General features: G+C 55.7%; 57 protein-coding genes and 1 other RNA gene (2 of these 58 running past the window's edge). 28 read left to right on the forward strand and 30 right to left on the reverse strand.

The window, feature by feature from the left end:
* On the forward strand, positions 1-510 hold the 3' portion of the coding sequence (locus AC2LB6_RS06840; RefSeq protein ID WP_490092945.1) for a hypothetical protein. It extends 63 nt beyond the left edge of the window; only the last 510 of its 573 coding nucleotides appear in the window; its start codon lies off the left edge, out of view; it ends in the stop codon at positions 508-510.
* 424 nt (positions 511-934) lie between these two features.
* Entirely contained in the window at positions 935-2032 is a 1098-nt protein-coding gene (ddlA, locus tag AC2LB6_RS06845; protein WP_490092946.1) for a D-alanine--D-alanine ligase, read from the forward strand.
* A 20-nt stretch (positions 2033-2052) separates the two neighbouring features.
* On the opposite strand, the gene AC2LB6_RS06850 is transcribed toward ddlA, so the two are convergent.
* The 4 genes from AC2LB6_RS06850 to AC2LB6_RS06865 form a co-directional block, all read right to left on the reverse strand.
* On the reverse strand, positions 2053-3474 hold the full coding sequence (locus AC2LB6_RS06850; RefSeq protein ID WP_490092947.1) for a GGDEF domain-containing protein: 1422 nt from the start codon (positions 3472-3474) through the stop codon (positions 2053-2055).
* Between the two features lie 269 nt (positions 3475-3743).
* Positions 3744-5219 carry a SulP family inorganic anion transporter gene (locus tag AC2LB6_RS06855; protein WP_490092948.1) on the reverse strand — a complete coding sequence of 492 codons (1476 nt, stop codon included), beginning with the start codon at positions 5217-5219 and terminating at the stop codon, positions 3744-3746.
* Positions 5216-5851, reverse strand: a complete 636-nt coding sequence (locus AC2LB6_RS06860; RefSeq protein WP_490092949.1) for a carbonic anhydrase — start codon at positions 5849-5851, stop codon at positions 5216-5218. Before AC2LB6_RS06860 ends, AC2LB6_RS06855 begins: the two co-directional genes overlap by 4 nt.
* A 579-nt stretch (positions 5852-6430) precedes the next feature.
* Positions 6431-7240 (reverse strand): 5'-nucleotidase, lipoprotein e(P4) family, encoded by an 810-nt coding sequence (locus tag AC2LB6_RS06865; RefSeq protein ID WP_090966099.1) that lies wholly within the window; start codon positions 7238-7240, stop codon positions 6431-6433.
* Positions 7241-7346: 106 nt separating this feature from the next.
* Between AC2LB6_RS06865 and AC2LB6_RS06870 the strand changes: the two genes are divergently transcribed.
* Both AC2LB6_RS06870 and AC2LB6_RS06875 read left to right on the forward strand, forming a co-directional pair.
* Complete coding sequence (locus AC2LB6_RS06870; RefSeq protein ID WP_490092950.1) at positions 7347-8054, forward strand: purine nucleoside phosphorylase YfiH/LACC1 family protein; 708 nt, start codon at positions 7347-7349, stop codon at positions 8052-8054.
* 201 nt (positions 8055-8255) lie between these two features.
* Positions 8256-10274 (forward strand): oxidoreductase, encoded by a 2019-nt coding sequence (locus AC2LB6_RS06875; RefSeq protein ID WP_490092951.1) that lies wholly within the window; start codon positions 8256-8258, stop codon positions 10272-10274.
* On the opposite strand, the gene rlmG is transcribed toward AC2LB6_RS06875, so the two are convergent.
* Positions 10275-11393, reverse strand: coding sequence for a 23S rRNA (guanine(1835)-N(2))-methyltransferase RlmG (gene rlmG, locus AC2LB6_RS06880; RefSeq protein WP_490092952.1), 1119 nt, complete (start codon positions 11391-11393; stop codon positions 10275-10277). It lies immediately after the preceding gene.
* A gap of 83 nt (positions 11394-11476) precedes the next feature.
* Between rlmG and AC2LB6_RS06885 the strand changes: the two genes are divergently transcribed.
* Positions 11477-11980 (forward strand): M48 metallopeptidase family protein, encoded by a 504-nt coding sequence (locus tag AC2LB6_RS06885; protein ID WP_490092953.1) that lies wholly within the window; start codon positions 11477-11479, stop codon positions 11978-11980.
* On the opposite strand, the gene AC2LB6_RS06890 is transcribed toward AC2LB6_RS06885, so the two are convergent.
* On the reverse strand, positions 11977-13665 hold the full coding sequence (locus tag AC2LB6_RS06890; protein ID WP_490092954.1) for a chloride channel protein: 1689 nt from the start codon (positions 13663-13665) through the stop codon (positions 11977-11979). The two genes, AC2LB6_RS06885 and AC2LB6_RS06890, sit on opposite strands and share 4 nt — an antisense overlap.
* 146 nt (positions 13666-13811) lie before the next feature.
* Here AC2LB6_RS06890 and AC2LB6_RS06895 point away from each other — a divergent pair, with 146 nt between their 5' ends.
* From AC2LB6_RS06895 to sstT, 3 genes are all read left to right on the forward strand, one after another.
* A complete protein-coding gene (locus AC2LB6_RS06895) occupies positions 13812-14798 on the forward strand; it encodes a Gfo/Idh/MocA family protein (RefSeq protein ID WP_490092955.1) in 987 nt (328 codons plus the stop codon).
* A 257-nt stretch (positions 14799-15055) separates the two neighbouring features.
* Complete coding sequence (locus AC2LB6_RS06900; RefSeq protein WP_090966116.1) at positions 15056-16024, forward strand: TerC family protein; 969 nt, start codon at positions 15056-15058, stop codon at positions 16022-16024.
* 235 nt (positions 16025-16259) lie between these two features.
* Complete coding sequence (gene sstT / locus AC2LB6_RS06905; RefSeq protein WP_490092956.1) at positions 16260-17492, forward strand: serine/threonine transporter SstT; 1233 nt, start codon at positions 16260-16262, stop codon at positions 17490-17492.
* A 294-nt stretch (positions 17493-17786) separates the two neighbouring features.
* Here the strand turns inward: sstT and AC2LB6_RS06910 are convergent, their stop codons facing one another.
* From AC2LB6_RS06910 to uxaC, 3 genes are read right to left on the reverse strand one after another with little or no spacing between them, the layout of a single operon-like run.
* Complete coding sequence (locus AC2LB6_RS06910; protein WP_490092957.1) at positions 17787-19277, reverse strand: UxaA family hydrolase; 1491 nt, start codon at positions 19275-19277, stop codon at positions 17787-17789.
* A gap of 4 nt (positions 19278-19281) precedes the next feature.
* A complete protein-coding gene (locus AC2LB6_RS06915; RefSeq protein WP_490093001.1) occupies positions 19282-20730 on the reverse strand; it encodes a tagaturonate reductase in 1449 nt (482 codons plus the stop codon).
* A gap of 2 nt (positions 20731-20732) precedes the next feature.
* Positions 20733-22148 carry a glucuronate isomerase gene (uxaC, locus tag AC2LB6_RS06920; protein ID WP_490092958.1) on the reverse strand — a complete coding sequence of 472 codons (1416 nt, stop codon included), beginning with the start codon at positions 22146-22148 and terminating at the stop codon, positions 20733-20735.
* 400 nt (positions 22149-22548) lie between these two features.
* Between uxaC and AC2LB6_RS06925 the strand changes: the two genes are divergently transcribed.
* The 10 genes from AC2LB6_RS06925 (at position 22549) to AC2LB6_RS06970 (ending at position 29319) form a co-directional block, all read left to right on the forward strand.
* Positions 22549-23853, forward strand: coding sequence for an MFS transporter (locus AC2LB6_RS06925; RefSeq protein WP_490092959.1), 1305 nt, complete (start codon positions 22549-22551; stop codon positions 23851-23853).
* Positions 23854-23939: 86 nt separating this feature from the next.
* Entirely contained in the window at positions 23940-24716 is a 777-nt protein-coding gene (exuR, locus tag AC2LB6_RS06930) for a transcriptional regulator ExuR (protein WP_090966126.1), read from the forward strand.
* Between the two features lie 324 nt (positions 24717-25040).
* Positions 25041-25715 carry a DedA family protein gene (locus tag AC2LB6_RS06935; RefSeq protein WP_090966128.1) on the forward strand — a complete coding sequence of 225 codons (675 nt, stop codon included), beginning with the start codon at positions 25041-25043 and terminating at the stop codon, positions 25713-25715.
* Positions 25715-26062: an EnvZ/OmpR regulon moderator MzrA gene (gene mzrA / locus AC2LB6_RS06940; RefSeq protein WP_490092960.1), complete on the forward strand. Its 348-nt coding sequence runs from the start codon at positions 25715-25717 to the stop codon at positions 26060-26062. The genes AC2LB6_RS06935 and mzrA overlap by 1 nt, the downstream gene beginning before the upstream one ends.
* A gap of 192 nt (positions 26063-26254) precedes the next feature.
* Positions 26255-26629 carry a DUF1090 domain-containing protein gene (locus AC2LB6_RS06945; RefSeq protein ID WP_490092961.1) on the forward strand — a complete coding sequence of 125 codons (375 nt, stop codon included), beginning with the start codon at positions 26255-26257 and terminating at the stop codon, positions 26627-26629.
* Between the two features lie 35 nt (positions 26630-26664).
* The gene (locus AC2LB6_RS06950) at positions 26665-26970 is read left to right on the forward strand and encodes an ElaB/YgaM/YqjD family protein (RefSeq protein WP_090966135.1); all 306 of its coding nucleotides are present in this window, start codon (positions 26665-26667) and stop codon (positions 26968-26970) included.
* 2 nt (positions 26971-26972) lie between these two features.
* Complete coding sequence (locus AC2LB6_RS06955) at positions 26973-27368, forward strand: phage holin family protein (RefSeq protein ID WP_090966137.1); 396 nt, start codon at positions 26973-26975, stop codon at positions 27366-27368.
* Positions 27368-27652, forward strand: a complete 285-nt coding sequence (locus tag AC2LB6_RS06960; protein ID WP_179898626.1) for a YqjK-like family protein — start codon at positions 27368-27370, stop codon at positions 27650-27652. The genes AC2LB6_RS06955 and AC2LB6_RS06960 overlap by 1 nt, the downstream gene beginning before the upstream one ends.
* A 202-nt stretch (positions 27653-27854) precedes the next feature.
* On the forward strand, positions 27855-28268 hold the full coding sequence (locus AC2LB6_RS06965; RefSeq protein ID WP_490093002.1) for a DoxX family protein: 414 nt from the start codon (positions 27855-27857) through the stop codon (positions 28266-28268).
* A 76-nt stretch (positions 28269-28344) separates the two neighbouring features.
* Positions 28345-29319 carry a glutathione S-transferase family protein gene (locus AC2LB6_RS06970; protein WP_490092962.1) on the forward strand — a complete coding sequence of 325 codons (975 nt, stop codon included), beginning with the start codon at positions 28345-28347 and terminating at the stop codon, positions 29317-29319.
* A 165-nt stretch (positions 29320-29484) separates the two neighbouring features.
* On the opposite strand, the gene AC2LB6_RS06975 is transcribed toward AC2LB6_RS06970, so the two are convergent.
* The 4 genes from AC2LB6_RS06975 to rsmI all read right to left on the reverse strand — a co-directional run bounded on the left by AC2LB6_RS06975 (position 29485) and on the right by rsmI (position 32974).
* On the reverse strand, positions 29485-29898 hold the full coding sequence (locus tag AC2LB6_RS06975) for a hypothetical protein (RefSeq protein WP_242455620.1): 414 nt from the start codon (positions 29896-29898) through the stop codon (positions 29485-29487).
* Positions 29899-29911: 13 nt separating this feature from the next.
* Entirely contained in the window at positions 29912-30604 is a 693-nt protein-coding gene (locus AC2LB6_RS06980; protein WP_490092963.1) for a hypothetical protein, read from the reverse strand.
* Between the two features lie 1091 nt (positions 30605-31695).
* Positions 31696-32074, reverse strand: an RNA gene (gene rnpB / locus AC2LB6_RS06985) — RNase P RNA component class A.
* Positions 32075-32107: 33 nt separating this feature from the next.
* Entirely contained in the window at positions 32108-32974 is an 867-nt protein-coding gene (rsmI, locus tag AC2LB6_RS06990; protein ID WP_045139595.1) for a 16S rRNA (cytidine(1402)-2'-O)-methyltransferase, read from the reverse strand.
* Between the two features lie 62 nt (positions 32975-33036).
* On the opposite strand from rsmI, the gene AC2LB6_RS06995 reads away from it, so the two are divergent.
* The 4 genes from AC2LB6_RS06995 to dolP are packed head-to-tail and all read left to right on the forward strand — an operon-like array spanning position 33037 to position 36603.
* Positions 33037-35061, forward strand: a complete 2025-nt coding sequence (locus AC2LB6_RS06995) for a penicillin-binding protein activator (RefSeq protein WP_490092964.1) — start codon at positions 33037-33039, stop codon at positions 35059-35061.
* Positions 35019-35414, forward strand: coding sequence for a YraN family protein (locus AC2LB6_RS07000; RefSeq protein ID WP_031594359.1), 396 nt, complete (start codon positions 35019-35021; stop codon positions 35412-35414). Before AC2LB6_RS06995 ends, AC2LB6_RS07000 begins: the two co-directional genes overlap by 43 nt.
* Positions 35415-35428: 14 nt before the next feature.
* Positions 35429-36016 (forward strand): DnaA initiator-associating protein DiaA, encoded by a 588-nt coding sequence (diaA, locus tag AC2LB6_RS07005; RefSeq protein ID WP_490092965.1) that lies wholly within the window; start codon positions 35429-35431, stop codon positions 36014-36016.
* A 14-nt stretch (positions 36017-36030) separates the two neighbouring features.
* Positions 36031-36603: a division/outer membrane stress-associated lipid-binding lipoprotein gene (dolP, locus tag AC2LB6_RS07010; RefSeq protein WP_008925774.1), complete on the forward strand. Its 573-nt coding sequence runs from the start codon at positions 36031-36033 to the stop codon at positions 36601-36603.
* A 52-nt stretch (positions 36604-36655) separates the two neighbouring features.
* Here the strand turns inward: dolP and AC2LB6_RS07015 are convergent, their stop codons facing one another.
* The gene (locus AC2LB6_RS07015; RefSeq protein WP_090966149.1) at positions 36656-37360 is read right to left on the reverse strand and encodes a pirin family protein; all 705 of its coding nucleotides are present in this window, start codon (positions 37358-37360) and stop codon (positions 36656-36658) included.
* A gap of 130 nt (positions 37361-37490) precedes the next feature.
* Here AC2LB6_RS07015 and AC2LB6_RS07020 point away from each other — a divergent pair, with 130 nt between their 5' ends.
* Positions 37491-38390 (forward strand): LysR family transcriptional regulator, encoded by a 900-nt coding sequence (locus AC2LB6_RS07020; protein WP_490092966.1) that lies wholly within the window; start codon positions 37491-37493, stop codon positions 38388-38390.
* A gap of 5 nt (positions 38391-38395) precedes the next feature.
* Here AC2LB6_RS07020 and AC2LB6_RS07025 read toward each other — a convergent pair whose 3' ends face one another.
* The 11 genes from AC2LB6_RS07025 to pmbA form a co-directional block, all read right to left on the reverse strand.
* A complete protein-coding gene (locus AC2LB6_RS07025; protein ID WP_490092967.1) occupies positions 38396-40306 on the reverse strand; it encodes a BglG family transcription antiterminator in 1911 nt (636 codons plus the stop codon).
* Positions 40307-40412: 106 nt separating this feature from the next.
* On the reverse strand, positions 40413-41156 hold the full coding sequence (dagF, locus tag AC2LB6_RS07030; RefSeq protein ID WP_490092968.1) for a 2-dehydro-3-deoxy-phosphogluconate aldolase: 744 nt from the start codon (positions 41154-41156) through the stop codon (positions 40413-40415).
* A complete protein-coding gene (locus tag AC2LB6_RS07035; protein WP_490092969.1) occupies positions 41153-42274 on the reverse strand; it encodes a DgaE family pyridoxal phosphate-dependent ammonia lyase in 1122 nt (373 codons plus the stop codon). Before AC2LB6_RS07035 ends, dagF begins: the two co-directional genes overlap by 4 nt.
* Entirely contained in the window at positions 42258-43388 is a 1131-nt protein-coding gene (locus AC2LB6_RS07040; protein WP_490092970.1) for an amidohydrolase/deacetylase family metallohydrolase, read from the reverse strand. Before AC2LB6_RS07040 ends, AC2LB6_RS07035 begins: the two co-directional genes overlap by 17 nt.
* 44 nt (positions 43389-43432) lie before the next feature.
* Positions 43433-44074 carry a DUF4310 family protein gene (locus AC2LB6_RS07045; RefSeq protein ID WP_010256482.1) on the reverse strand — a complete coding sequence of 214 codons (642 nt, stop codon included), beginning with the start codon at positions 44072-44074 and terminating at the stop codon, positions 43433-43435.
* Positions 44075-44085: 11 nt separating this feature from the next.
* Complete coding sequence (locus tag AC2LB6_RS07050; RefSeq protein WP_008925780.1) at positions 44086-44862, reverse strand: DUF4311 domain-containing protein; 777 nt, start codon at positions 44860-44862, stop codon at positions 44086-44088.
* Between the two features lie 126 nt (positions 44863-44988).
* On the reverse strand, positions 44989-45288 hold the full coding sequence (locus AC2LB6_RS07055; protein ID WP_137241187.1) for a DUF4312 family protein: 300 nt from the start codon (positions 45286-45288) through the stop codon (positions 44989-44991).
* 2 nt (positions 45289-45290) lie between these two features.
* The gene (locus AC2LB6_RS07060; protein WP_490092971.1) at positions 45291-45647 is read right to left on the reverse strand and encodes an SFCGS family glycine-rich protein; all 357 of its coding nucleotides are present in this window, start codon (positions 45645-45647) and stop codon (positions 45291-45293) included.
* Positions 45648-45660: 13 nt separating this feature from the next.
* Complete coding sequence (locus AC2LB6_RS07065) at positions 45661-45996, reverse strand: glycine dehydrogenase (protein WP_061063460.1); 336 nt, start codon at positions 45994-45996, stop codon at positions 45661-45663.
* Positions 45997-46290: 294 nt separating this feature from the next.
* On the reverse strand, positions 46291-46677 hold the full coding sequence (gene cybC / locus AC2LB6_RS07070; protein ID WP_090966167.1) for a cytochrome b562: 387 nt from the start codon (positions 46675-46677) through the stop codon (positions 46291-46293).
* A gap of 62 nt (positions 46678-46739) precedes the next feature.
* The gene (gene pmbA, locus AC2LB6_RS07075) at positions 46740-48080 is read right to left on the reverse strand and encodes a metalloprotease PmbA (protein WP_490092972.1); all 1341 of its coding nucleotides are present in this window, start codon (positions 48078-48080) and stop codon (positions 46740-46742) included.
* Positions 48081-48195: 115 nt separating this feature from the next.
* On the opposite strand from pmbA, the gene yjgA reads away from it, so the two are divergent.
* The gene (gene yjgA / locus AC2LB6_RS07080) at positions 48196-48741 is read left to right on the forward strand and encodes a ribosome biogenesis factor YjgA (RefSeq protein ID WP_490092973.1); all 546 of its coding nucleotides are present in this window, start codon (positions 48196-48198) and stop codon (positions 48739-48741) included.
* 40 nt (positions 48742-48781) lie between these two features.
* On the opposite strand, the gene AC2LB6_RS07085 is transcribed toward yjgA, so the two are convergent.
* Both AC2LB6_RS07085 and mpl read right to left on the reverse strand, forming a co-directional pair.
* Entirely contained in the window at positions 48782-49174 is a 393-nt protein-coding gene (locus tag AC2LB6_RS07085) for an oligogalacturonate-specific porin KdgM family protein (RefSeq protein ID WP_490092974.1), read from the reverse strand.
* A 195-nt stretch (positions 49175-49369) separates the two neighbouring features.
* Entirely contained in the window at positions 49370-50722 is a 1353-nt protein-coding gene (mpl, locus tag AC2LB6_RS07090) for a UDP-N-acetylmuramate:L-alanyl-gamma-D-glutamyl-meso-diaminopimelate ligase (protein ID WP_490092975.1), read from the reverse strand.
* A gap of 168 nt (positions 50723-50890) precedes the next feature.
* Between mpl and fbp the strand changes: the two genes are divergently transcribed.
* Complete coding sequence (gene fbp / locus AC2LB6_RS07095) at positions 50891-51898, forward strand: class 1 fructose-bisphosphatase (protein WP_090966175.1); 1008 nt, start codon at positions 50891-50893, stop codon at positions 51896-51898.
* Between the two features lie 58 nt (positions 51899-51956).
* Here fbp and AC2LB6_RS07100 read toward each other — a convergent pair whose 3' ends face one another.
* Positions 51957-53516 carry a methyl-accepting chemotaxis protein gene (locus AC2LB6_RS07100; protein WP_490092976.1) on the reverse strand — a complete coding sequence of 520 codons (1560 nt, stop codon included), beginning with the start codon at positions 53514-53516 and terminating at the stop codon, positions 51957-51959.
* A gap of 168 nt (positions 53517-53684) precedes the next feature.
* Here AC2LB6_RS07100 and AC2LB6_RS07105 point away from each other — a divergent pair, with 168 nt between their 5' ends.
* From AC2LB6_RS07105 to ppa, 3 genes are all read left to right on the forward strand, one after another.
* Positions 53685-54095: a lysozyme inhibitor LprI family protein gene (locus tag AC2LB6_RS07105; protein ID WP_490092977.1), complete on the forward strand. Its 411-nt coding sequence runs from the start codon at positions 53685-53687 to the stop codon at positions 54093-54095.
* 61 nt (positions 54096-54156) lie between these two features.
* Complete coding sequence (locus tag AC2LB6_RS07110) at positions 54157-54606, forward strand: DUF441 domain-containing protein (RefSeq protein WP_094120588.1); 450 nt, start codon at positions 54157-54159, stop codon at positions 54604-54606.
* Between the two features lie 100 nt (positions 54607-54706).
* Entirely contained in the window at positions 54707-55237 is a 531-nt protein-coding gene (ppa, locus tag AC2LB6_RS07115; protein WP_033734022.1) for an inorganic diphosphatase, read from the forward strand.
* Between the two features lie 59 nt (positions 55238-55296).
* On the opposite strand, the gene AC2LB6_RS07120 is transcribed toward ppa, so the two are convergent.
* Positions 55297-55650: a gamma-glutamylcyclotransferase family protein gene (locus AC2LB6_RS07120; protein WP_008925784.1), complete on the reverse strand. Its 354-nt coding sequence runs from the start codon at positions 55648-55650 to the stop codon at positions 55297-55299.
* 2 nt (positions 55651-55652) lie between these two features.
* Positions 55653-56606: the end of an autotransporter assembly complex protein TamB gene (tamB, locus tag AC2LB6_RS07125; protein WP_490092978.1), read on the reverse strand. The gene runs 2814 nt beyond the window's last position; 954 of the gene's 3768 nt are visible here — the last part of the coding sequence; its start codon lies beyond the right edge, outside the window — the gene reads right to left on this strand; its stop codon occupies positions 55653-55655.

The raw sequence follows: 56606 nt of genomic DNA on the forward strand, positions 1-56606 counted from the left end.
ACATTTGAAGTGATTGGCAAGGATGATTTTAGTAAATCAATAGCAGAATGGGCAGAAAGAGAGATTATAGCTGGAGAAGAATCAGACACACTCCTGATCCTGGCATCATTGAATCTCGAACCCATACCAGACCGCCATGATGTAGAAAAATACCTACACATTTATCAACGTGAAAAAAACATTCAAAATCCAGACATTTATTACAGCGCGTTAGTTTGGCTCAGGAGGGAGATAAGTTATTTAATAACAGCTTCATCATCAAATGAGATAGAAAAAAGGTTGGCATTTTTCACTCACTACTTTTTGGATTATCCGCCAAGAGCTTTCGCCAGAATAACGAATTTAATTTCTAATTTTTATTGGGAGCTTTACGACGAAGCAGTACCCGTTTTTAACTCCAGAGCTTCAGAGATGAGTGAACATCAACTGATCACTTACGTGAGAACACGTTTACGACCTTTCTATCGAATTCTTAGTAACCGTGATTGGTTACGGATTTTAGTTGACTAGTTTTCAAAAAAAGTGGCAGCAAAGTGGCAGCAGGGCGCAACGCTATGTGCCACTTTTCATCACTATTCGGCATGATGAAAAATTAAAAATCAGTAAGTTACTGATTTAACTCGCTTCAAATTGGGGCTCATAATCGCTTGGTCGCTGGTTCAAACCCAGCAGGGGCCACCAAATTTCTAAGCCGTGATAGCAGAAACATGATTATCACGTTTTCCCTCATCCGAACCCGAACCATTCAATCTATTTAATATGTCCTATGCGCGTCTATGTCTGGCTCCGGTTAAACGCCTCACCAATAACTATCACGTGAATTTGCCAGGCGAACTGACCCCTGCATCCCACCCACAATTCCCTCCCCCACCCTATTCCCCCGCGCAAACCCCATGCTATCTTGTGGTTTTGATTTTTTCAGTGGGCAAAGTAGATGACAAAGTTGCGGGTAGGGATCGTGTTTGGCGGCAAATCGGCTGAGCATGAGGTGTCGTTGCAGTCGGCCAAAAATATCCTTGAGGCGATCGACAAAACCAGGTTTGACGTGGTGTTGCTGGGCATCGACAAACAGGGACACTGGCGTCTTAACGATGCGTCGAACTTCTTACTTAACGCTGAAAATCCGGCGCTGATCGCGCTGAATCACGCCGCTGAAGATGTGGCGCTGGTACCCGGTACGGCTCAGCAGCAGATCATCACCCGCCACAACGCCCATCCGCTGTCGCAAATCGACGTTATCTTCCCTATCGTGCACGGTACGCTGGGTGAAGATGGCTCCCTGCAGGGCCTGCTGCGTATGGCCTCGCTACCCTTCGTCGGTTCCGACGTGCTGGGTTCTGCGGTCAGCATGGACAAAGATTTTACCAAGCGCCTGTTACGCGATGCCGGTCTCAACGTCGCACCATGGCTGAGCGTCACTCAGGCACAACGTGCCCATCTGGATCCAGATACCGTGATTGCCCGCTTTGGACTGCCGCTGTTTATCAAACCCGCTAACCAGGGTTCTTCAGTGGGCGTCAGTAAAGTCGATAGCATTGAAGAATTTGATGCTGCGCTGGCGCTGGCCTTCTCCTTTGACCGCAAGGTGCTGATTGAACAGGGCATCAAAGGTCGGGAAATTGAGTGTGCAGTACTGGGCAACGATGCTCCCGAAGCCAGTCCCTGCGGAGAAGTGGTCGTGCATGACGCCTTCTACTCTTATGACACTAAATATATCTCTGAGAGCGGAGCGCAAACGGTGGTCCCGGCGGCCATTGCAGCGGAAACCAGCGATGCAATTCGAGATGTTGCCATCAAAGCCTTCTCCGCGCTGGAGTGCTTTGGCATGGCGCGCGTCGATGTATTCCTGACCGACGATGACGAGATTATAGTCAATGAAGTCAATACTCTACCCGGCTTCACCAATATCAGTATGTATCCGAAACTCTGGCAGGCAGCCGGACTCAGCTATCAGGATCTGATAAGCCGTCTGATCGATTTGGCGATTGAGCGCCACCAGCAGGCCAGCACTCTGAAAAATAGCGTCAGCTAATTGAATCCGGCGGCGTGGCGCTAGGCCACGTCGCTGGTAATGGCGCGGTAGTTAACCGGTGAAGTCTGATTACGGCCATTGCGTTTCGACAGATAGAGATTTTTATCCGCCGCGGAGATTAGCCGGTTGATTACGTGGTGCCACTCCGCCGCCTCACCGGCACAGCCATGTGACAGCCCCAGACTGACAGTCACCGTGGCCGTACTGCCCTGCAGCCAGAACTTCTCTTTCGCCATCTTCTGGCGGATGCTTTCGGCAAGGAAATAGAGCTTTTCGGGGTTCTGATCGAACAGCACCACCACAAATTCTTCTCCGCCAAAACGGCAGATGCGCCCTTCTTTACCGACGACCCGCTGCATCCGGCGCGCGATCTCTTCCAGCACGCTGTCGCCCGCATCATGGCCAAAATTGTCGTTAATCGTCTTGAAATAGTCGACATCTAACAGGATCACGCCCACTTTGCGGTCCGGGAAGATAGGCTCCGCACGCAGGCTTTCATATAAGCCGGAACGCGACAGCAACCGGGTCAGGAAATCATAATTGGCGCGCAGTGCCAGCCGCTGATTCAGCTGACGAATCGCATCCATGCTCGCGGCCACAATCAGTGGGCTGATTGCGATAGTCGCCACGCCCAGCCGCGCTGAGGTCAGATGGCTGATCGGCAGCAGCGTGTCATCGTCCCAAATATTCATCACCCCATGAGAGACCAGAATGATCTCAGCGATGCCGGCCAGCAGAATAACCAGGCTGGTCAGCGGCATCGGCAACACGATGGCGCACCACACCAGCGCCGGAACCGGCAACGTCAGGCTGCCCGCGACGCCCATCATCGTCCCAATCATCATCGAAAGGACTACGGCAACAACCGGTGCCAGCTTGCGCATCTGTAAAAACTGGCGGGGCGACAGAGACGACCAGTCGCGCGTCAGTAAAAAGGGCAGCACCATTAGCCCCGTGGAAAACTGCTCGCTGAACCAGTCACCCCACGCCGTCGCCAGTCCGGCAGCGAAATCAGCCTGCTGAGCCAGTGCACCCCAGCTGGCACAGGCCAGCGCGGCCAACAGGCAGGCAGGGAAAATGCGCAGCACATTGGTAATACGCTCGCTGCCGGAGTCGTGCTGAAGATGCTTTATCAGCAGCGTCACCGCCACCAGCACAAACAGCAGGTTCGCCAGATTGAGAGTAAAGGCTGGGAGCGCCCAGCCTGAAAAAACGGTGTCGTTAAACACCATCGCGGCAAAGATGGCGAGGTAATAGCGGGTCCGATGCAGAAAAGGGTTCCGGACGATGACACCCGTGACGATCGCATTGACCGGCCAGAACAGTGACAGCTCCTGTGGGATGCGCAGGTGTCCGCCGATAAAGCTAAATAGCAACGTGACTAAAAACAGCGAAAAGACGTTCTTCTTAGCGTTGTGCTCTTCAAACAGCTGCATGCGCATACATCCGGACCTTGTCGCAGAGAGGCTGGCTGTCCACGTCTGCCTGCACAGGCGCGTGGTGTCAGAATGATTAAATCCTGGATACCCTCAATGTCATCCGGTGATCAAATCACCCTTCACAGACTGACTCAGGAAAGTGACCCTGAAGAGTCTAACCCCATCAGATGACAGTAAAAATTGGTGCCTTATTATGCCTCGCAAATAAAAAAATCGGATATCCGAGATATCCGATTTTTGCCTCTCAAACGACTTTACCGTTGCGTTTAGCGCTATTTTACCGCAACCGGCCACTGACTCAGGCGAATGCCGCGTTTATCAGCGTTATCGCCGAAATCTTTCAGCACCGCTTTAACGTCGGGATCGATATATTCCGCATTATCGTTATCGACGATGACCACGCTGTTCTCCGGGATCTCATCCAGCAATCCCTGCAGCTTTGGATTGTGCATAAAGGTCAGGTTCTGCTGAAAGCGCAGCACGTAGTGGTCGTCATAGCGGGTGAGCTGCAGTGCGTTGCGATGGCTCTTGTAGATGCTGTAAAGGATCTGCGTGGCGATACCGATACCAATACCGACCAGCATACCCAGCGTGATAATCCCGACGATGGTGGCCAGAAACGGCACGTACTGCTGTGCGCCCATCCGGAACTGCTCAACGAACAATCGCGGTGTCGCCAGCTTATAACCGGTGTAGAGCAGCACAGCAGCGAGGCTGGCCAGCGGAATGGCGTTCAGCATCTCGCTGAACCACATGCCGCAAATCAGCAGCAGCACACCGTGAATGAAGATCGACAGTTTGGTCTGCGCGCCCGCACTGACGTTAACCGAGCTACGCACTATCACCGCCGTTATCGGCATCGCACCAAGGAAACCCGCCGCCAGGTTACCGATACCCTGCGCGAACATCTCTTTGTTGGGCGACGGCGCGGGCGTCTGAGGACGCAGTTTTTTCAGCGCCTCCTGACTCAGCAGGGTCTCCAGACTGGCGACCAGTGCCAGCGTTACCGCAACCACCCAGACCTGCGGATTCTGCCAGGCCATCCAGTCAGGCGTTTCCAGTTCAGCCATCAGCGCGGAGACGCTGTCAAAAGCGGGCAGCGAAATACGCGCCAGTCCCTGGGTCATCTCAGGGAAGAGTCGCCCGCCTGCCACAGTAGCCAGGCAGCCGATCAGTACGGCTATCAGCGGGCCGGGGATCCAGGCCAGCGCTTTGATGCGTTTCACCGGCGCGGTGGTCCAGAGACATAAAATGGCTAATCCAACACCCGCTACCAGGATTGCGGGCAGCGAAAAGGTCATCTCGCCGGTCACCAGTGATACCAGCTCCGCATCGCCAGCGGCGCCCAGCGCCACCGGAATCTGCTGCATGATCAGCAGCAAACCGATCGCCGCCAGCATCCCTTTGATGACGCTGCCCGGCACCAGCGAAATAAACCGTCCGGCGCGCAGCAGGCCAAACAGACATTGCAGTGCACCGGCGATAATCAGCGCGGTTAGAAAGGCTGAGAAACTGCCCAGTGATGCCATTGAGGCAACAACGATGGTGACAAGGCCCGCTGCCGGGCCGCTGACTGCAAACCTCGACGGACTCAGCGAGGTGACTACCAGGCCGCCAATCACGCCGGTCAGCAGACCGGCAAACGGCGGTAAGCCACTGGCCTGGGCGATGCCAAGACAGAGCGGTAAGGCAACCAGAAACACCACCAGACCCGCCGGGATGTCGCGGCGCAGGGTATCGAGGTTCATAGTGAAGGCTCCTCTGCAGATTGATGAATCAGCTCTTTGAGATGACCGGAGCGCAGGTCATAAACACAACCAAACACCTCCAGTTCCTGGCCCGATTGCCAGATTTGCCGGACCGGTTCAGATTTCACCAGCCTGGCGAATTGCGCCTTAACGTTGGCCTCAACCAGCCGATTAAGCTGTTCACCCGGCTCAGCGTCTGAGGCAGGACTTTCTGCCAGACCCTCCTGAATATCATGACGTAGCGTCTGAATGCGTCTCGCCAGCGCGCTCTCCTGCCCGTCCAGCACACTGCCCGGCAGATTTTGCGCGGCTTCTACCCCACCGCAGCCATAATGGCCGCTTAATACGATGCGTTTAACACCGAGAAAGAAGAGCGCGTATTGCAGCACGCTCAGTAAATTGTCGTCATCCTCAATCACCATATTGGCGATATTACGATGCACAAAGAGTTCGCCAGGATGGGAGCCGGTTAATACCTCAGCCGGAACGCGACTATCAGAGCAACCTATCCAGAGTGAGTGCGGCTTTTGCTGATGAAGGAAATTTTTAAAATAGTCCGGATTACGCTGGCGGCGCTGTAATGCCCAACTGCGATTTTTCGCTAATAAGGGTTTAAGTGTCGTCACATTCATCTTCTCTCTACTACCGGGATGTCGCATCCTGGCTAACCACAAAGTGTATCGGCTCACAAATAAAGCGTGAGCCGCCAGGTAAATAAGAACTAAGTCACAGAAAAAGGTTATAGCCGCTAACCATTGCCAATGCACGGGCAATATTTCACAGCACTTCACCCTCGTGGCTTTTGTCAATTCACCGTCAGTAAGAGTCAGGGTTACGTAAATTTAATTAAGCAGGGGAGATAGAAGGAATTAAGGAAGTTTAATTTTTAAATGATTTAAATCAATAACATAAAACCATGAACATATTAAACTAAAGTTATTGCTGACAAATAAATACAAGCATTAACAGAGTGGATATTTACTGCCATACCAACCGGCTCCCTTTTCACCAGGAATACTCTTAATTAAAAAATTAACCATTAGCACAATCCACCGGCTTAATTGCTTATAGCCAGTCAGATAGACCTGCACTGAGTTAAGAATGGAGCAAGAGATGATTAATTTAATTTGCAGGAAAATAGTGACGGCGGTAAGTAAATCAGGACCAAATATAAACAGAGCCTGAACGAGCAGGCTCTTTTTCTTGACGAATTATTTACCGTTCCAGCTTTGCAGGCGTGATTCCCGCACCGACAGCTGCTGTTCCGGCGTCAGCTTATTGTAGTTTTCCGCCATTCCGCTCTCCCAGTCGCCGTAGAGTGGATTGGGCAGCACGATGAACTGGGTACCAAACTGCTGATGGTTGAGATTCACGAAATCGCGACGCGTCTGATTACCCTTATGCCAGGTCGCCCCACCGAAATCGTTGAGGTTATCGCCGACGTAGAGCACCACGTTATAGCCCGCGTTTTTGATGGCATCGAAACGCGCCTGCTTGTTGGAGCTATCGGTATTCAGACGTACCGTTTTATCACTGACATTCGGGAAGCCGAGCTGCTGCATGTTGGCGACCGTGGCAGCGTAATCTTTCTGATCGCGGTTCGACACATAGAACAGCGTGCCGCCATTCTCTGTGACATGACGAGCGAACTCGACCGCGCCAGGCACCGCTTTCGCCTGACGCGCCTGCGTCCAGGCTGACCAGGTTTTGCTGCTGAACGGCTGGCCATTCTTCGCCTGCCACGCGCTGTAGGCGCTGTTATCCAGCATGGTTTCATCCAGATCGACAATCACCGCTTTGGGTTTGCCGGTCAGTGACGGCGCCTGATCAAACGCCATGCGCGCGGTGTTAAATGCCTGCCAGGTCAGCGCCTGATATTCGCCAGACTGCTGGAACCAGTTTACCGCCAGCACCGATTGCTGGCCGAGTTGCTGTTGCGCGGTCTGATGTGTCGACGAGGCGCAGCCGGTAAGCAGCAGCGCGACCAGCCCGGATGCTGCGAGTTTTGCGGAGGTTTTCATCATTTCATCCTTAAGGTGAGAAAGGTCTGAGGAGAAGCTTCAAAAATGTAGCAGTTAACGTAAGCTGTGGGCAGCCCAACGCACGCTGTTATAACAGGAGATTCTTATGGCCGTGATCCCGCGCTCGCCGTTGCTCGATTCGCTGGAGTGGCTCGATTATGCGTTTCAGCCAGCCGGTGAGCCACCTCCCGCCGATGCCGCCTATGGACATCAGCGCCACAGCGCAACCGTGGTCACCGATAGTGAGAACATTCCGCCCAAAAGCTGTGAGTCCGATGGCGTGATCGGCAGTGGAACGCGACCGGTGGCGGTTTACACCGCCGATTGCCTGCCGGTGCTGTTCGCCGACCGTCAACAGCGGATCGTGGCGGCGGTGCATGCCGGACTTAAGGGCACGCTGGCGGGTGTGCTGACCCGCGCCGTGGAAAAACTGGGCGAGCAGGGCTGCAACCCGCAGGATCTGATGGTAGCGATTGGCCCGTCGATGGGCCCCTGCTGCTATGAGCTGGCCGAACCGCAGCTGGTGGAGATTGCGCAGAACCCAGCGTTTGCCGCCGGGCTGCGCTGGCACCGGAATCAGCCGGTAAACCCACAATCACTACGTCCTCAGGCCTCTGCCCATCAGCAGGGCGTCTGGTTCGATCTGCCTGCACTGGCGACGCAGCTGCTGGTAAACGCGGGTGTGACGGCCGCGCAGATCGACAACGTCAATGTCTGCACCTACTGCATGGCCGAGAGCGGTTCCAGCTACCGCTTTAATACCCACCATGGCAGCGGTTATCGCTCGCGCTATTCGTGGATCCAGCGGCGTTAACGGTTTCAGAGCCAGAAACATCAAAAGCCACGCACGCCACGGATGGCCGTGTTGCTTAAGGCACAGGCTCCCTGCGCCCGCTCGCCCTACTCACCTGCCGATGTTTATGATTTCACTCACACCCTGACATTCTTTCACTTTTTTTTAACGCAGAAGTGGCTAGAGTAAACTCATCCGACCACTTTACTGTGAGTGACTATTATGTCCGTCAATCCTGATTATCCTGCGCTGTTTACGCCGCTGGATCTTGGCTTTACCCGACTAAAAAACCGCTTTCTGATGGGGTCGATGCACACCGGCCTGGAAGAGCATCCGGATGGTGCAGCCCGGCTGGCGGCGTTCTACGGCGAGCGGGCGCGGGAAGGCGTCGCGTTGATCGTCACCGGCGGCATTGCTCCCAATACGCAGGGTGTTACGACCGCACATGGCGCGATGCTCACTGACGAGGCGCAGTGCAGCTGGCACCGCCAGATCACGGAGGCGGTGCATCAGCATCAGGGCAAAATCGCCCTGCAAATCCTGCACACTGGCCGTTACAGCTATCAGCCTGATCTGGTTGCGCCCTCGGCACGCCAGGCACCCATTAACCCATTTACGCCACAGGCGATGAGCGAGGCGGCGATTGAACAGACCATTGATGACTTCGCACGCTGCGCCCGGCTGGCCCAGCAGGCGGGCTACGATGGTGTGGAGATTATGGGTTCCGAAGGTTACCTGATTAATCAGTTTCTGGTGAAACACACCAATCAGCGCACCGACCGCTGGGGCGGCGACTTCCGCCAGCGGATGCAGTTCGCGCTGGCGATTACCCGCGCGGTTCGCGCCGCAACCGGCGACGCTTTTATCATCATCTTCCGGCTGTCGATGCTCGATCTGATCGAAGAGGGCAGCACGCTGGAGGAGACGCTGCTGCTGGCGGGCGAGCTGGAGCAGTGCGGCGTCACGCTGTTCAATACCGGCATCGGCTGGCACGAAGCGCGCATCCCGACCATCGCTACCTGCGTGCCGCGCGCGGCCTTTGCCTGGGTGACGCAGCGCTTGCGCGCCCATGTTTCGGTGCCAGTGATCGCCACCAACCGCATCAACCATCCCGCTGTCGCTGAGGAGCTGCTGCAGTCGGGCTGTGCCGATATGGTGTCAATGGCGCGCCCTTTCCTCGCCGACCCCGCGTTTGTCAGCAAAGCGCAGCGCGGCGAACCGGACAGCATCAACACCTGCATCGCCTGTAACCAGGCCTGCCTTGACCAGGTATTCGCCGGTAAAATCACCTCCTGCCTGGTCAATCCGCGCGCCTGCCATGAGTCGCTGATGCCGGTTATCGCCAGCACCGCACCGCGCAGGCTGGCGGTGGTGGGAGCCGGTCCGGCCGGGATGGCGTTTGCGCTGCAGGCGGTGCAACGCGGACATCAGGTGACGCTCTATGAGGCCGCGCCAGAGATTGGCGGTCAGTTCAATATTGCCCGGCTGATTCCCGGTAAATCTGAGTTCAGCGAAACGCTGCGCTATTTCCGGCATGAGCTGGCGGCCGCAGGCGTGACGGTTCAGACCGGCTGCAGGGTGACGGCGGATCAGTTGAGTGACGTCGACGAAGTGGTATTGGCGACCGGCATTCAGCCGCGTACGCCCGACATTCCAGGCATCGACCACCCCAGCGTGCTCAGCTATCTGGAGGTGCTGCGCGATAAGCGCCCGGTGGGTAAACGGGTAGCTATTATTGGCGCAGGCGGCATTGGCTTTGATGTGGCGGAGTACCTGTCGCAACCCTCGCATGATGAAGATCTGGCGGCGTTCTATACGGAATGGGGCATCGACCATAGCCTGACGCAGCGTGGCGGCGTGATGAAACCTGAGCCGCCAGCCGCGTTACGGCAAATCTGGCTACTGCAGCGCCGATCGGGCAAACCGGGCGCCGGGCTGGCAAAAACCACCGGATGGATCCATCGTGCCAGTCTGCAGGCGCGCGGCGTGGAGATGTGGGGCAGCGTAGAGTATCTGGCAATAGATGACAGCGGCCTGCACCTGCGGCGCAACGGCGAAACGCTGCTGCTGGAGGTCGATAACGTGATTATCTGTGCCGGACAGGAGCCGCAGCGCGAGCTGGAAGCCGCGCTGCGTGCAAAAGGACAGGTGGTGACGGTGATAGGCGGTGCAGATGTGGCGCAGGAACTGGATGCGCGCCGCGCGATTGCGCAGGCGACGCAGCTGGCCTTGTCGGTCTGACTAGCGCATTTTCACCGCACGCAGCACCACAAACTTCTGATTTGAGGCGATCAGCGTGCAGTTGCCGAACAGCTTCTTCAGCTTGTGGTGATAATCGAGGTGGCGGTTGCCGACAATGCGCAACTCGCCGCCATACTGAAGGCAGCGTTTCGCATCGCGGAACATCTGCCATGCCAGATGATCAGTGACGGCATGCTGCTGATGGAACGGCGGGTTGCAAAGCACGGCGTGCAGCCGATCCGACGGATAGCCGCTCAGTACGTTGTTCACCAGGAACTGACAGCGCGACAGGTCATCAGGGCGGTTCACTTCCACATTAAGCTTGCTGGAGGCGACCGCCATGTAAGACTCATCAAGGAAATGCACCTCAGCCTGCGGATTCTGCTCCAGCGCCACCAGTCCTACCACACCGTTGCCACAGCCCAGATCGACAATCTCGCCTTCAATGTTTTCCGGCAGATGCTGCACAAACAGCCGTGCGCCGATATCCAGCGAAGCGCGCGAGAAGACGTTGGCGTAGTTGTGAATCTGATAAGGCGTGCCATCCAGCGGCCAGACCAGCGTCGGTGTGGCCTCACGCAGTTCAGGCTTGCTGAACTGGCTGTAGATCAGGCGCGCTTTTTTCCACGCCAGTGAGGTTTTGGTTTCACCGATGATCTGTTCGAACAGCTGCAGGGTAGAGTTATGGATCTCTTTGGCGCGCGCCGCCGCCAGAATCACCGTATCGGGTGTGACCACTTCGCGTATGGCGCGCAGCTGGTGCTCCAGCAGCGCCAGAGTTTTAGGCACCTTGATCAGCACCGCCGCCGGGGCCGCAGGCAGTTCTGCCAGGCTATCAACAAAGTGAACCTCGCTGTCATCCATCTCATTAAGAGTCAGATTCTGACGGGCGGCCTGCTGGCTCAGCCAGGAATCGCTGACGTGCCAGACGGTGCGTGGATTCAGGGCGCAGGTTAATGCCCCGAAACTGTCGTTGAAGACCAGCACCGGCCCTTCCGGCAGCGCCTGCTGTAACAGATATTCATCAGCCGCATCCCAGGCTTGTAATGGACTTTCGTCACGCATCTGCGGGAAGCGATGCAGGATCAGTGTGCGATCGTTCAGTTCAAGTTGGCTCATGAATTCTCCGGCGTGGTACACTTTGGTTGATTTTCGCCCCAAAATCGGGGGCGCAGTATACTGTCTTTCGCCTGGAATCCCTAATGTCCTCACTGATCTACCTTCAGGGTTATCCTGCTCCCCTTCTTGAGCAGGTTCAGACGCTGATCACCCAGCAGCGCTTAGGTGCGTTTCTGCAGGAACGCTATCCCGACACCCACGATGTGATGAGTGATAAAGCGCTGTATGACTACACCCAGGCGCTGAAAAACCGCTATATGCGCAACGCACCGCCGATCAGCAAAGTGATGTGGGATAACAGGATTAAGGTGATGAAGCATGCACTTGGCCTTCACACGTCCATCTCACGGATTCAGGGCGGTAAACTCAAGGCGAAAGCGGAAATCCGCATCTCGACCTTTTTCCGCCTCGCGCCGGAGCCGTTTCTGCGGATGATCGTGGTGCATGAGCTGGCACACCTGAAAGAGAAAGATCACGACAAGGCGTTCTACCAGCTCTGCTGCCATATGGAGCCGGATTACCACCAGCTCGAATTTGATGCCCGCCTGTGGATGACAGACCAGGCAATGCGCGGCAACGCAGCTTAAAGAAATTCCTGCGCTTTCTGAATCAGGCTGGTTTTGGTCAGCGCCCCCAGAAAGCGTCGCTCCTGGGGATTATTCAGCACCGGCAACCGCTCCAGCGTCACCGCCGCAAATGCCTCCCACCCCTCACGCATACTCTGATTCTGATAGACCACCGGGAAATCCTGATCCATGACGCATTGTACCGGTGAGTCGAGAGTAATCTCCTGCGCCAGCACCCGGCGTGAAATCTCATGGATCGAGACCACGCCGAGGAAAGCACCTGCGGCGTTGATGACATAGACGTAACGCTCACGCTTCAGCGAGCTGACCGCCAGCGCCTGCCCCACTGACTCCTCCGGCTGCAACGCCGCACCGGGAATAATCAGCTCAGCTATGCGCATGTTATCGAAATCATATTTCGCCTCTGAACGGCTGAAGTGATGACTTACGACAGGATAGGTACTGGCGGACTGCAGGCGATAGACCACCATCGACGCCAGCACAGTGGCAATCATCAGCGGAAACAGCAGGCTGCTGTTGAGCGTCATCTCCAGCACCATCAGCATCGCCATCAACGGCGCCTGACTGACCGCCGCCAGCACCGCCGCCATACCAATCGCGGCATAGAGCAGCACATTGCCGAGCGGCAGATGCAGCGCTGCCCCCACCGTCGCGATGATTACCCCAAGCAGCGCGCCAATCAGCAGCGAAGGCGTAAAGAGTCCGCCGACGGCGTTCGACCCCACCGACAGGCTGGTCGCGAGGGTTTTCAGCACCAGCAACAGCAGCAGACCCGGCAGCAGATAGTTGCCCGCCATGACTTTGACGATGACTTCGTAGCCGTTGCCGAGGATATCGGTGGAGATCAGTGCCAGTAAGCCCACCGCAAAGCCGCCCGCACCCAGACGCACTGGCAGCGAGGCGACCCGGCTGAACAGCACTTTGCTGCGGGTGATGCATTTAATCAGAATCCAGCCCGCCAGACCGGCGCTCAAACCAATCACCACCGTCATAAGCAGGCTGCTGAGATCCATGACGAAGCTCGCGCCCGCCAGCGGATAGAGCGCGCTGCGAAAGCCCAGCGCCCACATGGTCATCACCGCTGTTGCTGAGGCGATAATCAGGGGGATCAGTCGCTGCAACGCGGAAATACCGAAGGCGATCTCCGCGACAAAAATCGCCGAGGCCAGCGGCGCATGATAGACCGATGCGAGACCCGCTGCGGCCGCCATTGCGACCACATCGCTGTTTTTCAGGTTAAGAGATGCCGGTAACAGGCGGCCAATCGCGCTGCCGCACAGTGCTGAGAGCTGCACCATCGGCCCCTCTTTACCTATCGACGCGCCGCTGCCGATACTGGCAATCGACGATAAAGCACGGAATAGCGAGGTTTTAGTCGGCACCGCATCAAGCCGGGCATTGATCACTTCAAGGTAATCCGTTTTCACCGTCTGCTGCTGCTCAATGGCAACTGCATAACGCAGAAAATAGCCCGCCAGTACGCCGCCCGCCCCCACCAACAGCGGCCAGAAGATCCACGGCCAGAGATGCAGGGATTCGGTTATTTCGCCACTGCGGGCAAACAGCAGATGGTTGATCAGTTCAATCACGCCGCGGAAAGCCAGCGTCACCAGCGACGCCGCACACCCGACCGGAATGGCGATCAGAAGTGTGCTCCAGTTTAATGCGTGCTTACTTGCTTTCACCTGCGCTCCCTGGTTGGTACATAAACATCATCGCTTCCGCATATTATTGGAATGCGGATCGCAGGATCAATCCCTGCCCGCCCGGCACCATTGCACAGCGTCGGGGAGATGTTACTCTGCCGCTTTAACGCTGCCGGAGAGATGACGTGATTCGTTTTGCTATTGTGGGAACAAACTGGATTACACGCCAGTTTATTGATGCCGCTCATGAAACCGGAGCGATGAAGCTCTGTGCGGTTTATTCACGTAGTCAGCAGCAGGCCGACGCCTTTATTGCAGATTATCCCTGCAAACAAACCTTTACTTCACTGGAAGCCCTGGCCGCCAGCCCGGAGATCGATGCGGTCTATCTTGCCAGCCCCAACGCTCTGCACTGCCAGCAGGCGCTGTTGTTTATGTCGCACGGCAAGCATGTAATTTGCGAAAAACCGCTGGCCTCGAATCTGACGGAAGTGGAGCAGATGATTGCCTGCGCCCGTGAGCATCAGGTGGTGCTGTTTGAGGCATTTAAAACCGCCAGCCTGCCGAATTTCAAGCGGCTGCAGCAGGCGCTGCCTGACGTGGGTAAACTGCGAAAAGCGCTGCTGAGTTACTGCCAGTACTCTTCACGCTACCCGCGCTATCTCAACGGCGAGAATCCCAATACCTTTGATCCGCGCTGGTCGAACGGCTCGATTATGGATATTGGTTATTACTGCCTGGCCTCGGCAGTGGCACTGTGGGGCGAACCAGAACGCGTGCAGGCCACCGCGACGTTGCTTGCGAGCGGCGTGGATGCGCATGGTGTGGTGGTGCTGAGCTACGGCGATTTCGACGTGACGATTCTGCATTCGAAGGTGAGTGATTCCAGCCTGCCCAGCGAGATTCAGGGTGAAGCGGGCTCGCTGGTGATAGAAAAGTTATCGGAGTGCCAGCAGCTGACTTTTGTGCCGCGCGGCGCGGAAAAGCAGACGTTGAGTGAGCCGCAGCATATTAACACCATGCTGTATGAGGCCATCGCTTTTGCCCGGCTGGTTGAGCAACGCCAGGTGGACCACCCTTCGCTTGAGGTTTCGCGGATTACTGCGTCGCTGCTGACTGAGATACGCCACCAGACCGGCGTCATCTTCCCGGCCGATCAGCCTGCTGTGTAAATATTTCTAAATATGTCTGAGAGGTATTGCTTCCTGTGCGGCTAAACCGTAACTTACCCTCCTGCAAAGGGGAGTAACTTGTAAGCTGATTGATCGTCACTACGATGCGAAAGCATCCGGTCATCAGGCAACCCGGAATCCATTTCTGTGTTGTAAGTGAGACCTTGCCGGAAGGCGAGGTTTGCTTACACAAAAATAAGCGGCTGGCGTCTTCTGACTTCAGCCGTTTTTTTTTCTTTTTAAGACAGGATACGAATATGCAAACTGTGGGTACGCCTTTACTGTGGGGCAGCTTTGCGGTTGTGGTGCTTATCATGCTGGCTATCGACCTGCTATTGCAGGGACGCCGTGGCGCGCAGACCATGTCTTTCAAGCAGGCGGCCGTCTGGTCGCTGATCTGGGTTTCCGTCTCACTGCTGTTCAGCGCCGCCTTCTGGTGGTATCTGGAGGGCAGCGCGGGACGTGAAGTTGCTAATACGCAGACGCTCGCCTTCCTGACCGGTTACGTGCTGGAAAAAGCGCTGGCGGTGGATAACGTCTTCGTCTGGCTGATGCTGTTCAGTTACTTCTCTATTCCGGCCAACCTGCAGCGCCGTGTACTGATTTATGGTGTATTAGGCGCTATCGTGCTGCGTACTATCATGATCTTTGCCGGTAGCTGGCTGGTCACGCAGTTCAGCTGGATCCTTTATGTGTTCGGTGCCTTCCTGCTGTTTACCGGCGTGAAGATGGCGCTGGCGAAAGAGGATGACGGTGCGGTCGGCGACAAACCGGTGGTGCGCTGGCTGCGTAAGCATTTACGTATGACCGATGATCTTGACGGCGAGAAGTTCTTCACCCGCAAAAACGGCGTGCTGTTTGCAACCCCGCTGCTGCTGGTGCTGATTATGGTGGAACTCAGCGACGTGATCTTTGCCGTCGACAGTATTCCGGCGATCTTCGCCGTCACTACCGACCCGTTCATCGTGCTGACCTCAAACCTGTTCGCTATCCTGGGCTTGCGTGCCATGTACTTCCTGCTGGCGAACGTAGCGGAACGTTTCTCAATGCTGAAATATGGACTGGCAATTGTGCTGGTGTTCATCGGCTTTAAGATGCTGATTGTCGACCTCTACCATATCCCGGTCGGTATCTCGCTGGGTGTGGTCGGTGCCATTCTGGCATCAACCCTGCTGATTAATGCCTGGGTTAACCGCAAAAGAGACCAGAAAAAGATCGCACCATAATTACCTGCAGGGGCAGCGGATGCCCCTGTTTTATTTTGCGACAGCCTGTCACGCCATTTCATCCCTCTGTCACACTTCCACTATCCAGCATAATAAAAATCTGACCTGCTCCACAGCGACAGAACTTTCTCTTTTCTCATCTGATGTTTTCCTTATACTCCGCCGGGCAAACCGTTTTAGCCGATGCAAAACATCGCGTCTGAAACTACATCCGCGACAAAATATAGAAAATATTATGCAGAAAACTCTCTCCGCACGTCTGGGCACGCTGCTCGCCGGAAGCCTGGTGAAGCAAATCATGATTGGGCTGATCGCCGGTGTTGCGCTCGCCTGGGTTTCACACGATGCCGCGCTGGCGGTCGGTCTGCTGGGTGAACTGTTTGTCAGTGCGCTGAAAGCGGTCGCGCCGTTGCTGGTACTGATGCTGGTGATCGCCTCGATTGCCAACCACCAGCAGGGCCAGAAAACCAATATCCGGCCAATTATCATGCTCTATCTGCTGAGCACCTTTTTCGCGGCGGTCGTCGCAGTGGTATTCAGCCATCTGATCCCGCAGACGCTGACGCTGGCGGTGGGCACCACGGAAATCACACCACCATCCGGCATCACTGAAGTGTTACGTGGACTGCTGATGAGCATGGTGTCGAATCCGATCACGGCCCTGATGCAGGCTAACTACATCGGCATTCTGGTGTGGGCAATTGGCCTCGGGCTGGCGTTCCGTCACAGCAGTGACAGCACCCGCGCCTTTCTCAATGATGCCTCTCATGCGGTGACCTGGCTGGTACGCTGCGTGATTCGCTGCGCGCCGATTGGTATTTTCGGTCTGGTGGCCTCGATCCTCGCGTCTACCGGCTTTGGCGCGCTGTGGCAATATGCCCATCTGCTGACGTTACTGATCGGCTGTATGCTGCTGATGGCGCTGGTGGTCAACCCGCTGCTGGTGTTCTATAAAATCCGCCGCAACCCCTATCCGCTGGTATTTACCTGCCTGCGCGAAAGCGGCGTGACCGCCTTCTTTACCCGCAGTTCTGCCGCCAACATTCCGGTGAATATGGCGCTGGCGAAACGTCTGGATCTGGATGAGGATACCTATTCGGTGTCGATTCCGCTGGGCGCAACCATCAGTATGGCGGGGGCGTCGATTACCATTACCGTGCTAACGCTGGCGGCAGTGCATACGCTGGGGATCAGCATTGATGTGCCGACGGCGATTCTGCTGAGTCTGGTGGCGTCACTCTGTGCCTGTGGTGCATCTGGCGTGGCGGGCGGTTCGCTGCTGCTGATCCCGGTGGCCTGTAACATGTTCGGCATTCCGAATGATCTGGCAATGCAGGTGGTGGCGGTCGGCTTTATTATCGGCGTCTTGCAAGATTCGGCGGAAACCGCGCTGAACTCTTCAACGGATATTTTGTTTACCGCAGCCGTCTGTCAGGCGGAAGCGGATCGCGAAACCAGCCGGGCGTAATCCAGTAACATAAAAGGCGAACTGCAGACCTGATGCGGGTCGCTTTAAAGTATTGATAAGGTCAGGCCAGATGGCATTGAGATCGAGCCTGCGAAGGGAACGCGGTCAGATCGGAAAGACGCAACAACCGCCATCCATGGCATGCTCGGCCCGCGCCATCCATGGCGCGGGACGCTTTCCTCCTCTGACCGTGTTCCCTGCGCGTTGAACTTATTCGTTGCTGCTGTATTTATCCCGTATGGGCTTGTCAGCAATCTGAAGCGATCCGCAGTTATGGCGGATCGCTTTTTAGTTTTAAAGCGTTACACCGCTTTTGAAAATCGCCAGCTCGCGGAAGTCGTTCTTCTCGTTGTTGGTCGGCTGACCGCTGGCAATCGCCACAATGCTGTCGACAAAGTCCTCCAGCATCGAGTCCATGCTCATCCCCTCGATCAACCGTCCGGCATTAAAATCGATCCAGTGCGGCTTCTTCTCCGCCAGCGGCGTGTTGGTGGCCAGCTTCACCGTCGGCACAAAACCGCCATATGGCGTGCCGCGTCCGGTACTAAACAGCACCATGTGGCAACCGGCTCCCGCCAGCGCACTGGTGGCGACCGCATCATTGCCTGGCGCACTCAGCAGATTCAGCCCCGGTGTTTTTAACCGTTCGCCATACTTCAGCACATCGACGACCTGGCTCTGCCCCGCTTTCTGGGTACAGCCCAGCGACTTCTCTTCCAGCGTGGTGATGCCGCCCGCTTTGTTACCCGGCGACGGGTTTTCGTAAATTGGCTGCTGGTGATCGATAAAGTACTGTTTGAAGTCGTTGATCATCGCCACCGTTTTGCTGAAGGTCTCTTCGTCGCGACAGCGGCTCATCAGAATCCGCTCTGCGCCAAACATTTCCGGCACTTCAGTCAGCACGGTGGTGCCGCCATTGGCGATCATCTGGTCTGAGAACCGTCCCAGCAACGGATTAGCGGTGATACCTGACAAACCATCCGAACCGCCGCACTCCAGACCAAACTTCAGCTCGCTGAGTTTGCCCGGCTCGCGCTGGTCGTGACGCATTTTTTCATACAACGCATGCAGACGCTCCAGCCCGGCTTCGACCTCATCGTCATGCTGCTGGCACACCATGAACTCGACCCGGTCGCTTTCAAACGCGCCGAGGGTGTCACGGAAGGCATCAACCTGATTGTTTTCGCAGCCGAGACCAATCACCAGCACCGCGCCAGCATTAGGATGGCGCACCATATTCTGCAGCATGGTGCGGGTGTTTTCGTGGTCCTGTCCCAGCTGCGAGCAGCCGAAGGTGTGGCTGAACAGGAATGCGCCATCGATGCCTTCTGCCTGCTGCGTCTCCTTCAGGAAACGCTGCAGAATCTGACGCGCAATGCCGTTGACGCAGCCGACGGTCGGCAGGATCCACAGCTCATTGCGGATGCCGACCTCGCCGTTCGCACGACGGTAGATCTGCACCTCACGGTCACCCGGCTGCGGGGGTAACGTCACAAACTCAGGCTGATACGTATACTCATCCAGATCGCTGAGGTTGGTGCGGGCGTTCTGCGAATGGATTAATTCACCGGCAGCCACAGGCTGCGTGGCATGGGCAATCGGCAGCCCATATTTGATCACCAGCTCATCCTGCGCGATAGGCTGCAGGGCAAATTTATGCCCGCGTCCGACGGCCTGCTGCACCGCCACACTCAGTGGCGGCAGCTCTATCGTGGCGCCCGCCTCTAAGTCACGTAACGCCACGGCAACATTGTCGCGGGGATCAATTTTAATAGCGTCTTGCATAGCGTTATCTCAGTTGGCTCAGCGCCTCACGCATTCCGTGGGCGATGATATTTTGCAGGTGTTGGGTGACAACCGCAGCCAGTCCGGGCTGACGGGTTAAATCTTCGCCCCAGTGTTGCGCGTCGCTAAGCACGCCGTGCACCAGTTGTTGCGGTGATATCTGGTCCGCATCAGCCGCTTTCCATGCGTCAGCGTAGCGCTGTAACCACTGCGGCTCATCCTGTAACGGCCAGCGCTTGCCGGCTGACTCGCCGCGATAAAAGGCGATTAGCGCGGCCAGCGCAAAGGTGATATGCGTCGGCCACTCGCCGGTTTGCTGATGCGCGGCAAGCAGTGGCGTCAGCAGACGGGTGCGGAACTTGGTCATGCCATTGAGGGCAATCGACAGCAGCGCGTGACGAATAAACGGATTGCGGAAGCGGCGCTGAACCGCATCGGCAAAGGCGTGCAGTTCATCGGCAGGCAGATCCAGCGTCGGGATCACTTCGTGACGCAGCAGGTTGTCCACAAATCCGGCGATGGCCGGATCGGCCATCGCCTCCCCGACGCTCTCAATCCCGGCCAGAAACGCCACCGGCACCATCGCGGTATGCGCGCCATTGAGAATGGCCACTTTCTGTGCTTTATAGGGCGCAATATCATCCACATGCCGGACCTGCGGCGACAGCGCCGCCAGCTTCAGTTCACTGAACAGAGCCGACGGCCCCTGGATCACAAACTGGTAGTAGACTTCGCCCGCCACCAGATAGCGATCTTCATAACCCAGTTCGCGTTGCAGCTGCTCGCTTTCCGCCGGGAAGCCGGTAACGATGCGGTCCACCAGGGTGTTGTAAAAGGCACAATGCTGATGAATCCAGGTTTTGAATTCTGACGGCAGATGCCAGTAATCGGCATAACGCAGCACCAGATCGCGCAGCGTGTCGCCGTTATGATCAATCAGCTCACACGGCACCACCAGCCAGCCCCGGTCGCTGGCACCCTTGAAGTGGGAATAGCGCGCCCACAGCAACTGCGTCAGTTTGCCGGGGAAGCTGCTGGCGGGCTGATCGGTGAGCTGATCCGTACCAACAAAGGCGATACCCGCTTCGGTGGTGTTGGAGAAGACCATGCGCAGGTCGGGATTCCGGGCCAGCGCCATAAATTCACCGAACTGCTGCCAGGGCTGGATCTCACGGTTGAGGCTGCGGATCAACCGGGTTTCACTGACCTGCTCACCCTGGTCGTTCAGTCCGCGGATCAGCGTGGTGTAGAGGCCATCCTGCTGATTCAGGCTGTCGCTGACTTCACGGTTGCGCGGCCGCACCACAACGATCCCGGCATCGGTGCCCTGATGTTCATTCAGCCAGTCAATCTGCCAGTCAATAAAGGCGCGCAGGAAGTTACCTTCGCCGAACTGGATCACCCGGTCGCGATAGACCGCGCCCGGAAAGTCGTGGCGGTTTAGCCTTTTCATCATCAGGCTCCCAGCTCGATGCCGAAGTAATCGCGGGCATTGTTGAAGCAGATGTTCTGAACCATCTGGCCTAACAGCGCTTCATCGGCTGGCGCTTCACCCTGTTCGACCCAGCGGCCCATCATCTGGCACAGCAACCGGCGGAAATATTCGTGGCGGGTGTAAGAGAGGAAGCTGCGGCTGTCGGTCAGCATCCCGACGAAGCGGCTCAGCAGGCCAATCTGCGCCAGCTGAGTCATCTGACGCTGCATACCGTCCAGCTGATCGTTGAACCACCAGGCAGAACCGAACTGCATTTTGCCCGCCTGACCTTCGCCCTGGAAGTTACCGGCCATGGTCGCCAGCACTTCGTTGTCGCGCGGGTTCAGGCAGTAGAGGATGGTTTTCGGCAGCGCATTATTGAGATTCTGCGCGCCCAGCAGGCGTGCCAGCGGTTCGGCCAGTGGCTGATCGTTGATGGAGTCGAAGCCGACATCAGGCCCCAGCAGTTGATACTGGCGCGGGTTGGTGTTGCGCAGTGCGCCAATGTGATACTGCTGCACCCAGCCACGGCGCGCATATTCGCTGCCCAGCCAGACCAGTACCGCCGTTTTGAACTGTGCCGTTTCCTGCGGATCCGGCGCGGCACCGCTGCGACGCCGCGTCAGAATCGCATCCAGCGTGGCGTCATCCGCCTCGGCATAACAGACCACATCCAGCGCGTGATCCGAGACTTTACAGCCGTGCGCGGCGAAGTGATCCAGCCGCTGATGCAGGGCGCTGCGCAGATCGTCAAAACGCTGCACGCTGATGTCGGTCAGCTGCTCCAGCGTCTCGATCCACGGCAGGAAGGTTTCGGCTTCGATATTAAACGCTTTGTCCGGACGCCAGCTCGGCAGCACTTTGACGCTGAAGCTGGTGTCGTCTGCCAGCGCGCGATGATGGCGCAGGTCATCCAGCGGATCGTCCGTGGTGCCGACCATCTTCACCTTCATCTGCTGCATGATGCCGCGTGTGGTGAAGCTATCCTGCGCCAGCATTTCATTACAGCGATGCCAGATGCTGTCGGCAGTTTTCTCAGAAAGCAGCGTATCGGTAATGCCGAAAGGCCGGCGTAATTCCAGATGGGTCCAGTGATATAGCGGATTGCCGATGGTATGCGGCACGGTGCGCGCCCAGGCGTCAAACTTTTCACGATCGCTGGCGTTGCCGGTACAGAATGCCTCAGCCACACCGTTGGCGCGCATTGCCCGCCACTTGTAGTGATCGCCCTTCAGCCAGATGTCATAAAGATTGGCGAAGCGATAATTTTCGGCAATCTGCTGCGGGGGTAAGTGGCAGTGATAGTCGAAAATCGGCTGATCTTTCGCATAGTCGTGATAGAGACGCCGGGCAAATTCACTATCCAGCAAAAAATCCTCGGTCATGAAACGTGACATACATGCTTCCTCATCTACTGAACCACTGATGGCCCAAAGTTATCATACCAATTTTAGTCCGTTACGGATTTATTTGCGATCCTGCTCACATAAACGGCGGTACCAGACTGCCGTTATGGACTTTTTAGTCGCCCGTATCGCGCTAAATGGCTGTCATTACGCAGGTTTCCAGTATCCCACAGTGCAGAAAGGGTTTTTGTGATGGCTCTCAACTTTTAAAGTTGTATAACAAGTTAGGCTCTCGCTCCATCATGAGGTCGTTAATGACTCAGATAACGGCAAGGTCAGAACAGGGTTGCTCAGACAGAACCTGCGGGCGTGAGCAGAGCTGTATCACGTGCTGTCCCGCTCCAGATAACAACAGCGGCAAGACCGCATACAGAACTGGAAGAGGTAGAGGATGCGTAAGATCAAAGGGTTACGCTGGTACATGATTGGACTGGTGACGCTCGGTACGGTGTTAGGGTACCTGACCCGTAACACCATTGCCGTGGCGGCCCCGACATTGATGACAGAGCTGCATATCACCACACAGCAGTATTCATACATTATTGCGGCCTATTCAGCCTGCTACACGCTGATGCAACCGGTGGCAGGTTATGTGTTGGATCTGCTGGGTACCAAAGTCGGCTACGCGGTGTTTGCTGTACTGTGGGCGATCTTTTGTGCCGCCACCGCGATGGCAGGCAGCTGGGGCGGCCTTGCTCTGGCGCGTGGTGCCGTCGGTGCGGCTGAAGCGGCGATGATCCCGGCCGGTCTGAAGGCGAGCAGTGAGTGGTTCCCGGCCAAAGAGCGTTCGGTCGCGGTAGGCTACTTTAACGTCGGTTCATCTATCGGCGCGATGCTGGCTCCGCCGCTGGTTGTCTGGGCTATCGTGGCGCACAGCTGGCAGATGGCCTTTATCATGACCGGTGTGTTGAGCATGGCCTGGGCACTCTGCTGGCTGGTGTTTTACAAGCACCCGAAACAGCAGAAGAAGCTGAGCGATGAAGAGCGCGACTATATTATCTCCGGTCAGGAAGCGCAGCATCAGACCGGCAACACCCGCAAAATGTCGGCCCTGCAGATTATCCGTAACCGCCAGTTCTGGGGTATTGCCCTGCCGCGTTTTCTGGCAGAACCGGCGTGGGGTACGTTCAACGCCTGGATTCCGCTGTTCATGTTTAAGGTTTACGGCTTCAACCTTAAAGAGATTGCGATGTTTGCCTGGATGCCGATGCTGTTCGCGGACTTCGGCTGCATCCTGGGTGGTTATCTGCCGCCGCTGTTTCAGCGCTGGTTCGGCGTTAACCTGATCGTCTCCCGTAAGATGGTGGTGACGATGGGTGCGGTATTAATGATTGCGCCAGGCACGATCGGCCTGTTCACCAGCCCTTACGTTGCCATTGGTCTGCTGTGCATCGGCGGCTTTGCGCATCAGGCCCTTTCTGGTGCGCTCATCACCCTGTCGTCAGACGTTTTCGGCCGTAATGAAGTCGCGACGGCTAACGGCCTGACCGGCATGGCCGCCTGGACCGCCAGTACGATGTTTGCGCTGGTCGTCGGTGCACTGGCCGATACGCTGGGCTTCAGCCCGCTGTTTGCTGCCCTGGCGGTGTTCGATCTGCTGGGTGCCGTGGTGATCTGGACAGTCCTGAAAAATAAACCGATTTCAGAGCTGGAAACGGACGCTGTGATTCCGCCAGGCAGCGCCGTACACAATTGATCTGCCGGGCTGGCGCGAGCCAGCCCATTTCCTCGCACCGCCTGAAGTGGTATAACAACTTATCTGTCTGCTACCAGGATTGTGCTATGGACCTCACTGAATCCCGTCGACTCTATCAACAGCTGGCCAGCGAGCTGAAAAGCCGCATCGAAACCGGGATCTATCCGGTTGGTGAAAAACTGCCTGCTGAGCGCCTGATTGCCGAAGAGATGGAAGTGAGCCGCACTGTCGTCCGCGAAGCAATCATCATGCTGGAAGTAGAAGGCTATGTTGAGGTCCGTAAAGGATCCGGCATTCATGTCATAGCCAGCCAGCAGCAGAACCGTATCGCCCCGACCAGCAGCCAGCTTGAGTTCGCGACGTTTGGCCCGTTTGAATTACTCCAGGCGCGCCAGTTGATTGAGAGTAATGTGGCGGAGTTCGCGGCGACTCAGGTGACGCGTCAGGACATCATCGACCTGATGGCGATTCAGGAAAAAGCCCGCCAGGAGGATCACTTCCGTGACTCCGAGTGGGATATGCAGTTTCATGTGCGCATCGCACAATCCACCCAGAACAGTGCCTTAGCCGCCATCGTTGAAAAAATGTGGCTGCACCGCCTTCACAATCCCTACTGGCTCAAACTTCACGAACACATTGACCAGCGCAGCATTCTCAGCTGGTGCGACGACCACGATCAGATTCTCAAAGCGCTGATGCGTAAAGATCCCGCCGCCAGCAAACTGGCGATGTGGCAACATCTGGAAAATACTAAACAGATGCTGTTTAACGCGACGGCGGATGATTTTGAATTTAACGTGGACCGCTATATGTTTGGTGAGAATCCGGTCATCCTGCCTGATGGGTCCAATAACGCCCGCTAAAATTGCCTGAAAACACCCTGAAATGGTCAGTTAGTCTGCAATAGTGTCAGGTCATGTAAAGCTCCTTTTTACAGGCCGTTTCACAAGGTAAAACTCCTGTTCGCAAGAGAGTTTTCCTGTCTCAGACAGGCGATTTTTGTTACAGTTATCGCCCTTTTATTACCCTTTGCGACAGGGGATTATAAAGTCGCTGATTTAACAATCAATTCTGGAAGGATCCGGAAAACCCCGCCCAGGCTGCGCTCCTAAAATTTATAACGAAATGCCGGTCTGCGTTTAAGTCCCTGTGGGACATGTTTAACAATGATGTTCAGGAATGAATTGATGGATATTTTGCAATCGTTGCTGCATGCCCTGTGGCAGCAGGACTACGAAACCCTCTCCGATCCCACGCTGGTATGGGCCATTTACGGCGTGCTGTTTATGATTTTGTTTTTAGAAAATGGCCTTCTTCCCGCCGCATTTCTGCCGGGTGACAGTCTGCTGATTCTGGTCGGCGTACTGATTGCAAAAGGCGCCATGAGTTTCCCGATAACGATTCTGGTTTTGACCACCGGCGCCAGTCTTGGCTGCTGGGTGAGCTACATACAGGGCCGCTGGCTAGGTAATACCCCCACGGTACAGAAATGGCTCTCCCACCTTCCCGCCCAGTATCATCTGCGTGCGCACAGCATGTTCCACCGTCACGGCTTATCTGCCCTTTTGATTGGTCGCTTTATCGCGTTTGTGCGAACGCTGCTGCCGACCATCGCCGGATTGTCAGGCCTCAGCAATGCCCGCTTTCAGTTCTTTAACTGGGTCAGTGCGTTCCTGTGGGTCGTGATTCTGACCGTTATCGGCTTCGCGCTAGGTAAAACCCCGATTTTCCGTCGTTATGAAGATGAGATGATGTTCTTCCTGATGATGCTGCCACTGGCACTGCTGGTGTTTGGTCTGGTGGGATCGCTGGTGGTGATATGGCGTAAGCGACAGGCGAATCAGAACGGGAAAGCCGAGTAATGAAATTACTGCAGGCTATTCCTAAACGGTGGTTACCGTGGTCGATTGCTGGCGCGCTGGTGCTGGTCGCGCTTTGCGCGATCCCGCCTCTGATGAAACACGAAACGGTCGTTCAGATTCGTGTTTCCCATGCTGGCGCAACGCTGCCCGATGGTTTTTATCTCTATCAGCAATTAAGCGCGCAGGGTATTCGTATCAAAAGCATTACCCCTGCGGGTGATGCACTGATCATCCATTTTGACAGCGAAGAGCAGAGTCTGGCTGCCCAGAAGGTGTTACGCCGTCTGCTGCCACAGGGTTTTATTGTGGCGCAGCACGATCACTCTCAGCACCTCTCACTGGCGTAACCTCCCGACTCCCCTCTTTTTTAAGACCGCCGCGGGTTGGTGTGGCGGTCTTAAAGGCGCTCTATCTCCCGGTCTTCTTTGAACTTTTTACTATGGGTGTCTATGCTTAACTCAGAGTCGATTCTCAGCACCCGCAGGCATAAGATTAAGCGAGTGATGACGAATCAGGTCGCAATGGAAGGTTCATGACCGATGAAATATCAAGTATTACTGGGAGTCGCGCTGTTGTCGCTGTCGGGTTCGCTGCTGGCGGCAGAATCGCTGTGTGAACAGAAAGAGCAGGATATTCAGCGTGAAATCGGGATGGCGCAGAAGCATAACAACGAGCGCCGGGTTAATGGTCTGGAGCGTGCGCTGACCGAAGTCCGGGCAGATTGCAGCGACAAAAAGCTTGAGGCCGCCCATCTGGAAAGAATTAACGCTCAAAAACAAAAGGTTGCAGAGCGTGAGCACGCACTCAGGGAAGAGCGTGAAGAGGGCCATGACAGGGACAAGATTGCTAAGCGACAGGAAAAACTGGATGAAGCACGCCGGGAGTTGAAAAAGCTACAGGCGGAGCCCTATTAATCGGAATTAACCAACTGATGTTAAAGGAGTATTTTATGTCTAAAGACACATCATCGGAACATTTGCGTGCTGAACTGAAAAACCTGGCTGATACCCTGGAAGAAGTGCTGAGCAGCAGCACTGAAAAATCTAAAGGTGAGCTGGATAAACTTCGCAGTAAAGCGCGTGATGCGCTGGATAGCTCACGTGAACGTCTGGGCGAATCAAGCGAGCGTATCGCTGCAACTACCCGCGAAGCGGCGCAGAAAGCCGAAGGCTACGTGCGTGAAAATCCATGGCATGGTGTGGGCATCGGTGCAGCGATTGGCGTCGCACTGGGCATGCTCATCTCGCGTCGATAACTATGGCTGACTCACAGCATAACCACGGCCCGGCTAAAGGGGTCATTAACATCGGCCAGCGTATTGTGACCACGCTGGTTGGTATGGTCGAGACGCGCGTTCGTCTGGCAGTGGTGGAACTGGAGCACGAGAAAGCGAACCTGATTCAGCTGCTGTTGATGGTTGGCCTGACAATGCTGTTCACTGCATTTGGTCTGATGAGCCTGATGGTTCTGATTATCTGGGCAGTGGATGCGCAGTACCGTCTGATGGCTATTGGCATCACGACCGGCACACTGCTGCTGCTGGCGGTTATTTTAGGGCTCTGGACGCTGCGCAAATCACGTCAGTCCACGCTGTTGCGCCACACGCGTAAAGAGCTGGAAACAGACCGTAATTTGCTTGAGGACCAGCGCTGATGAGCCGCCGCGAGCGTGAAGAACGCATCCATGAACTGCTTAAGCATGTGCAGCAGCAACGGCTGGATTTAAGCGCTGCACGGCGTGACTGGCTGGAAGGCACCGCCCATTACGATCGCGGCTGGTTTACTTTCCTCAGCTTACGTCGCTATCTGGCTATTGGCAGCAGCGCGCTGGCTATCTACTCAGTTCGCAGTCCCAACATGCTGTTACGCTGGGCAAAACGGGGATTCAGCGCCTGGAGTACCTGGCGCATGATCAAGTCCGCTCTGCCACCGCGTTAATTCTTCTCAAAGCCGGTCCTGAAAAGGCCGGTTTTTCTTCATCAGAATTTCTGAAAAACACTGACAATATATCTCGCTTACAACCTTTCCGCTCCGCGACTATCATCTCCAGCTATCAACCCAATGAACGCAGTACTGCTTTCAGCGGGCATAAACCCTGCGGGCAGCTTGCCCTGTATCCCTGATAGCGCTGGAGTAAATGATGAAAAAATTCGAAGACGTTGGTTTGTTAGTGGCTCGCATCCTGATGCCAATCCTGTTCATTACGGCCGGCTGGGGCAAAATCACCGGTTATGCAGGTACTCAGCAATATATGGAAGCGATGGGCGTCCCGGGCTTTATGCTGCCGCTGGTTATCCTGCTGGAGTTTGGCGGTGGTCTGGCGATTCTGTTCGGTTTCCTGACGCGTTTCACTGCCTTGTTCACTGCAGGCTTCACCATCCTGACCGCATTTCTGTTTCACAGTAACTTTGCCGAAGGCGTGAACCAACTGATGTTTATGAAGAACCTCTCTATCGCGGGTGGTTTCCTGGTGTTAGGTCTGGTGGGTCCAGGTGCATACAGCATTGATCGCCTGCTCAGCAAAAGAAAACCGCAGCCAGCTATTGCGCGCTAATCTCACATAAAGCGTAATGCCACATATACTTAGCAGGGCGGGGACATTTCCCCGCCCTGTTTGCATTGGAGCCATTATGGGACAGTTAATTGACGGTGTCTGGCATGACACCTGGTACGACACCAAATCTACCGGCGGGCGCTTTAAGCGTTCAGAGTCGGCTTTCCGCAACTGGGTTACCGCTGATGGCAGCGCCGGCCCGGTGGGTAAAGAGGGATTTGTCGCCGAACGCGACCGCTATCATCTTTATGTCTCGCTTGCCTGCCCCTGGGCACACCGCACACTGCTGATGCGTCAGCTGAAGGGCCTGGATAGCATGATCGATGTCTCCGTGGTGCATCCGCTGATGCTGGAGAATGGCTGGACGTTCGATGATAGTTTTCAGGATGCGACCGGCGATAAACTCTACCAGAATGAGTTCCTCTATCAGCTCTATCTGCACGCCGATCCGCAATACAGTGGCCGCGTAACCGTGCCGGTATTGTGGGACAAGCAGCAGAACACCATCGTCAGCAATGAGTCTGCCGATATCATCCGTATGTTCAACAGTGCGTTTGATGCTGTCGGTGCCCGTGCCGGGGATTATTATCCTGTTGCTCTGCACGAAAAGATTGATGAACTGAATAGCTGGATCTACGACACCGTGAACAACGGCGTTTACAAAGCGGGTTTTGCCACTTCGCAGTCCGCTTATGACGAGGCAGTGACTGCGCTGTTCCATTCGCTGTCGCGGCTGGAGCAGATTTTAGGCCAGCATCGCTATCTCACCGGCGATCAGCTGACCGAAGCGGATCTGCGGTTGTGGACCACGCTGGTGCGCTTCGATCCGGTCTATGTGACCCACTTTAAATGCGATCGCCATCGCATCAGTGACTACAGAAACCTGAGTGGTTTCCTCCGTGATATCTATCAGATGCCTGGTATCGCAGAGACGGTTAATCTGCCGCATATTCGTCATCACTACTATTGCAGCCATAAGACCATCAACCCGAACGGTGTTATTTCGCTGGGCCCGGCGTTTGACTGGGATGAGCCGCACGGCCGCGGTTAAGCTGCCTGCACATACCCTACAAAGCAAAAACCCCGCCGAAGCGGGGTTTTTGGTTAAAAGCCGATGCTGACCGTTAAGGCAGATTGCTTTAACCACACGTCGCGTATCTGTTTTTGGGGGGAAGAGTCGCTTGATTAATGCTGGAGATTGGGTCCCTAAAGATTGTCAGCGAAAATCTACCTTACTTAGCGTTAGCGAATGTGATTTGCTGTCATGAGATATATAGAAGTAAGGCACAACATTGCCTTCCTTTTCCCATTTTTCAGACAATCCATTATGCTCCACCGCCCTGTAACCTAAGGACGCCAGATAATTTTTTACCTCTACTAAAGGAGCATCCGTGCTGTAAACAATACTACTTTCCTGCGGTTGACTACCATCCTGCGCGGTAAACGTAAAATGATATGATTCAGATGCACGTGGGGCCCACCTGATATCCCTGTCAGTGTATAGATAATATGCCCATAGATTTGACTGAGTGTAACCTTCATCCCGTTCAGCCACCTTCTGCATACTACAATCAATCAGCAGAAAAATAATGATGATGACAGCGCCAATTGCAGCGATCCTTTTTAACATTTTCACTCTCTGTTTACTGAAATGCGTTAATGATTCCGGCTTTATCATTAGACCGTCGCACTATGTCATCATTCGGAGTAAATTTATATGGCATAACCTGTTTCATAAATCGCGGAAGCTGACCTTTATAAGGGCGTGGGCAGGTGAATTTTTCTATAGGATCAGGAAATAATAAGGGTAAAAAACCCGTGTTCTTATAACGACTAATCGGTCCATAATGGTCCCATCGGCGTAGGGCTGATTCTTTGCTGGCAATCTTAAGTTCTCCCCAATATACGCGGGGATAATTAACTTTATAGAAACCAAATAAGTCCGATACTAGATCCTCGCCACTGAAACCGCTATCAGTATACCAACTGAACCAGGGCATTGACTGCCAATTTTCAAAAGCGACAGCAGTACTCATCATCATCGCCAATGCAATACTCTGCCTTTCTGTGAGAGTTCTCCCTTTTTTTATCTCCCAGACATTAAAGCGACCAGTAGCAAACCGGCTGATCCCCATAGTTTGTTCATAACGCACCCGGTAATAAGATTCGCTGCCAGCCTCACCAGTGGAGAACTGTGCCATAAGTTTACGGACATCATCCCCGCGAGCGTGGCCCATATCAAGCCAGCCAAGCACTCCTGAATAAAGAAGCCCATGCCTAATCCCGTTTTCTGAACAAAATCGGGATGAATCCAGGATTTCTCCACGATTGCTCAAATTGGGTACCTCACAAATCCACGAATCATAATTCCCTCTATTTACTTTCCATTTTCCCTGTGAGGAATATTACAAAATTTAACCATAATAACAATAAGCACAGACCACAGGAAAAGCTGTATTTAGTGAATATCAGCTGCACGGTAACCTGCGAAAAAATGATGCAACGGTATTAGCTGTCCCTGTTCTCAGTATCGAATATTTTGCTATATAGGCAATGCTTCGACTTTGTGATGTATATCAAGCTGTAATTGCTGTTGATGTACATACAAAAAGTTTTTCATTCTTTATAGTCGTCTACTCAGGGACGCTAAGCATGATGCACCAAACTTCGACATTGATCGCTGCATGCTTATACCCTGCAAAGCAAAACCCCGCCGAAGCGGTAATGCCAGTCAGTTAACGACAGGTGATAACGCAGTCTGGTGCCGGGCAGGGGCTGGCGGTCCTCGCGCCGCTGCGCGGTTCCTTCACTTCATTCGCCTGCCTGACGGACCGCCGGGGATGGCACATCCTGTGCCGCCCCGCCTTTCGCCCGCGTCCTGCGGGCTCTCCTGGCAGACTCATTCTGTTCAGCGCTGCGGATTGCCTGCCCCTGCCCGGCACCAGCCTGCTCTGAAACTTCAGTGTGTATTGTTAAAAAGGGCACGAGAGTGAAAGCCTGAGCGCCTCTGCTGCTGAAAGGGCTATCCGCAGCGCTGAGGCGTGACGGTGGGCCAGAAGTCCACGCCGGGAAGCGTGGACAGTTCGGGGCCGGCCAGGGAGGGCCGATCCCCGAACGGTTCGTCGGCACGACGTCAAAGCCGAAGGTACCGCGTGAGCGGCGCGAGGACGGCCCGGCAGCAGCAGAGGTGCTCTGGCCCGCACTGCGGCTCGCTCGCACTGACAAAAAAGCTGCCACTTCTGACCGTGACAGCCTTTACAAATCTAATCTTAACTGATCAACATTACGCCGAAGCGGGGTTTTGGTAAAAAGCCGACGCTGACCGTTAAGCCGCGTTCTTTTCATAGAAAGCGTCGTGAGCAGTCATTCATCCTGTCACCGCGCACCACAAAGCAAAAACCCCGCCGAAGCGGGGTTTTTGATAAAAAGTCGAAGCTGACCGTTAAGCCGGGTTCTGTCGTGGACAGTCATTCATCTAGGCCAGCAATCGCTCACTGGCTCAAGCAGCCTACCCGGGTTCAGTACGGGCCGTACCTTGTGAACCCCTATTTGGCCTTGCTCCGGGTGGAGTTTACCGTGCCACGAACTGTTGCCAGTCGCGCGGTGCGCTCTTACCGCACCCTTTCACCCTTACCTGATCCCATTTCTGGGCCATCGGCGGTTTGCTCTCTGTTGCACTGGTCGTAGGCTTGCGCCTCCCAGGCGTTACCTGGCACCCTGCCCTATGGAGCCCGGACTTTCCTCCCCTCTGCCCGTCTCCCCACAAGTGAGGACGACGACAAAGCGGCGACTGTCTGGTCAGCTTCGGCGCGGGATAATAGGACATTCGCCGGCGTTTGTCACGCCTCTTGCTGCTCCAGCGCATACTTATAAAGCGCATTTTTCTTCACACTGTGTATCTCAGCGGTCAGCGCAGCCGCGCGTTTCAACGGCAGCTCTTTTTGCAGCAGCGCCAGCGTACGCAGCGCATCAGCCGGTAACGCATCTTCATCATCGACTTTGTATCCTTCGACAATCAGCACCATCTCGCCTTTGCGACGATTCTCATCTTCTTTTACCCATGCCAGCAGCTCGCCGACCGGTGCACCGTAAATCGACTCCCAGGTCTTGGTCAGCTCACGCGCCAGCACCACATAACGTTCAGCGCCCAGCTCACTCACCATATCCTGCAGACTGTCGATCAGACGGTGGGTCGACTCATAGAAAATCAGCGTGCGCGGCTCCTGCACCAGCGCCCGCAGTGCATCGCAACGGCCTTTGGTTTTGGCGGGCAGAAACCCTTCGTAACAGAAACGATCAGATGGCAGTCCTGCGGCACTTAACGCGGCAATGGCGGCACAGGCGCCCGGCAGTGGCACCACACGGATGCCTGCTTCACGGCAGCGACGCACCAGATGGTAGCCCGGATCGTTAATCAGCGGCGTGCCAGCATCAGAAACTAAGGCTATGCTTTGCCCCTCCTGGAGCTTCGTCAGCAACAGCTCAGCCTTGTGCTGCTCGTTGTGGTCATGAAGTGAGAAGAGTCGCGCATTGATGGCGAAATGTTGTAGCAACAGCCCGGTATGACGTGTATCTTCCGCAGCGACCAGATCGACGCTCGAAAGCACCGTCAGCGCCCGCTGGGTGATATCACCCAAATTACCAATCGGGGTTGGAACGATGTAGAGCGTGCTGGCAGAAATCTCTGCCCGATCGAGTTGTTTCATTGTTTCATCCGAATTGCCGATTTAATATTGAGCATCTTGAAAAAAACATCACTGGATACAGTATGCTTCCTTCAAAAGTCGTTCGTCATAAAGCAGGACGCTTTCTGCCTGTCATTCTTGCTGGGCTGATTTTAGCCGCGTGTAGCGGTCAGAGGCCGCAAACCTCAACCGTCAATATTCAGGGGCCAGTCACCGCAAGCTCCGCTTACTATCTGCAGCAAGCGCAGCAAAGCAGCGATGATAGCAAGACCGACTGGCAATTACTCGCAATCCGCGCCCTGTTGAAGGAAGGAAAGTATCCTGAGGCGACGCAGCAACTGAGCCAGTTGCCGCAGCAGCTCTCGGAGACCCAGCAACAGGAATCTCTGCTGCTGAAAGCGCAGTTGTTGATTGCCCAGCAGAAAACCAAAGATGCTGAACCAGTGTTAGCTGCAGTGAAAACCGGCGCACTGTCGCAGGATCAACTGGCGCGTTATTACAGCCTGCAGATTGCCAGCGCACAGGGGCGCCCTTCACTCTCGCTGCTGCGCAACTATATTGCCCAGGAGCCGCTGCTGAAAGGCACCGATCATCAGGGTAATATTGACGCCACCTGGCAGACACTGACGCAGATGTCGCCGCAGGATGTCAGCAACCTGGTGATCAATGCTGATGAGAATGTGCTGCAGGGATGGCTGGATCTGCTCGCGGTCTGGCGTGCCAATACCCAGGATGCTGAGATGCTCAAGTCAGGCATCAAAGACTGGCAGACCCGCTATCCGCAGAACCCGGCGGCCAAAACGCTGCCAACGCAGCTGAGCCAGATGCAGAACTACACCAAAGCCTCTACCAGCATCATCGCCCTGCTGCTGCCGCTGAATGGCCAGGCGCAGGTGTTCGCCAATGCGATTCAGAAAGGCTTTAATGACGCGAAGAATGGCGTTTCCGCGCCAGTCGCACAGCCTGCTGCTGCCCAGCCCGCCGCTGCGGATGCAGCAGCCAGCACGCAACCTGCTGCCGCTGCTGGTTCTTCCACCGATCCAATCAGCGCGCCGCAGCAGCAACAGCCTGCCGACGCGACGCCACAGCCTCAATCTCAGCCTGCTGCAGCCGCACCGGCCAGCAACGCTCAGATCAAGGTCTATGACACCAGCAGCCAGCCGATTGAGCAGGTGATGCAGCAGGCACAGCAGGATGGTGCCACCATCGTGGTCGGCCCGCTGCTGAAGAGCAACGTTGAGAAGGTCGCTAACAGCCAGACACCACTGAATGTGCTGGCGCTCAACGAGCCGGAAAAGATCCAGAACCATCCGAATATTTGCTACTTTGCGCTTTCTCCTGAAGACGAAGCGCGCGATGCGGCGCACCATATCTGGGATCAGGGCAAACGCCAGCCGCTGTTGCTGGTTCCGCGCAGCGGACTGGGCGATCGCGTCACCAACGCCTTTGCTCAGGAGTGGCAGACGCTGGGTGGCAGCACGGTGATGCAGCAGCGCTTTGGTTCGACCTCAGAGCTGAAACAGGGTATTAACAGCGGCGCGGGTATCAGCTTATCCGGTACGCCAGTGAACGCTGCACCTGCCGAGCCGCAGGGTGTTACGATTGCGGGCCTGACTATCCCGGCACCGCAGCAGAACACGCCAGATGTGGTCAGCACCAGCAGCGGTGGTGGCGTCGATGCGGTCTACATCGTCTCAACGCAGGACGAACTGCAGCTGATCAAACCGATGATCACCATGCGCACCGGCAGTCGCAGCAATATCTCGCTCTACGCCAGTTCGCGCAGCGCGCAGGCAGGTGCCGGCCCGGACTTCCGTCTGGAAATGGATGGCCTGCAGTTCAGCGATATTCCGCTGCTCTCCGGCAGCAATCCTGGCCTGATGCAGCAGACGTCGAAGTCATTCAATAATGACTATTCGCTGGTGCGTCTCTATGCCATGGGAATGGATGCCTGGACGCTGGCGAATCACTTTAACCAGATGCGTCAGTCACCTGGCTTTACGCTGGACGGCAATACCGGCAAGCTCAGCGCCAACACGGATTGTGTGATCAACAGGAAGTTGACATGGAACCAGTATCGTCGGGGCGAAATCGCACCGGCCAACTAAATCGGCGTCAGACTGGCGCCAGGCATGAAGAAGATGCCCGGCGCTATCTGGAGCAGGCTGGCCTGAAATGGGTCGCCAGTAATGTTCACTTTCGCAATGGTGAACTTGACCTGATAATGCGTGACGGGCACTGTTGGGTGTTTGTTGAAGTCCGCTACCGACGCGATGCGCGTTATGGTGGCGCGCTCGCCAGCGTAACCCGGAATAAACAACAAAAGCTGCTGCGCGCTGCCGCTCTCTGGCTGGCGCAACGCGGCGGCAGTTTTGAAACAGTGAATTGCCGTTTCGACATCATCGCCATTACCGGCACGGCGCTCGAGTGGCTGCCGAATGCCTTTAATGCAGACGTTTAGAACCAGGTGGTCGTGTGCAGGACAGAATTAAAGCGTGTTTTACCGAAAGTATTCAAACTCAGATTGCCGCAGCCGAAGCGTTGCCCGATGCCATCTCCCGCGCCGCTATGACGCTGGTGCAGTCGTTACTGAATGGCAATAAAATCCTGAGCTGTGGCAACGGTGCCTCATCCGCCAATGCACAGCACTTCGCCGCCAGCATGATCAACCGTTTCGAGACAGAACGCCCAAGCTTACCGGCGCTGGCGTTGAGTGCCGACAACGTGATGCTGACCGCGATTGGTAATGACCGCATGCACGATGAAATCTATGCCAAGCAGGTGCGCGCCCTGGGACACGCAGGCGATGTGTTACTGGCTATCTCAACCCGTGGCAACACCCGCGACATCGTTAAGGCCGTAGAAGCGGCGGTAACACGCGATATGACTATCGTTGCGCTTACCGGGTATGATGGCGGAGAGCTCGCCGGACTGCTGGGTCCGCAGGATGTGGAGATCCGCATTCCGTCGCACCGCAGCGCCCGTATTCAGGAGATGCATATGCTCACCGTGAATTGCTTATGCGATCTGATCGATAACACTCTCTTTCCCCATCAGGAATGACTGAAGGAGCACGAATGAAAGCATTGAATGCTATAGCTATTCTGTTAACCGCCATGCTACTGCAGGGCTGCGTCGCGGTTGTCGCTGGCGGCGCAGCTGTTGCCACCAAAACGGCCACCGATCCCCGCTCAGTGGGTACGCAGGTTGATGACGGCACGCTGGAGCTACGCGTCACGAACGCGCTGGCAAAAGATCAGCAGATTAAAACCGATGCCCGCGTTGTTGCCACCGCCTATCAGGGCAAAGTGCTGCTGACCGGTCAGGCGCCTTCGCAGGAGATCGCCAATCGTGCCAAACAGATCACCATGGGCGTTGATGGCGCAACCGAGGTCTATAACGAGATCCGCATCGGCCAGAAAGTGACGCTTGGCACCACGTCGTCAGACACCTGGATTACCACCAAAATCCGCTCGCAGCTGCTGGGCAGCGATCAGGTTAAATCCTCCAACGTGAAGGTGACGACGGAGAATGGCGAAGTGTTCCTGCTGGGTCTGGTGACACAACAGGAAGCGCAGGCCGCGGCTGATGTCGCCAGCCGCGTTAGTGGCGTGAAGCACGTCACCACCGCCTTTACCATGCTGAAGTAACACGCTAAAACGCAAAAAGGCGGCTATGGCCGCCTTTTTTATTGCCCGATTTTCAGACCGGAATATCGATGACCAGCGCGCGGGTCGCGGTTTTCGCCTTCAGCTGCAACAGCTTCTCTTCCTGCAAAAACGCGCCATCGCCACAGCCCAGCTTTTCCTGATGATCCGTGCCGGACATCGCCTCCAGCGAACCGTGAATCGACTGCAGATAGGCTCGTGGCCCCTGTATCCGCAGCGAGTGCTGTTCGCCCGGAGCCAGCTCAACCTGATGAATCCACACCTGCTGACGCAGTTGCAGGCTGTCGTCCACGCCATCCGGTGAGGCGATCAGCTGAGACAACCGGCCTTCCGTCAGGGCAATTTTCTGCATCCGCGGATTTTCGCGCTCCGGACAGGCGGCCAGCCACAGCTGCATACGTGTCAGCGGGCGATCTTTGCTCAGGTTGATTTCGGTGTAACTCACCCCCTGCTGGGCAGAGAGCAGCAGCGCCTCCCCTTCCCGCACACTGATGGTGTTGCCTTCGCTGTCGCGGTATTCGGCTTCACCCTGAAGCACGATGTTCAGCACATCGACCTGAGGATAGGTACGCGGCTGAAAAGCCGCACCCGGTGCCAGCACTTCCTGGTTCAGAACACGCAGCGATGCGTAGCCCATCAGTTTAGGATCAAAATAGTGGCCAAAAGAGAAACTGTAGCGGCCCTGCAACCAGCCGAAATCGGCCTGGCCACATGCCGACGCACTGCGTGTTGTTATCATTATTTACCTCCGGCATCCGGTGACGAGGATCGGCCACGGACTTTATACCCACTATGGTAAAAGTCTGGACGCCGGATTGTTAGCCAGTTAATCTGCCCGGCATGTTCAAATTTCCTGACAGAGAACCGGGATGGCTAAAGAGCGTGCGTTAACCCTTGAATCTTTACGCGTTATGGATGCGATTGATCGACGTGGCAGTTTTGCAGCGGCAGCAGATGAACTGGGGCGAGTTCCTTCTGCCCTCAGCTACACTATGCAAAAGCTGGAAGAGGAGCTGGATGTGGTGCTGTTTGACCGCTCCGGTCACCGCACCAAATTTACCAACGTGGGACGCATGCTGCTGGAGCGTGGCCGGGTGTTGCTGGAAGCGGCCGATAAGCTCACTACTGATGCGGAAGCGCTGGCACGTGGCTGGGAAACCCACCTGACGATCGTTACCGAAGCGCTGGTGCCCATTAATGCACTGTTTCCGCTGGTGACGCGGCTGGCTGACAAAGCCAACACGCAATTTTCTCTGGTCACGGAAGTGCTGGCCGGCGCGTGGGAACGGTTGGAACAGGGCCGTGCCGATATCGTGATTGCCCCGGATATGCACTTCCGCGCCTCCACCGAGATCAACACCCGCAAGCTCTACACCATGATGAGCGTCTATGTCGCCAGTGCTGACCACCCGATTCATAACGAGCCTGAACCCCAGTCTGAAGTAACGCGGGTGAAATACCGAGGCATTGCGGTGGCGGATACCGCGCGTGAGCGCCCGGTGCTGACCGTGCAGTTGCTGGATAAGCAGCAGCGCCTGACCGTGAGCAGCATGGACGATAAGCGCCGTGCGCTGCTGGCCGGCCTGGGCGTAGCGACCATGCCCTATTCACTGGTGGAGCAGGATATTGCGGAAGGCCGCCTGCGCGTGGTGAGTCCGGAATATACCCGCGAGGTCGACATTATTATGGCATGGCGGCGTGACAGCATGGGTGAAGCTAAATCCTGGTGCCTGCGCGAGATCCCCCGCCTGCTGGCGAAGAAAAACTAAACAGGCTACGGCCGGCTCAGGCAATCCATCGCCACCGCCCTGAAGCAGGTGAAATCGGTGCTGTCCCGCAGGCGGGTCATCGCCCTTTCACGCAGAAACGTCACAAACAGATCGTATATCGCCATCGCCTCTTCATATTCACTTTTGCTGATCGCCAGCAGGAAGATGACATAGGCGGTATCGTCTCCCCAGGGAATGCCGTGCGGCGCCAGCACGGTATAGACCACGGTTTTCTTTGCCAGCAATCCCAGCGAGTGCGGCAGCGCAATGCCTTCGCCCAGCATAGTGCTGACAATCGCTTCGCGCTCTTCGACCGACGGATAGAACGCCGCATCCACAAAGCCCTCATCCTGCAGCTGATCACACAGCTGGCGGAACAGCTCAGACCGGGTCATCGGCTTGTCGACGATATGAAAGTGCGGAGCATCAAAAAATTTCGCCAACATGTAGGGCCGCGTCCGGTCGACCAGCACCAGCTTGCCAATCTGCTCCAGCTGAAAACCGGTGGGAAACGGCGACATCACCACCACGGGTTTCTCTTTTTCGCTGAGCCGGATGGTGGAGATCACAAAATCTTCGTCGATGCGACTGCGTTCCTCATACTCGCGCTGTGACAGACGCGCCGTAACCTGCAACTGTGGATATTTACGCAGCAGCATCGCCTCAATCATCCGCAGCGTAGAGTTACCGCTGTCGCACACCAGCAGCACCTGCGGATGACGCTGATAACCCACGTCATAGTGGCGCTCCAGCCCGACGCCGATGTGCAGCACCAGAAAGCCAATCTCATTCTCGGTGATGACGTAAGGGGTATATTTCCCCCAGCTGGTCACCGCCGCCAGGGTGACATCATAGGCCATGGGATAGTGCTGTTTGATGTTGCTGAGCAGCGGGTTGGGAATGTGAATCTGATAGCGCACCCGGGTAATCATGGTTTTGATATGGGTGAGCAGATCGGCGCGCAACTGCTGATCGTTTTGCAGATTGAAGTTGTAGTGCGTGTTGATAAAGCTGAGCAGGTAATCCACCAGCGCGTCGGCGTCATCCGCATTGATAGCGCTGGGGGAGATCGCCTGAATACGCCGCGCGGCGATGTTGACCCGCAGCCAGTTCTCTTCCGCGCGTGAAATCGGTTTGCTGACCAGCGGGCGCATCAGATTGATCAGCTGATGTGCCGCTTCACGCACCTCATCGCCAATCTCTTCGGCCCCTGGATCGTTAAGCGGATAGCCTTCACTGATGCGACGCACAGCAACGGCACAATAGAGCCGCAGATAGCGTTCTCCCTCATCGCTGAGGCGAATGTTGTGCTGCGCGAAACAGCTTTGCAACAGCGGACGCAGCGTCTCAAGCATGCCGCTGTTGAGCGCTTCAATAGTCAGCAGCGGACTCTCAGGCTGCGACTGATCAATTTGCCATAACAGGTCGGTGAGGCAGGTTCGAATCGCCACTTCGCTGCCGAACAGCTTCATGCCGTAATGTGGCTTGCTCTCAATGGTGAGGTGATAGCGCCCCAGCCATTCGCGCACTTCTGCCATATCGTTCTGCAGGGTGGCGCGGCTGATAAACCACTCTTCCGCCAGCTCTTCAAGTTTCAGGGAATAGGCGGCGGTGAGAAAGCGGGTCAGCAGGTAGCGAACCCGATCCGGCGAGGTACGCGGCACCCGCAGCGGCGACGCGGTATGCTGCTGCAGATGCTGAAAGCGCTGGGCATCCTCAATCTTCAGCTGATAGCCCGCGCCACGGCTCAGGATAAACTGCGCGCCATAGTCTGCCAGCAGCGCATTCAGCGCCGTGATATCGGTGCGCACGGTGCGTGTCGAGACGGCAAGACGCCGCGCCAGCTCATCCTGAGGCAGCGTTTCGTTTTGCAGGGCATCGAACAGTTGCGCAAGGCGCTGATTGGGAAATCTCACAAGCATTACCTGTTTACTGACAGAGAGAGTGGAAACTTCAGCCTACGGAGTTCATCACGCAACGTCCATGTTGCGCGATCTGCCAGTCAGAGGCAGATCGTGTCGATCACCGGGCCAGTACTGTTTTACAGATGGCCAGCAGCTGCTTCACATCTTCAATGCGGGTCTCTCCGCTGGCTTTGTCGATGATCGAACTGTAGACGTGCGGGATCACTTTGCTGACGCCCGCTTCCAGCGCAATGCGCACGATCTCGCCGACGTTTTCCAGATCGATACCGCCGGTGGGCTCCAGCCAGAAATCCTGTTTTGCGCAGGCTTCGGCCACAGCGCGGTACTCATCCACCGCCTGCAGACCGCCCATCGGGAAATATTTCACCGAGCTGCCGCCCATATCCTGCAGCATTGCTATCGCCGTTTCGATAGGTACGATCCCATCCTGCCGTTTTGAACTGCGCGGTCCGGTGGAGATTTTCACCCGCCCCGGCGTACCGGTAGGCGAGATCAGACCGTTCACTATAGTCTGTAACTGTCCCAGCAGCGCACGACTGGTGGCGACGCCGGTAAAGACCTGATTCACATGCTGCGGTTGCAGCACCGCCGATATCTCACTCACCATTTGTGACTGCTGGGGATCACCTGCGCCCAGTCCCACCGAGAGCGCATTATCGATCAGCGCGGCATACTCGCGCATATCGGCGATAGCAGCGTCATTGCTGGCGTAGTTTTTTGACAATACCCCGACCAGTACATGCCCTTCTGCTGCCTGCCAGATGGCGCGCGCATTCTCTTTCGATCCCGCCAGGACGTTAAGGCAGAGACGATCCTTGTAGAAATTGGGTGTCAGCGTCATGCGTTTTTCTCTCCGTTTAACAGTGCCTTAATGCGGGTGAAAATAGTGTGCAGTTGATCGGCGCTGACGCTGCGCACGTCCGCCTCAATGATCCCCTCGTTGGCTTTGTAGCCACGGAAGTAGATCGCAACGTCGCCCTTTTTCAGCGCCTGCACCAGATCGCCGGTACGCTGCTGGATCGCGGCTTCGTCGAACGTGATCTCAGCCCGGGCGATGTCGCGTCCGGCTGCATCCCACACGATGCGGGCCGTCACGCCCGCTAAGCCGTTAAGTTGCTCAATGAATGGCGTCATTTTTTCCACCATCTGCGCGCCGCTGATTTTTGGCTGCGACAGATAATTTTCAATCGCCTGGGTCAGCCCCAGAATCCCCTCTTTGCCCACTTTCATCGCGCGGCCAATGCCGTTGGTCTGGCGTTTGACCCACTCAACGTAGTGGTGTCTGCCAATTACCAATCCGCTGGTCGGCCCTTCAATCGCTTTTGCGCCGCTGTAGATCACCAGATCGGCTCCCGCCTGGTAGTAGCATTGCAGATCCTCTTCTGCTGCCGCATCGACGATCAGCGGGAGGCCATGCTCACGCGCAACCGCCGCGGCCTGCGCCACATCGAGATGGCTCTTCTGCACGCAGTGATGCGATTTCACATAGAGGATCGCCGCGGTCTGTGGCGTGATCGCCGCCGCCAGCTGGGCAGGTGAGCATTCGTTGCTGTAACCCGCTTCCACCAAATGCCCGCCACCCAGCGCCACCATGCTGCCGACCGGCGCGCCATAGTTCACGTTGTGCCCTTTCGGTACCACAATCTGATGCGGGACGGTCAGCGGCGCAGCGTGCAGGTTATCCACCAGCCAGTCGTTGTCTTTCACAATCACCGCCGCCACACACTGGGCGATACCGGCCGAGGCGCAGGAGACCACTAGCGCGTTCTCCACCTTCAGCAGACCAGCGATATAAGCACCGGTCTTATCCACCAGATCTTTCATTTCGAAGTAGTGATCGAGGCCATACTTCACCGTATCGATCACATCGCTCGACGGCGTAGAGACGCCGAGGATCGTCATACGGCCAGAGGCGTTAATCACCGGCTTCAGCCCATACTTTTCATATACCGAGGTCATGCGCTATTCCTTCTTCAGTCGCGATCCACGTACCAGCGACCACCGCCGCCAGCGGAACCAGATGCTTCTCACCGGTTACCTCTTCACCTTCTGAATCGATGAAGGGCCGGGCTTTCTCTTGCACGCTAAAAACCGTCAGATCGGCGTCGTAGCCGATTTTCAGCTGGCCTTTGCGCAGCAGGCGCAGTCCGGCTGCCGCGTTAACCGTGACGCAGTCGATCACCTGTGGCAGCGTCATGCCAACGCTTAAGAATTTCGACATCACATGCGCCAGGCTGTGAACCGGCCCGGCCAGACGATTGCGGCAGTAGATGTCAGAGCTGATAGTGTCAGGCAGAACGCCCTGCGCAATCGCCATCTGAGCGACTTCAAAGCTGAAACTGGCGCTGCCGTGGCCAACATCGAGTTTTACGCCCCGCGCGATAGCCTGTTTGACCGCCGCTTTAAGTTCACCCTGTGGTGTCAGGATGCGGTTGGGTTTGCCATTAAAGCAGTGCGTAATGATGTCGCCCGTAGTGAGCAGATCGGCAATCTGATCGAGATTGGGCGGATTGTTGCCAATGTGAACCATCAGCGGCAGACCGCCGCTCTCCTGCTGAATTGCCTTAGCTTTTATCAGCGGCTGGACGCCGTTCTGACCGACCACGCTGCTGCTGATACGCGCCTTGAGGCCGACAATAAAATCGGGCAGTCGCGCTACGGCCTGCTGCACCGCCTCGCCGTCGATTTGCGTCATGTCGGCCAGCTCATTCTGGGTGACGATGCCGGTGCGGGCGATATTAATCAGCGCATAGACGTGAGTCTGCGCCGCGCGCGTCAGCTGGTAGAAATCATCAATATGTTCTGCGCCGGTACTGCCCGCATCGACAACCGTGGTGACGCCATACGCCACGCCAATCGCGTCCGCTTCATCATGATAAATCGGTGATTTGGGATAGCAGTGAACGTGGGAGTCGATCCAGCCGGCACTGAGGTAGTAGCGGCCAGCCAGATCGCGCTCGCGCTGTGCCTTGCCCTGCAACGTGCCCACGTCGGCGATGCGGCCATCCTGCAGCGCAATGTCGACCACCTGCTCATCACTAAGGCGCGCATTGCGGATAATCAAGTCGTACATGGTTTCTCCTTAACGGCAGCCCGCTGCCGGACTGCCGGTGAGATTCAGAGAGCAATCGGGAACAGCGCACCCAGGATCATCGCGCCGAGGATCGCGCCGCCGGTAATCGGCTTGTTCCAGAGATAGAACAGCAGCGCACCCAGCAGCGAACCCAGACCAATCGGAATGGAGGCCGCCATAGCGGACAGGATGATCAGCGGACCCAGAAAGCGCCCTGAGGCATTACCTGCCCCCATCATCACGTCTGCGCCGTAGGTGGAGTCGCTCTGATTGATGGTGAATTTACGCGCCAGAATAATCAGGTAGCCAATCGCCACACCAATCACCAGGCCCGTCGCCAGCGAGGCCGCGAAGTTCGCCACCGGAAAGACGATGCCCGCACCCAGCAGCAGGGCCGGAACGCCCAGCCCGACGCCGGTCTGGATCGCGCCGCCGATATCCAGAATGCCCACCAGCGAGCCTTCGATAATGCGGGCGAACAGGAAGCTGGCACCAAAGGCGGCGACCGCGCCGTAGACGCCGGTCTCCATGCCTGCGCGCAGCATAGACACAAACGCCACTTCGTTAAACGCGCCGATACCATAGAGGTAGTACATGTGGGTCCCGGCAAAGACGCCAGAGGAGAGCAGGCCAACAAAGATCGGGAAAGACCAGTCGGCGTACCAGAAGCCTTTATTTTCGTTCATCGCATCGCCTCTTATTTGCCGCTGACTGAGTTGTGGATCATGTCGAGCCAGCCGGGAATGCCGAGCTGGAAGGACTGCAGTAGCTTCATGTCGAAACCACGGAAGAAGCCGCTCAGCACAAACAGCAGCACGATGGCGGTCATCATGACTTTGGTGACCCGGTTCCAGCCGCTCTCTTCCACGCCTTTACCGATCAGGATACCCAGCACCAGTCCTGGCACGGCATTGCCCATGATCAGCTGCGCCAGACCGCCAAAGATGGTGGCCCAGAAGCCTGACTTTTTGCCTGCGTCGATCGCTGCCAGCCAGAAGATCACTGGCATCACCGTGTTCACCAGCAGGTTTGCGGCGGGCACCAGCACTTTGACCGCAGTAACCTGCAGCGCAGCCGGAACCGCCGAGGCGGTTGAGTTGAGGAAGGCGACCACGATCATGCCGATGATGCCGCAGGCGATGGCCATTTTTTTCGGGTCATGCAGCGTCTCCGCCACATTACGATTCTTCACCATCAGGGCAGCCGCCCCCCAGTTTGGAATGATGCGATGATCCACATCCTGCGTGAATGAACCGGCTGCGACAGACGATGCCCAGGCATTGAAAAAGAAGCCAAGACCAAAGGAGAAGTGGGAGGCCGGATCGCCTTCGCACGAGTTCAGCTCGCCCAGCGTACGAAAGGCGCCCATGCCCTGGGTGGTGGGCGCGTGAAACATGCGCGCAGCGCCCGCACCGACGCCAACCCCGACCAGCCCGCCAATGATCAACGACTTAAACAAAATGATTAAAAACATGTTGTTGTACCTTGTTGTCGTTTTTACCTGCCCTGCCTCAGCCGCACCATCGCCCCGCCTGACTGCCGCGCGATCGCGACAGCTGAGAATCGGGCAAACGGCTGGCTGATGTGAACAGGCTCTGTTTTATGATGCCGCCGTGAACGTCACCTGTTCGGTGTCGAAAACGGTGACGCTGACGGTGATCTCCAGCGTGACGCTGAAGCTCCTCCGCTGGCGCGCCAGAAAGAAGAAGAGAAACTTCTCGGTTTTGACGCTCTCCTGCGCGCGCAGCACCCGGACATCCTGAGGTTCAATGCGCAGCAGAATTTTTTGCGTCGCGCGCAGAACCTGGTTCTGCACCCGACTCAGGGCATCGGCAAAGGCTTTCGCTTTGGTGTCGCCTTTGCCCTCGACCGTCACCTGGGTAACGTATTGTTCTTTCATAATCAGCTGCCGTGCTTCTTGTTCCAGGCCTGCACCAACCGCTCACCTAACTCTTCTTTATCCATAAAGCCGAAGCCCAGCACCGTTGCACCTTCATTAATGGCGGTGACGCCTTCGTCGACAGAGCGCATGCCATGTTTAGCTTTGTAGCCGTATTTGTTCTGCGCGGTAATGGCGCCTGCGCCGCCGCTGCCGCAGAACGAGATGCCGAAATCGGCATTTTCTGCCTTCATCACGTCACCCAGTTTCATGTCAGCCGCCACGCCTGGCACCACGATGGCACGGCCACCCGCTTTTTCGATGCCCGCAGCTACTTTCTGGCCTTTACCTAAACGATCACCAATCACGACTGTTACCATCTTGTATTCCTCTTTAGTTGTTTGATCGCGCGACTTCAATATGCACTGACAGCAGCCAGGCCTCTTCGCGGGGGAGATTGCCAAACAGATCGACGACCTGCTGCGCCAGCGCGACCGTTTCCGGCGGAATATCCTCAAACAGCTCCGCTTCCACTTCGGGCAGCGGCTCTCCGCTCAGCGAGCGTGACGCCATGGCACCGACATGCGATTGCAGCATCTGCTGTTGAACCGCATTGGGCTGAATGCCATGCTGCTGATAGATCGCCGCAATCTGCGTCATCACGCTGTCAGCCAGCTGTTGCACTTTCTCCGGTGGCGCTTCATACACCGGGACGCCGTTATTGCTCACCTTGCTACTCCTGTTAAACCGGATAATTCGCGTTAGAAACAAATTAACGGTCCTCACCCCAGCTGTGGAGAGGCAACATTTCCAGCAGCAAGTGGAAATTGAAGTGAAGGTTGTGCGTCAGATCGCAGGCTGCACGTTTAGTGCGACACGCGTCACATAATGCGCAAAATGATGGATTTAATGGTTACAGGCGGTGATGTTGTGCGGCGACAGGTGTGACGTGTTGAGGTTCAGGGGGCAGTGATAAGCAGAAGTGATGGTAAAAGTCGCCGGTCGGGCTGACCGGCGATCTGATTAACGGAATTTCTTATGGTTGGTATTGCGGATGTCATCAAATTTGGCCGCTTCGCGCTTTGCGCCATCCACGTTGTTGGCTTTCGCCAGCGCGCTAACCACGTCGATCTGTGCGATGAGTGAGTCGAGGCCCGCGTGATAATCTTTGACCTGCGCGCTGTCAGCAGGCTGACCTTCCAGCTTATCTGGCGTCGATTTTTTAGCATCCTGCGCCGCGGCACGCATTTTAGTTAACGCCTGCTGCATCTCCTGTGCATTGTCACTTTTCTTGACGATTTTCAGGTTCGCATTCAGCGTGTCCATATCCTGCTCCAGATCCGCCGCATAGAGGCTGACGCTGGAGAACAACAGAGAAGCCGACAACATTGCAATCACATGCTTACGCATCATTACTTCCTTTTTATTATGATGAAAAAAAAGCAGCCAACAGGCTGCTTCAGGAATCCATCTTATTGTCCCGCTATCTTCATCTCAGGCAGTAACACGGAACCGCACTGGATATTGCTACGGGTTTCAATATCGTCACCAATGGTCACCATGTTGCGCCACATCTCTTTGAGATTTCCGGCGATAGTGACTTCGCTAACCGGGTACTGAATAACGCCATTCTCGACCCAGAAACCGGCCGCTCCGCGTGAGTAATCACCGGTAATGGCACTGACGCCCTGGCCCATCAGCTCGGTCACCACTAATCCGGTGCCCATCTGCTTCAGCAGCTCGTCAAAGCTGTGGCCCTGGCCAGCAATGCGCCAGTTATGGATGCCGCCAGCGTGACCGGTGCTGGTCAGGCCCAGTTTACGGGCTGAATAGCTGGTCAACAGCCAGGTCTGCAGTACGCCATCTTTAATGATGTCGCGCGCCTGCGTCCGCACGCCTTCGCTGTCGAATGGCGTGGAAGCCAGCCCTTTCAGCAGATGCGGCTGTTCATTGATGGTTAGCCACTCTGGCAGAATCTGCTGACCCATGGAATCCAGCAGGAAGGTCGATTTACGGTAAACGCTGCCGCCGCTGATCGCACCAACCAGATGACCGAATAAGCCGGTCGCCACTTCAGAGGCAAAAATCACCGGGGCTTTCATGGTCGGCAGTTTACGCGGCGCCAGACGAGAGAGCGTGCGGCGTGCGCACTCTGCACCTACCCACTCCGGGCTTTTCAGATCTTCAAACGCGCGGCCAATGGTATAGGCGTAATCGCGCTCCATGTTGCCATCCTGCTCGGCAATCACGCTGCTGGAGAGCGAGTGACGGCTTGAGCAGTAGCTCTGCAACATACCGTGACTGTTACCAAAGACTTTGATGCCGACGTGGCTGTTAAAACTGCCACCTTCGGTGTTGATAATACGCTTGTCTGCACGCAGTGACGCCTGCTCCGCCTGTGCAGCCAGTTCAATGGCGCGGTCTGCATCAATCTCCCACGGATGGTAGAGATCCAGGTCCGGCGCATCATAGGCCAGCAGCTCCGCGTCGGCCGGGCCAGCAAACGGATCGGGCGAGGTGTAGCGCGCAATATCAATCGCCGCCTGCACGGTACGTTTGATCGCGTCCGGACTAAGGTCGGTCGATGAGGCGCTGCCTTTACGATTCTGATGATAAACGGTGATGCCCAGCGCACCGTCGCTGTTGAATTCGACGTTTTCCACTTCGCCATAGCGGGTGCTGACCCCGATGCCGGTGGTTTTACTGACTGCCACTTCCGCGCTGTCAGTGCTTGCTTTAGCCAGTTCAAGTGCCTGCGCAATGGCCTGCTCCAGTACTTTTCGCTGTTCTGCAACCTGAGTAGATACGTTCATCGACCTGCCGTCTAATCTTATGTGTGAATGATTTGAGTCTATCAGAGTCAGAGAACAATTTCGCAGTCACCCGATAAACTGGTAGGATTAGCCTCTTTTTTTTGGGAGCCCGGAAATGACCAAACAGCCCGATGAGTGGCTCGACGATGTGCCAGATAATGACGAAGAAGAAGATGAAGAGATTATCTGGGTCAGTAAGAGTGAAATTAAACGCGATGCAGAAGAGTTAAAGCGCCTGGGTGCCGAACTGGTTGATCTGGGTAAAAACTCGCTGGATAAAATCCCGCTGGATGAGCGCCTGCGTGCCGAAGTCGAACTGGCGCAGCGCATCAAGAAAGAAGGTCGCCGTCGTCAGCTGCAGCTGATCGGTAAACTGCTGCGCAGTATTGATGTGGAGCCGATCCGCGTTGCGCTGGATAAGCTCAATAATCGCCATAACCAGCAGGTTGCGCTGTTCCATAAACTGGAAATGCTGCGCGATCGTCTGATTGAACAGGGCGATGAGGCGATGAGTGACGTGATTGCGCTCTATCCCGAAGCCGATCGTCAGCAGTTACGCAGCATGATCCGTAACGCGCAGAAAGAGAAAACGGGCAACAAGCCACCGAAGTCTGCCCGTCAGATTTTCCAGTATCTCCGCGAACTGGCCGAAGCGAAGTAATGCCATGGCGGGCAGCCTCGCCCGCCACCCGGCAGAGCATTTACCGATAGATGTAGAGAATACCGGTGCGCAGCCGCAACTGGCGTTCGCTCGACGTGGCAGAACGTCCGATATCGCCAAAGGTGACGTAAGGCACCCAGACGCGATCGTTGCCAGGCGCATAATCGAACTGTAACTCCTGTTCGTAGTCATCATGTTTATTGGCAAACAGTTTCGCATCGGCGTGCTTATATACCAGCTTATAGGTGGTCGTCAGCCGATCGCTTTTATTCCGCAGATAGAGATCAAAACGGTTAGCAGTGCGATGCCGTTCAGTATCACAATAATCAATGCCACCGGTGCGGCATTGATCCTCATGCGCATAATCCGTCAACTCAAGGCGGTACAGCCCGCCAACAGACCAGCGATCGTTAATTTTATACCAGGGTGCCACACCACATTTCTATTCAGTGCGCGAGGAGATAAACTCTGGCTGAATAAAAGCTGATACTGTCCAGTGTCCTCCAGTAATACGATTTCAGAAAGGTCACCTCCACCCCATTTAACACGGTGTCGTTATAATTGGAGAGAGTAATATTGTCAGGAATAATGATGTTAAGAGAGGCGCCCGATATGGGCGCCCCTGATGTTATGCCAGCCTGTCCAACAGCTTCTGATGAATGCCACCAAACCCGCCGTTGCTCATAACCAGAATCGTGTCGCCTGGCTGAGCAGCTTTAGCCACCATCTCCACCAGGGTATCGATATCCGCGCTCCAGTGTGCAGGCGGAATGCACGCTTCTGCCACGTCTGAAACCTGCCATGGAATATGGTGCGGCTGGAACAGGAACACCTCATCCGCACGCGCCAGTGACGGGGCCAGATCGTTTTTGCTGACACCCATCTTCATTGTGTTGGAGCGTGGCTCCAGCACGGCCAGAATGCGCGCTCTGCCGCCCACTTTGCTGCGCAGGGCAGCCAGCGTCGCCAGAATCGCGGTCGGATGGTGCGCGAAGTCATCATAGACTTTGATGCTGTTGACTTCGCCACGCAGCTCAAGCCGGCGACGTGCATTGATAAAGGTATTCAGTGCCTGGCCTGCATCTTCCGGCTTCACACCCACATGCCGCGCGGCAGCAATTGCCATCAGTCCGTTATGCATGTTGTGTTCGCCAACCAGTCCCCAGTTCACTTCCCCGACTTTCTCGTCGTCGAGCCAGATTTCCCAGTGAGACGCATCGTTGGTCAGCTTCTTCGCCTGCCAGCGACCGTGCTCGCCAACACTCTCCTGCTCGCTCCAGCATCCCATCGCCATCACCTGTTTAAGGTTAGGATCATGTTCCGGCAGCAGGATCTTGCCCTGCCCCGGCACGATCCGCACCAGATGGTGGAACTGCTTCTGGATCGCCCGCAGATCGTCGAAGATATCGGCGTGATCAAACTCAAGGTTGTTGAGGATCAGGGTGCGTGGGCAGTAATGGACAAACTTGGAACGCTTGTCGAAAAACGCGCAGTCGTACTCATCCGCTTCAATCACGAAGAATGGACTTTTTCCTAATTTTGCCGAGACATCGAAGTTTCCGGGCACACCACCAATAATGAAGCCGGGTTCAAGGCCGCAGGCCTCGAGAATCCACGCTGCCATGCCTGCTGTGGTGGTTTTGCCGTGGGTTCCGGCCACTGCCAGCACCCAGCGATCGCGCAGCACGAAATCGTGCAGCCACTGCGGGCCAGAGAGGTAGGGAATGTTGCGTTCCAGCACCGCTTCCACACAGGGGTTACCGCGCGTCATCGCATTGCCAATGATGACTAAGTCAGGCACCGGATCGAGCTGGCTGGCGTCGTAACCTTCCGTTAATTCAATGCCTTGCTGTTCGAGCAGGGTACTCATTGGCGGATAAACGTTGGCGTCTGAACCGGTCACCTGATGACCAAGTGAACGAGCCAGCATCGCCAGACCGCCCATAAAAGTGCCACAAATCCCGAGGATGTGAATGCGCATAACATGATCCATTACTCAAAAGTTCGGCGCACAGTGTAACGCCGGTCGCAGACGGAAGAAACGGATTAGGACTATGGTTTTTGAAGTTCATTCGGCTAAACTGCGTACGCATCCGTTGGCAGACTGTTACGCGTGCTGCCACTCCATCGAAGATTCAGGGAATGTGTTATGAAAACGTTGGGCGAATTTATCGTCGAGAAGCAGCACGACTTTCCGCACGCCACAGGTGAACTGACGGCGCTGATTTCAGCTATCAAGCTGGGTGCCAAAATTATCCACCGCGATATTAATAAAGCCGGTTTAGTGGATATCCTCGGTACCAGTGGCGTGGAGAATATTCAGGGCGAACAGCAGATGAAACTGGATCTGTTTGCTAACGAAAAACTGAAGGCAGCACTGAAAGCACGTGGCATCGTCGCCGGTATCGCTTCTGAGGAAGAAGACGAGTTCGTTATCTTTGAAGGTGAGGAAAACGGTAAATACGTAGTGCTAATGGATCCACTGGATGGTTCTTCTAACATCGACGTTAACGTTTCCGTCGGCACCATTTTCTCTATTTATCATCGCGTCAGCGAACCTGGCACGCCAGTAGTTGAAGCGGACTTCATGCAGCCGGGCAACAAGCAGGTCGCAGCCGGTTACGTGGTCTACGGCTCATCCACCATGATGGTTTATACCACCGGTGCAGGCGTGCATGCGTTTACTTACGATCCGTCACTGGGTGTGTTCTGCCTCAGTCACGAACGTATGACCTATCCACCGACTGGTTACACCTATTCGATCAACGAAGGAAACTACATTCGTTTCCCGCAGGGCGTGAAGAAATATCTGAAGTTCTGTCAGGAAGAGGATCTGCCAACGCATCGTCCTTATACCTCACGTTATATCGGCTCGCTGGTGGCGGATTTCCATCGTAACCTGCTGAAAGGCGGCATCTATCTCTATCCAAGCACAGCCAGCCATCCTCAGGGTAAGCTGCGTCTGCTGTATGAGTGCAACCCGATGGCGTTCCTGGCAGAGCAGGCGGGCGGTAAAGCCACCGACGGACAGAGACGTATTCTGGATATTCCACCGGTCACGCTGCATCAGCGTTGCCCGTTCTACTGCGGTAATGAGGCGATGGTGAACGACGTTGAGCGTTTCCTGGCTGAGTTCCCGGATTGCCGTCAGGGTTAATCTGACAGTAGTATAAAAAGTCATATAAAAAGGGCGCGATTTCGCGCCCTTTTTGTTTTTACGCCGTCTGCAATCTGAACTGCGCCATAGTTGCCTGAAGCTGATCGGACTGCGCTTCCAGCGACTGAGTCGCGGCGGTTGCCTGCTCAACCAGCGCGGCGTTCTGCTGCGCCGCCGCATCCATCTGAGTGACGGCCAGATTGACCTGCTCAATGCCGCGGCTCTGCTCGTCGGAGGCCATCGAGATCTCTTTCATCAGTGCCGTGACGCGCATCACCTCACCAGAAATCTCATCCATGGTTTCACCCGCGCGCGTCGCCATCTCGGTGCCCTCTTTGACCCGTGATTGTGAATCACCGATCAGCGTACGGATCTCTTTGGCTGCGTTAGCACTGCGCTGTGCCAGCGTGCGCACTTCATTTGCCACTACCGCAAAACCCCGGCCCTGTTCGCCTGCGCGCGCCGCTTCCACGGCGGCGTTGAGCGCCAGGATGTTGGTCTGGAAAGCGATGCCGTCGATCACGCTAAGAATGTCGCCGATACGATTGGAACTGTCGGTGATCTCATGCATTTTTTCCATCACGTAGCAGACGACTTCAGCGCCGCGATCGGCGGTATCAGAGACCGCGTTAGCCAGTTGATGTGCCTGCTGTGCGTTGCTGGCGTTAAGCCGCACGGTTGCTGTGAGCTGCTCCATGCTGGCCGCCGTCTGCTCCAGCGAGGCGGCAGACTCTTCGGTGCGCTGCGACAGATTAACGTTACCCGCCGCCAGTTCACGGCTGCCGATGTCGATCTGCATACTCGCTTCGCGTACCTGACTCACCGAGGTCCGCAACGACTGCTGCATCCCGCTCAGCGCATGGTTCAGCCGACCCAGCTCATTGTTGCTGGACGGTGGCAGCGCCTGGGACAGATCGCCCGCCGCGATCTGCTCAAGATGGACAATCGCCAGGTTCAGCGGCTGCAGCAGCATCCGGCGCAGCAGTTGCCAGGCGAGCACCAGCAGCAGCAGGGTTAAGACTCCCGCCACGGCGATCAGGATTTTCATTTTGGTTTCGTTGTGGGCCGCCTCTGCCAGCTGAGCCTGGGTGATCTCATCGGCCAGCTGGCTGAAGTCATTGACCGCCTTATCGTAACTGGCCGCCAGCGTTGCAAGGTTGCCTTCCAGCAGCTGGTAATATTCGTCGGTATATTGCTTGTCCAGCGCATCCATCATTGGTTTGATGCCCTGGTCGAGATAGGCTTTGTAACTGGCTGAAACCGCATCCGCCAGCATTTTGCCGTGCGCCGTCACCGTTCCGGCGTCTACAAAACGCTTCAGGTGTTTCTGCGATGACACCACATCCGCCTGCGACAGTTTTGTTACTGCCGCGCCCTCTTCCAGCATACCAATTTCAATTTTACGTACCGCCAGCGCCGCGTTAGCGCGGGCCCGCATCAGATCTGAATTACTCTTATAAAGACTGTTCAGCTCGATCCCCTGAATGCGGTTGATCACATCCAGCGAGCGATTCCCTTTGTTAATAGCCACGATACCCATAAAACTCACCGCCAACAGCAGCAGTGTCATAAATGCCAGCAATGCCAGCAACCCCGTGCGAAGTGATAACTGTTTCATCCTGATAATTTCCGTGTATGTGAAAAGGCGAATTTCAAGCGGCCCTAAAGCGGAGGAATTATCGGCAGTAACGGTTCGAAACTTTAACTCTCATTAGTGTTAACAACTTGATCATCACAGAAACATCCATCAAGCTGATCGCCGCCCTTCCGTTATCCGGAGAAAAGAATGAAATCAGGATTGTTTTTGATGCTGCTGTGCCTCAGCACATCGGCGCTGGCAGAGGATATGCCGTCAGATGCCTCGCCTGATCGCTGCCTCAATAATGCCTCGACCACTCTCGCCATGAACCAGTGCTACACGGCGGCCATTCAGGTGTGGGATCAGGAGATGAATAAGCAGTACAACAAACTAATCAAGACCCTCTCCGGTGAACCGAAAAATAAACTGCGTGTCGCTCAGCGTGCCTGGCTGAGCTACCGCGACAGCTGGCTTGAGGCGAGCCGCAGTCGGCTCAGTTCTCAGGGAACGCTGGGTAGCGTGGCGCTTAGCGCCCAGAGTTTGAGCCTGGTGCGTAATCAGGCGCTGATGCTGCAGTCACAGGCTAAAGGCAGCTGTGCTAACCCCGATGACTGCTAATCGATAACCGGCTTTTGCGCTGGCGGAAGTCAGCGCTCTCAATAACCTTCAGGGAGAAACCATGGCTGCTTACGCCTCGACCATCATTCTGATTTGCCTCGCCGTGCTGAGTTATTTCGTACACAACAACGCGGTCACGATTTCGATTCTGGTGCTGCTGGCGATTAAAATTACCCCGCTGGCTCAGTTCTTCCCCTACGTCGAAAAACAGGGCATTACCTTAGGCATCATTATTCTTACCGTGGCGGTGATGGCTCCGCTGGCCAGCGGCTCATTGCCTGCCTCCGCGCTGCTCAAATCCTTTGCTAACTGGAAGTCAATTGTGGCGATTCTGGTGGGGATTTTTGTCGCCTGGCTGGGCGGTCGTGGCGTGAACTTTATGAGCGTTCAGCCTTCGGTGATCGGAGGCCTGCTGATTGGTACGGTGATTGGTGTGGCGTTCTTCCGGGGCGTGCCGGTAGGGCCACTGATTGCCGCAGGCATTGTTTCATTATTTGTCACGGCTAAGTAGCGTTTGGGCGCATTCCGAAACGCCAAAAAGAGGGCATACTTTCAGAGTCAGTTGGCTATAATAGCCGACACTCAACATACGACTACTGAAGGAATGCCAGATGAGTTTGAACCAGGTGCCAGCAGGTAAAGACCTGCCAGAAGATATCTACGTTGTCATTGAGATCCCAGCGAATGCTGATCCGATCAAATATGAAGTTGATAAAGAGTCTGGTGCCCTGTTTGTAGACCGTTTCATGTCTACCGCCATGTTCTATCCGTGCAACTACGGCTACATCAACCATACCCTTTCTCTGGATGGTGATCCGGTTGACGTACTGGTTCCGACCCCGTATCCACTGGTCCCAGGCTCAGTGATCCGCTGCCGTCCGGTTGGCGTGCTGAAAATGACTGACGAGTCTGGCGAAGATGCCAAACTGGTTGCCGTTCCGCACACCAAGCTGTCTAAAGAGTACGATCACATCAAAGATGTGAACGACCTGCCAGAACTGCTGCGTGCACAGATCACCCACTTCTTTGAACACTACAAAGATCTGGAAAAAGGCAAATGGGTGAAAGTGGATGGCTGGGATAACGCCGAAGCCGCTAAAGCTGAAATCATCGCCTCTTATGAGCGCGCACAGAAGAAGTAATTCTGCTGCCGATTTGTGAGTCGAAAAAAAAACACCGTCCAACTGGACGGTGTTTTTGTTCAGGCCTCTGGCTCCTCATCGCGCTTCAGCCAGTCACCACTCATAATGCGCTGGCGTCCTGCCACTGAGCGTTGATAGACATAAAGCCATGCACTGCCAAACGGCGTCTGAGTCAGAAAACGTTTGTACTCTCCCCCTTTTGTGCGAAGCGCATCCAGCTCCGCAAGGGTTGAGGCATCAATGCGGTACACCTCACAATGTACCGCTCCATTGCCCTCTATGACGCCGGGATAATGGCCCAGACTGTAAAGCTCAAAGCCTTCAATCTGGTGATCACCCAGCCACTGCGCATTGGTCATCCAGTGACTGTTTCCCTGTTTGCGCCGTAAACTGCCGTAGACAATTATTCGCATTGCTAAAACTCAAACTGATAGAGCAAATCGAGAGCCTGATCCACACCGGACACGGCTTCCAGATAGAGCTTAGGCATCAGGCGGTAACGCAAGGTTAACGTCGCCAGTGAATCAAATATGCCAACACCGTATTTTACCTGCAGACCCGGTAGCACATAGCCGCTGACCTGCACCTGCTGGCTGTCGCCAACACCGGCAGTATCAACAGCGAGATTGCTGACACCGAAGGTCTCCCCGATTTTACCCACAACCTGCCCACTTTGTGCAACCCCTAAGCCAACAAGTGCCGAAGTGAGGGCGTTACTGTCGCCGTCTTTGCCCAATCCCTGACCACGCAGCAGGTAAGAGAGCGCTTCCTGTTGCGACATCGCCGGATCGGAGAAGACTTCCGCTTTAGGTTCATCGGCAAGACCGGTGACGCGAAGACCGGCCGTGACGCCATCTTCAGTCACATCCGGGTTACGGATCGCTTCCAGGTTGACGTAAGGCTGATCCGGCGGACCGGCAAACTGCAGCTCGCCTTTACGCACGATCAGATCCTGACCATAAGCGTGGAAGCGACCAGACGGAATGTTGATCTGGCCGTTTAAGCCAAGTCCTGACTTATCCTGCACCATTTTCAGATCACCATTTAGCTTTGCTTTCAGGCCAAACGCTGAGAGCCTGACATCGTTGCCGACGTGGATCACCAGATTACTGTTAATCGGGATAGAGGCGGTTTGCGGTGCAATCGGCTTCAGCTGCTTATCCAGCATCACCTCATCCGACGAGACGCCGGTGGCGCTTTCCGGTACTTCCTGCACCGTGATGCGCGCCCATGGAATATCGACGCGGCCATCTAGGTTAAAGGCGGCTGGCGTCGCTTCAAACACCAGATCCGGCGAGACATCCATGCGCACCATCGGCGGTACGGTCACGCGAACCCGGCTGCCCTGCGCCGCAATGCGCGCACGCCA

It is taken from the genome of Pantoea sp. RCC30.1 (assembly GCF_058148845.1).

Excerpts from the sequence above, each read along its gene's own strand:
- AC2LB6_RS07035 (WP_490092969.1), bottom strand. The coding sequence starts at position 42,274 with ATGACCTCGGTATATGAAAAGTATGGGCTGAAGCCGGTGATTAACGCC.
- AC2LB6_RS07015 (WP_090966149.1), bottom strand. The coding sequence starts at position 37,360 with ATGATAACAACACGCAGTGCGTCGGCATGTGGCCAGGCCGATTTCGGC.
- sstT (WP_490092956.1), top strand. The coding sequence starts at position 16,260 with ATGCAGAAAACTCTCTCCGCACGTCTGGGCACGCTGCTCGCCGGAAGC.
- exuR (WP_090966126.1), top strand. The coding sequence starts at position 23,940 with ATGGACCTCACTGAATCCCGTCGACTCTATCAACAGCTGGCCAGCGAG.
- AC2LB6_RS06955 (WP_090966137.1), top strand. The coding sequence starts at position 26,973 with ATGGCTGACTCACAGCATAACCACGGCCCGGCTAAAGGGGTCATTAAC.
- AC2LB6_RS06995 (WP_490092964.1), top strand. The coding sequence starts at position 33,037 with ATGCTTCCTTCAAAAGTCGTTCGTCATAAAGCAGGACGCTTTCTGCCT.
- AC2LB6_RS07100 (WP_490092976.1), bottom strand. The coding sequence starts at position 53,516 with ATGAAACAGTTATCACTTCGCACGGGGTTGCTGGCATTGCTGGCATTT.
- AC2LB6_RS06935 (WP_090966128.1), top strand. The coding sequence starts at position 25,041 with ATGGATATTTTGCAATCGTTGCTGCATGCCCTGTGGCAGCAGGACTAC.
- AC2LB6_RS07050 (WP_008925780.1), bottom strand. The coding sequence starts at position 44,862 with ATGTTTTTAATCATTTTGTTTAAGTCGTTGATCATTGGCGGGCTGGTC.
- AC2LB6_RS06960 (WP_179898626.1), top strand. The coding sequence starts at position 27,368 with ATGAGCCGCCGCGAGCGTGAAGAACGCATCCATGAACTGCTTAAGCAT.
- ddlA (WP_490092946.1), top strand. The coding sequence starts at position 935 with ATGACAAAGTTGCGGGTAGGGATCGTGTTTGGCGGCAAATCGGCTGAG.
- AC2LB6_RS06850 (WP_490092947.1), bottom strand. The coding sequence starts at position 3,474 with ATGCGCATGCAGCTGTTTGAAGAGCACAACGCTAAGAAGAACGTCTTT.
- AC2LB6_RS07000 (WP_031594359.1), top strand. The coding sequence starts at position 35,019 with ATGGAACCAGTATCGTCGGGGCGAAATCGCACCGGCCAACTAAATCGG.
- dolP (WP_008925774.1), top strand. The coding sequence starts at position 36,031 with ATGAAAGCATTGAATGCTATAGCTATTCTGTTAACCGCCATGCTACTG.
- AC2LB6_RS06975 (WP_242455620.1), bottom strand. The coding sequence starts at position 29,898 with ATGTTAAAAAGGATCGCTGCAATTGGCGCTGTCATCATCATTATTTTT.
- rsmI (WP_045139595.1), bottom strand. The coding sequence starts at position 32,974 with ATGAAACAACTCGATCGGGCAGAGATTTCTGCCAGCACGCTCTACATC.
- cybC (WP_090966167.1), bottom strand. The coding sequence starts at position 46,677 with ATGCGTAAGCATGTGATTGCAATGTTGTCGGCTTCTCTGTTGTTCTCC.
- ppa (WP_033734022.1), top strand. The coding sequence starts at position 54,707 with ATGAGTTTGAACCAGGTGCCAGCAGGTAAAGACCTGCCAGAAGATATC.
- AC2LB6_RS07105 (WP_490092977.1), top strand. The coding sequence starts at position 53,685 with ATGAAATCAGGATTGTTTTTGATGCTGCTGTGCCTCAGCACATCGGCG.
- AC2LB6_RS06915 (WP_490093001.1), bottom strand. The coding sequence starts at position 20,730 with ATGAAAAGGCTAAACCGCCACGACTTTCCGGGCGCGGTCTATCGCGAC.
- AC2LB6_RS06870 (WP_490092950.1), top strand. The coding sequence starts at position 7,347 with ATGGCCGTGATCCCGCGCTCGCCGTTGCTCGATTCGCTGGAGTGGCTC.
- AC2LB6_RS06910 (WP_490092957.1), bottom strand. The coding sequence starts at position 19,277 with ATGCAAGACGCTATTAAAATTGATCCCCGCGACAATGTTGCCGTGGCG.
- AC2LB6_RS06875 (WP_490092951.1), top strand. The coding sequence starts at position 8,256 with ATGTCCGTCAATCCTGATTATCCTGCGCTGTTTACGCCGCTGGATCTT.
- yjgA (WP_490092973.1), top strand. The coding sequence starts at position 48,196 with ATGACCAAACAGCCCGATGAGTGGCTCGACGATGTGCCAGATAATGAC.
- AC2LB6_RS06865 (WP_090966099.1), bottom strand. The coding sequence starts at position 7,240 with ATGAAAACCTCCGCAAAACTCGCAGCATCCGGGCTGGTCGCGCTGCTG.
- AC2LB6_RS06860 (WP_490092949.1), bottom strand. The coding sequence starts at position 5,851 with ATGAATGTGACGACACTTAAACCCTTATTAGCGAAAAATCGCAGTTGG.
- AC2LB6_RS07110 (WP_094120588.1), top strand. The coding sequence starts at position 54,157 with ATGGCTGCTTACGCCTCGACCATCATTCTGATTTGCCTCGCCGTGCTG.
- AC2LB6_RS07045 (WP_010256482.1), bottom strand. The coding sequence starts at position 44,074 with ATGAACGAAAATAAAGGCTTCTGGTACGCCGACTGGTCTTTCCCGATC.
- rlmG (WP_490092952.1), bottom strand. The coding sequence starts at position 11,393 with ATGAGCCAACTTGAACTGAACGATCGCACACTGATCCTGCATCGCTTC.
- AC2LB6_RS07040 (WP_490092970.1), bottom strand. The coding sequence starts at position 43,388 with ATGTACGACTTGATTATCCGCAATGCGCGCCTTAGTGATGAGCAGGTG.
- uxaC (WP_490092958.1), bottom strand. The coding sequence starts at position 22,148 with ATGTCACGTTTCATGACCGAGGATTTTTTGCTGGATAGTGAATTTGCC.
- fbp (WP_090966175.1), top strand. The coding sequence starts at position 50,891 with ATGAAAACGTTGGGCGAATTTATCGTCGAGAAGCAGCACGACTTTCCG.
- AC2LB6_RS06855 (WP_490092948.1), bottom strand. The coding sequence starts at position 5,219 with ATGAACCTCGATACCCTGCGCCGCGACATCCCGGCGGGTCTGGTGGTG.
- AC2LB6_RS06900 (WP_090966116.1), top strand. The coding sequence starts at position 15,056 with ATGCAAACTGTGGGTACGCCTTTACTGTGGGGCAGCTTTGCGGTTGTG.
- AC2LB6_RS06965 (WP_490093002.1), top strand. The coding sequence starts at position 27,855 with ATGAAAAAATTCGAAGACGTTGGTTTGTTAGTGGCTCGCATCCTGATG.
- dagF (WP_490092968.1), bottom strand. The coding sequence starts at position 41,156 with ATGACGCTGACACCCAATTTCTACAAGGATCGTCTCTGCCTTAACGTC.
- mpl (WP_490092975.1), bottom strand. The coding sequence starts at position 50,722 with ATGCGCATTCACATCCTCGGGATTTGTGGCACTTTTATGGGCGGTCTG.
- AC2LB6_RS07020 (WP_490092966.1), top strand. The coding sequence starts at position 37,491 with ATGGCTAAAGAGCGTGCGTTAACCCTTGAATCTTTACGCGTTATGGAT.
- AC2LB6_RS07055 (WP_137241187.1), bottom strand. The coding sequence starts at position 45,288 with ATGAAAGAACAATACGTTACCCAGGTGACGGTCGAGGGCAAAGGCGAC.
- AC2LB6_RS06970 (WP_490092962.1), top strand. The coding sequence starts at position 28,345 with ATGGGACAGTTAATTGACGGTGTCTGGCATGACACCTGGTACGACACC.
- AC2LB6_RS07120 (WP_008925784.1), bottom strand. The coding sequence starts at position 55,650 with ATGCGAATAATTGTCTACGGCAGTTTACGGCGCAAACAGGGAAACAGT.
- AC2LB6_RS07060 (WP_490092971.1), bottom strand. The coding sequence starts at position 45,647 with ATGGTAACAGTCGTGATTGGTGATCGTTTAGGTAAAGGCCAGAAAGTA.
- pmbA (WP_490092972.1), bottom strand. The coding sequence starts at position 48,080 with ATGAACGTATCTACTCAGGTTGCAGAACAGCGAAAAGTACTGGAGCAG.
- AC2LB6_RS06925 (WP_490092959.1), top strand. The coding sequence starts at position 22,549 with ATGCGTAAGATCAAAGGGTTACGCTGGTACATGATTGGACTGGTGACG.
- AC2LB6_RS06885 (WP_490092953.1), top strand. The coding sequence starts at position 11,477 with ATGTCCTCACTGATCTACCTTCAGGGTTATCCTGCTCCCCTTCTTGAG.
- AC2LB6_RS06945 (WP_490092961.1), top strand. The coding sequence starts at position 26,255 with ATGAAATATCAAGTATTACTGGGAGTCGCGCTGTTGTCGCTGTCGGGT.
- mzrA (WP_490092960.1), top strand. The coding sequence starts at position 25,715 with ATGAAATTACTGCAGGCTATTCCTAAACGGTGGTTACCGTGGTCGATT.
- AC2LB6_RS06950 (WP_090966135.1), top strand. The coding sequence starts at position 26,665 with ATGTCTAAAGACACATCATCGGAACATTTGCGTGCTGAACTGAAAAAC.